This window comes from Bacillus sp. FSL K6-1218 (assembly GCF_038006445.1).
In the GTDB taxonomy this organism is placed as follows: Bacteria; Bacillota; Bacilli; order Bacillales; family Bacillaceae_G; genus Bacillus_A; species Bacillus_A thuringiensis_S.
In genome coordinates this window covers 3,266,305-3,323,975 of sequence record NZ_JBBOVE010000001.1, presented here as the reverse complement: position 1 = coordinate 3,323,975, position 57,671 = coordinate 3,266,305, and the positions used below count along the sequence as shown (strand labels likewise).

The following is a 57,671-nucleotide window of genomic DNA, read 5'->3' as shown; positions in this document are numbered from 1 at the left end:
TAAGTGGATGATTTCCTACTAGATTTCTCATGTCTTCAATGTAGCCCATATTTTTGCTCCTTGTATTTAATAATAGTTAGGGAGTTCTTTTAACATTCTTTCTGTTTTACGCGCTGTAAAAGCTAAGTTATGGTCATCTTTCGTTCTGAAAAATAATGTGCGTAAAAAGGTTTTAATGTTGGCGCATAAAATACAATACTCATTAAGCGAAAGGCGTTTTCTAATTTGAGGAAGCCTTTTTATTTTTTTATGAATAATAGAAATTAACTCGTTTTGAGGAAAATCATGATACAGCATTGCTAGTAATGGAGTAGCAATGCGTTCATCTTCATTATTATGAAAAAGGTCAGATGGAATAAAAATTTTATTTAATAAACAATGAATTAATTCTTCGTACCATTCAAAGGTCGTATACGTATTATGAACAATTTCGGTGAAAGTATCAGATACGTGAGCAAGACAATGAGCCCATCCTTTGTTTTCAATATAGCCTCGAAAATCCGTTTCTAAGTTTGTATATGTAATGAGTTTATTTTTTATTTCTTCGATATCCTCCTCTGTACAAAAGTAGTGCGAATTAGCGAATTGGAGTATTAACGCAATTAACGAAACAGTGTAAGAACGTGTGAAAACCCCATCTGTATGTGGGGAGTAAATGTCACAATATAAATACTCATCACTTAAACAAGTTTGTAACAGTAATTTCAGCTGATCGTCCATAAGGAATTCATGATGAATGAAATGCGCAAAACATTTATATATAAGTTGGTAACGAACGTAGCTATCAGTCGTTCCGATATACTGAAGCATGTTCAAAGTTAACTCATTTATATCTATATGTTGCAGTTGCGTATAGTCATTTTGTTGTATAAGCTCTAACTGTTGTTGCAATGCTGTAATATCCACTGGAGAACCTCCTCCGCACTTTAAAGATGCGATCTTTTCTAGTATTCTATATATTCAAGGACAATCCTGCTCATGCAAGGAGAACGATTAGAAATTCGAGTATGATATAGATGAGGGAAGAATATGACGACGATAGAACAGTTAGAAAAACATTTTAAAATAAGAAGAAGTGCTTCTTCTATTATGATAAAAGAAAATAATGCAGAGGTTTTTACAGAAGAGCAATTAGAAGAGATGGTGCAATATTGCGTTGCTGAAGCTGAAAAAGATGGATTAGAAAAACTACATTTTGAAATCTCTTCAAAAAGTCTAAATTATGATGTGTATAAAAAATGTTTCGACACGTATTCATTTGAATATGTTACTGAAAACATGATTGTATTTAAAGATATATATGAAGTAGAAGATGTAGAAAGTGAAATTGATTTTAAGCTTATTGAAGAAGTTGGAGAAGAGGCTTTTTATTCACTGTGGAATGAAGTGACGGGAGAACTAGTCGTTTATGATCAATTTGTACATATGATGCTAGAAGAAATTGGTGAGCAGTGGAAAGAACATTGTTTAACAGCGAGTGTCGATGAAGAGCCGATAGGAATTGTAATTCCGCATATTGAAAAGGGGACGTTAGAAGAGGGGAAACTTATGTACTTCGCAGTTACTCCAAATATGCGTAATAAGGGATATGAAGCTGTACTATTTGCAGGTGCGATGTTTGTCTTAAAGGAAATAGGTGCATCTTATTATATTGGTGAGACAAATGTACAAAATGAGTGGATGAAGGATGTTTTTGAAAAGAATGGATGTCAGTTGCTGAGTTGTACTGAGCGGTATGTGAGGAAGGTTTAAAGGATGAATGACGTACTCTCGCGAACTCATTTAGCGGGAGAGGCTATATATGTTAAAGCAAACATTTCATTCATTGGCTTTACTGTATCCAGATGTATTGTTAGAAGGCTGGAAAATTGAAAAAGTTTCAGAACGTTATGAAGGTGAAAAGTGGGAAAGTTTTTGGTTTCAAGTTGTTACTCTAACCGGAATGTTTCGGGTAAAAGAGTTTTTTCTCGATATAATGGAGCTAGTATTCCCTGATAGTTGTATTTCTCAGGCGAAAGGATGTTGTTTTCAATATAAAGGGCTTGTGTATTGGAAAGGTATAAATTACAAGGGGAAAGAAAGTTATGTTACATCTAAATGGAAAACACAAATTGAAATTTCTATTGATCGTGGATATGTAAACAAAGATGAAATGGAAAGATTTCTATTCGGGTTACAACCAGTAAATATGGAGTTCGCGAAAATGATATTACATACACCATTTCACCTATTGAGCTTTCAAGCAAAAAGAGATGGAATTGGTGAGATAGGAAGATGTCGAGGGTGGAGTGCTCCAGATGATGTATCATATTCGAACTTGCCAATTCATGAAAAGATAAGTTGGAAGCTCGAATCGGTCGGATTAGGGAATGATAAAACGCAGTATGTATACTGGGACGAAGGTAATAAACTATATGCACTTTGGGTTTGTAGACATAAAAATAAATTGTATTATCCTGTTTCTTCATGGATAACGAACTATGGCGTTAAACAGATTATAAATGGGTTAGAGTTTTATTCGCATAGAGAGCGGGGAACAGTTGTATATGAGGATTTAGGCATGGAACAAATTGCATATGTATTTCGAGGAAACCCGTGTACAAATTTTGAACAAGTAAAAGAACTTTTCGCCTGTTTGTAAGATAAAAAGAAAAATGAGAACGACAAAGTAGTTATTCCTATAATACAATAGAGTAAGATTCGATTATAAGAGAAAGCGTTGGTGAAAGAATGGAGCAGCAAAGAAATTGGCTACAAGCAACTGTAGAAAGAAATGAAGACAACACGTTATATATAAAATGGGAAAATAATATAGAAGAAGTTCGCATTTACTGGAGTACTTCACCAGAGCATATTGAGGAAAATGGAGAATTACTTGCAACGGTAAATGGAGAATCATCATATACAATTGAAAACCCGAGTGAAAATGAACGTCCATATTTTAGACTAGTAGGAAGTAATGGACAAGCAGTGACAGTAGCTGAGCGTAGATTGCCATTGCAAGGCGCGTTTAACTTCCGTGATATGGGAGGATATGAAACGACTGAAGGCCGTAAAGTAAAATGGGGCAAGTTGTACCGTTCTGAAGAATTGGCAGGACTAACAGAATGGGATATTGCGTATTTACAAAAGTCTGGTTTAAAGTTAATTTGTGATTACCGTACAGACTTTGAAGTGAAGCATAAGCCAAACCCAGAGATTACAGGTGCTCGTCAAGTGTGCTTACCAGTTATGCAAGATTTAGCGAAAGACTTAAATATAAATGAATTTTTCCAAGTTGGTGACCTTTCTATGTTAGGAAAACCAGGTGAGTATCTTGTGAAAATGAATCAAGATTTCGTAAGTGGTAACGAGGCATTTGTAAGCTTCTTAAACTTAGCGCAAAATCCGGAAAACTTACCGTTAGTAAACCACTGTACAGCTGGAAAAGACCGTACTGGATTCGGATCAGCACTATTATTACTTTTACTAGGTGTACCGGAAAAAACAGTAATGGAAGACTACTTACTAAGTAACGGTTTCCGTGAAAAGCTAAATGAAAAAATGATGGCCTTTTTAGGTGCGAAATTACAAAACGATGAGAGCAGAGCGATATTAGGTGCAATGTTTGAAGCACGTGCTGAATATTTACAAGCTGCGATTGATGTAATCCAAAAGCAATACGGATCAGTTGAAGCATACGCCGAAAAAGCTCTTGGCTTTACGAAAGAGTCGTTAGAGGAAATGAAAGAGTTATTGCTAGAAGATTAATAATGAGAAGGAGGCTGATTTGGATTAGCCTCCTTTTACTATTGTTGTTATAATTAAGCTATGAGAATATAGGAATTGAGGAGAACATCATGAAATACAAAGTTATATTATTCGACGTAGATGATACATTATTAGATTTCCCTGAAACGGAAAGACACGCATTACATAATGCGTTTGTACAGTTTGGTATGCCTACAGGGTATAATGATTATCTTGCAAGTTATAAAGAGATTAGTAATGGATTATGGAGAGATTTAGAAAATAAAATGATTACGCTAAGTGAATTAGCCGTAGAGCGATTTAGACAATTATTTGCACTTCATAATATAGACGTAGATGCGCAGCAATTTAGTGATGTATATCTTGAAAACTTAGGGAAAGAAGTACACCTTATAGAAGGTGCAGTACAATTATGTGAAAATCTACAAGATTGCAAGTTAGGTATCATTACGAACGGATATACAAAAGTGCAACAATCAAGAATCGGAAATTCGCCTTTATGTAATTTCTTTGATCATATTATTATTTCTGAGGAAGTCGGTCATCAAAAGCCAGCACGTGAGATTTTTGATTATGCATTTGAGAAATTTGGAATTACGGATAAATCAAGTGTACTAATAGTCGGAGATTCGCTAACTTCTGATATGAAAGGCGGAGAAGACTACGGCATTGATACGTGTTGGTATAATCCGAGTTCGAAAGAAAATAGGGCAGAAGTTAAGCCGACTTATGAAGTGGAGAGTCTGCTACAAATTTTAGAAATTGTGGAGTTGGCGGGAGAAAAAGTAGCCTCATTTTAAGTGTGCTGATATTTGTCGGCAAATCGATGATATATTGTAAGTTGTGATAGATATATTTGAAAAATCGATGATATATTGTAAGTTGCGATAGATATATTTGAAAAATCGCTCATATAAGTTCATATACTAAGATATAGAACAAAAAATAACGCTACTATACAAGGTCATTCACGTGTTATAATGCGTGAATTAAATATACGTATATAAATAGTTTCTCAGAGTGATGCGATGTCATGTATGATTAGTGTAACAACTAGAGGTGAATAAAGAATGTTAACTTTTTTATTTGAGTTAGACAAGAATCTTCCGCAGAAGGATGAGCCGCGGTATGATGCTTATTCAAAGGGCTTTATCGAAGGAGATGTAACGATTTGCGCGAGTGATAGCGTATTTTTTCAAAGATCATGTATGAAGGTTGCAGAGCTGGGCATTTATTTAGGTCAGTGGATGGAACAAGTTCAACATGGGCAGAACGTGCCTATGAAATATGAAACGGCTGACCGTGAAGAGGTAATTCTTGGCTTCTTCTATGAAGAGGATTATAATCAATGGAATGTTTCTTCCAGCTGGCAAGAATTTGAACTTCAAGAGCGTATAGCTACTACAACATTAATAGAGAGTGTTCAACGCTATTTGTATGAGCTAAATAAAGAACTGCGCATGATAGAATATCCTGTGACGTTTGATCAGTACTTAAGAGGAGAGCGAATGATGCAGCTTTCATATAAACGACCGTGTGATAGCAAAGCAGATACGACGCCGATAAAGGTTTATAATGGAAGCGAGCAAGTAGGCGTAGTACGGGGCTATTATAAAAATACGCTGATGAGAGTGCTGGATTTTATTCCGAAAATTGGTAGTAATATCATTTATGAAATAAAGGATAGTAAGGGCAATATTCGCATCATTGCAAAGGATGTAAGTAGGCAGCGCCAAAGAAAGATTTTAGTAACGTACATCGATAATAATGATACAGAGCATGAAATACTTGTATGTGATGGAAAGTTATTGGATGCAAATTTCTTATTTACCTTTACATATAGGGCAGAAGAATATGTTGTTCATAAAACTTCTTTTGGAATGGGAAAGTTATTACGAAAGGGTTATGTAATCGCAGATTGGAATATTCGTCTTGAGGAAGATATGTATTCTATCGAGATGGATGTATATGATGAAGATTATATAGAGGATCAATACTTACTGTTAGGCGTATTTCATGCTGTTTTGTATGGGTGATAAAAGAGAAGTACCGGTATTCTTCATGGGAAGGATGCCGGTATTTTTATGTGATTCTATGTCCTTAATTAATCCTCAAAAATAAAAATCTCATCAATTGTACTATGTAGTGCCTTCGCTATATCGTGAGCAAGTTGTAAGGAAGGATTGTATTTACCTTTTTCGAGATGACTAATTGTTTCACGTCGCACACCAACGCTATTTGCTAAAACTTCTTGTGTCATGTTCAATTTGGCACGGTATTCTTTTATCCTGGTTACGAACGCCATGGTGCATCTTCCATTTCATCAACAGGTTTATCATAAAAGAACATAGAAAAAACGAACGTAAGAATGAGTGTGCCAAAAATAAGAGCGATATCAATTTCTTGTAGTGTAGTGTTTGGAAATAACATTTCAATAAACATAATGATTGCGGCACGATTTATTGACAATTTGTTCAAACAGTTCATCGTGTTGAACTGTTCTATACGATGTGAAAAAGGAGAAGAAACAGAACATAGTAAACAATCCTTTTTCATAAAAAAATCCGAGGAAACCGAAGAAACCGAGAAATCCTAAATATTTTATCCAAGTTGTTTTCATGATAGATTCTCCTTTCGATATTAGAAATAAATCACGTTATGTTATAAATATATCACATGAGATAATGTATAGTAATAATAGTTTTCCAATTCTTTTCATAATAATAGTAAAAAGAGGAAATATGCTGCGAAATAAAGAGGATAATATTGTAAAATGGTTGTAAGGAGGGGGAGGAAGGAATGCTAACTTGGATTATGATCGTTGTATTACTTGTAGTGATTACTGTAGTGGCAACAGTGTTAATTGGGCGGAATGGTGATGCGAATTATAGTAAAGCGACAAAAGGGAATATTAAACGGCTTACGATGATCTATATTTTACTAGCTGTCGTTTTAGTTGTTGGATTAGGGGTGTATATTTATTTTAAAGGTTAAATAAACTGAAAAATGTAAAAATCTTAAAATAGAAGTATGCTATAATATCAATATAGTTATTTGGTAATTAAGGAAAGGATTGGATGGAATGATTGAAATTACGAATGTGTCAAAAAGTTATAATGGGTCTACCTATGCAGTAAAAGATTTAAGTTTATCTGTACCTAGCGGCGAAATCTTTGGATTTTTAGGACCGAATGGTGCGGGTAAATCCACGACAATTAAGATGATTACTGGCATTCACGGGGTGGACAAAGGGACTATTACGATTAACGGAAAAAATATTATGGAAGAGCCGATGGAAGCGAAGAAGACGTTTGGTTATGTGCCGGATAGCCCAGATATGTTTTTACGTTTAAAAGGAATTGAATATTTAAACTTTATGGCTGATATGTATGAAGTGCCGAAAGAAGTAAGACAAGAACGAATAGAGTCTTTAGCGAAGAAGTTTGATCTTTATAATGCATTATCTGATCAAATTCAAAGTTATTCGCACGGTATGAGACAAAAAATCGTTATTATTGGTGTGCTCGTGCATGAACCAGATGTATGGATTTTAGATGAACCGTTAACAGGGCTTGATCCGAAATCTGCATATATTTTAAAAGAAATGATGAGAGAACATGCGGATAAAGGAAAGATTGTATTTTTCTCTACACACGTATTAGAAGTAGCGGAAAAAATATGTGACCGGGTTGCTATTATTAATAAGGGGAATTTGCAGTTTAAAGGAAATTTAGATGAAATGAGAGATCATTTTAAATCCAATGAATCACTTGAAAAAATGTTCTTGGAGATGACGGGCAATGAGTAAAATTTGGACGTTAACGAAGGTACTATTAAAGTTAAATTACGCAGATTTTATAGCAGATAAGAAGAAGCGATGGGCGTATTTATTTTCATTTGCAGCTATTTTATTTGTTGGATTTTTAATATTTGGTTCGATGACGCACGGAATGTATGAAGGTCTGAAACAATTAGGGCAAGGGCCGGGAATGATTATTGCAATGGGACTTGCGATTGCGAGTATATGGGTATTTTTAATGAGTATAACGAACATTTTAACTGTATTTTACTACAGCAATGATATTGAAATGTTACTGCCGTTACCATTAAAACCAGCGCAAATTATTTCGGCAAAATTTTTAACGGTATTAATTACACAATACGTAATGAGTTCATTCATTTTATTACCAATCTTCATTACGTACGGTTTAAAAAGTGGCGCATTTATTACATATTACATATATATGATTTTTATTTACTTACTCTTCCCAATCGTGCCGTTAGTATTAGCTTCGTTACTGATGACAATTATTATGAGGTATACAAATATAGCGAAAAATAAAGATCGAGGAAATATATTTATTGGAATCGTAAGTATATTATTTATTGTAGGAATTAACGTATTTATGCAGTGGAGAAATAAAAGTGCGTTTTCTGGAGACGGGGCTGCGGAATACCTTGTAAATAATCAATCTTCTCTTATAGTACAAATGACAAATTATTTTCCAACTACATATTTTGGAGCAGTCGCATTAGTAGAAAATGCGAATTGGAAGGGTCCTTTATACGTAATCATCTTTGCGCTTATTTCATTTGTATTCTTTGTGTTGTTTTATTACATTGCAGAGCGTACATATTTAAAAGGGGTAATTGGACTTTCAACGAGTACAGCAAAGAAACAAGTTATTTCGGCGGAAGGTTTACAGAAATCAACAGTACAAAGTTCACATTTAAAAGCGTATGTGAAAAAAGAATTTAAAACGTTATTCCGTACACCGCAATTTTTCTTAAATTGCATTGTACAAACTTTCGTTATGCCAATTATGTTATTCTTTGTTTTATTCGTGAAGGAAGGGAATATAGAGTTGATTACAGGATATATTGATAATCCAGAATCAGCAGGTCTTGCAATTGGTGTAGGCCTTTGTGCATCGTTATTTTTAATGGGTAGTAACGTCATTGCAACAACGTCATTTTCGCGAGATGGAAGCTCTTGGTTTGTGAATCGTTACTTACCAGTAAAGGCTTCGGATATCTTTTTTGCGAAAGCAATCACTGCTTGGTTAATTAATGTGATCATTTTAGCCGTATTCGGTATTACGATGGCAGTTGTAGCTGGAATTTCTCCAGTCTTCATGATACTGTGGTTTTTACTAAGTGCGAATGGGTTACTATTAATTAATTTAATCGGAACACGCTGGGACGCACAAACTGCAGATATTCATTGGGACACAGAGCAGAAATTATTTAAAAGCAGATATACAACTTTGTGGAATTTTTTAGCTAATATTTTAATAGCTTTAGTTATTGTAGCGGGTGTAGGTGTATTATACTTCTTCCTTAAAGTAGGACTGTGGATTATGTTTATCGTTTTATTTGTAATGTTTACTATTGTAAACTATATCTTTATTAAAATGTTAAAATTAGGTGCTGAACGTATACTGTCAAATATTCAATAAGAAGATAGATCCTCTGTATTCATGCAGGGGATCTGTGTATAGATGGAGGAGAAAAAGGTGAAGAAAATAGCAATTGTAACAGGGGCAACTCGTCTGAATGGAATTGGTGCAGCTGTATGCAAGGTGCTTGCTCAAAAGGGGATAGACATTTTTTTCACGTACTGGCCAAAGTATGATAAAGCGATGCCATGGGGAATGAGTGATCAAGAACCCTTTTGGCTGAAAAAGGAAATTGAAAGTTACGATGTTCGATGTGAAATGGCAGAAATCAATTTATCGCAGTCTTATTCGCCAAATCGTTTGTTTTATATGGTATCAGAACGGTTAGGTGATCCATCTATTCTAATTAATAATGCAGTGTATTCTACTCATACGAGAATTGAGGAATTAAATGTAGAGCAGTTGGATAAACATTATACAGTTAATGTTCGGGCCACTATGTTATTAAGTTCATTGTTTATAAAACATTATTCACTTAAAACGAGCGGGAGTATTATTAATCTTACTTCAGGGCAGTCAGTAGATCCAATGCCAGATGAACTAGCATATGCAGCAACGAAGGGAGCAATTGAAGCATTTACAAAGTCAGTGGCACCAGTAGCGATGGAGAAGGGGATTACTGTTAATGCTGTTGATCCAGGACCAACAAATACAGGGTGGATTACAGAGGAATTAAAACATTATTTAGTATGGAAATTCCCGCAAGGTAGAGTTGGAGAAACGATGGATGCTGCGCGCTTAATTTCTTTTTTAGTAAGTGAAGAAGCGAAATGGGTTACTGGGCAAGTCATTCACTCGAATGGTGGTTATTCATAAAAATATTATGTTAACAAATGTTGAGAAACAAAAAACGAAAGAAAATTTTATTTTTTTGTATAAATAAAATGTCAAGAAAGATAAAAATTTGATAGAAGAGTATATCGTCATATAAAGATAGTAATTCTTAATGTGACAATATACTCTTTTTCTTTTACTTACGAGCAGAAAAATGAAGTAGAAGAAACTCGAATATTAAAATGAGTTTATCAGTTTTTGTCCGTATTATTATGAAGATTACTGTCGGAAAGATGGTAATTCGTATGAAAAGGGATTTTTTAAGGGGAAATCGAATCGTAAAGGGGAGGATAAATAAAGTAAACATAGGGGGATTTATATGAAAATGAAAAAGGTCGCTATCGCATCGATAACAATTGGTACAATGCTTACTATGGCAGCTTGTAGTCCATCAGCAGATAAAGAGGCAGAAAAGAAAGAGCAAGTAACAGCGCAAAATGAAGGAGAAGCAAAAACGACAAGTGCAGATGAAGCGTCCAAAACAACGAAAGATACTGAAAAAGAAACAAATACTTCTTCAAATGAAAAAACAGATAAAGATGCAAAAAATACGAAAGAATCATCAGGAACAGAAAGTAACGGCAAAACGTCAACTCAAAATGAGAATGTGAAAACAAAAGAAAAAGAAACGACAGGAAAAACGAATGACCAAACGACTAGCGGGAAAACAGCAGATCAAAGCACAAGTACAAGCTCAAACACAAACAATAACGAAAAGACAACGAAAGATCCGAAGAAAAGTGTTGCTGTGAAAACGAACGTTAAAGAAGTTGTGGCATTAATTGATAGCTTGGACAAGCAGTTAGCTGCTAATCCAAAATTGGAAACAGTGAATAAGCTTGGCAAACAAATTAATGAAAAGTGGGACGTGATTGAAAAAGAGCTAGAAGCATCACATCCGACGGATTCTAAAACAATCGGTCAAAGTATGTATCCGTTAATTGTAGGAGCGGAGAAAGAAAAAATCGATATTAATAAAATGAAATCATTAACGACGAAAACGAAAAAAGATTTAAATCAGTTATTGACGAAACTTTCATAGTTTCAAAAGCCTACTCGTGTGAGTAGGCCTTTTTTAGGTTGTTGTAATGTGCACAGTATAACTTATTTATTTTCATTTTCAATTACGATGCGAAAGGAACTGAATGCTTGTTGACTGATATAATCTTCTTCGCTAACTTTAAAAGGAAATGGAAAAGCGACGAGTTGAAAATTACTTTCCTGATCCACTGAAGGCAATGTGAAATTAAAGATTTGTCTTGTTTCAGGTGCAACCTTAGTATAAACGACTTTTCTATTGTTAAATATTTCAACTTGTTTCCAATCTTTAAAAGCCACGATTGCGTAAGTCATTTCATCATTCGTTTCATTACCGTTTGATAGGGTTAATTGCTTGCCTTCCTTTTCAAAGAAGACAGTTTGTAAGTTCTCTTCACGGTTCGTAACAAATAATGGTTCGTAAAGACCATCTTTTAAAATAGCATCTGGATCTATAAGGGAGAGTTTTATTTTTTCGTTTTCTTTCTGAAGAGGATGCATTGAATATCGCATACTTAGAATATCTTCTAAAATAGCTGCTTTATTTAAGTTATTATCTTTTAATTTGTATTCAGGTTTTTTAATTATTAAAAAGGTTAATTCATTTGCATTAGGAGAGGTGTGTAAAGAGATTTTCGTAGTAATTGAACTGTTTGGTTTCATATCAAAAAAATAGTGTGATATTTCATTAGTAGTATCTTCTATTTTAAAAGGTTTTTGTTCGTAATCTTCTAGAACAATTAATCCATATTTTCGGTTTTCATTAATAGTATGTACGAATGATAATGTTACATTAATTTTATTATCCTCACTAGTAATTGTACTACCATTGTTAATATGTTGGCCTTGATTATCCTTCAATCCGTAAGAAATAGTATTGGTTTGTTGCTCTCGTTTATTTTCTATGGAAGATGGATGAGGTTGTATGATTGAAGTATTGAACAAAATATAAATAGTTAGTAATGAAATAAATAAAACACCGCAAATAATATATATTTGTTTCATAAATAGCACCTCAATATATGTAAAATATTAGAGAAAAAAGATATGCAAGATGCATATCTTTTTTCTCTTTCTTACCAGAAAGCTTTTGTTTCGTGATTCACATCATTATAACCACTTAATTTATAGGTATGATTACCGATAGCGTAATCATCTCCATAATAAACGCTTGTGTTGGTCGCTGTAGCACTTACAAAGGATGATTTTTTTGCACTATTACTTTTCGTATTTACTAATGAGCCATCGCCATTGAAAGTTCTTGCTTTTGCATAAACATAGTCTTCGGTCGTAGTTGATTTCGATTTAGCAACTGCATATGGGTTACCAAAAAAGGGAGTATATACGCTAATGTTAGAGTCATTCTTAGGTGCAGCTGCAACAGTCAAACTAGGAACACTAGATGTTTTTGTTGATTGAATTGTATCAAAGTCAACTAAAACGGGCTGCTTGTCTACAGTATCGACCTCTGAAGCACTTGCGTTATTAGTAAAACCAAAACCTAAAACCGCTAACCCTAAAGTTGTCACCGATAAAGATTTTTTCATATTCACTAATTTTCCCACCTTTTTAAATTTTGAGTTCGAACTCAATTCATACAATATATGAAAATTTCGAAACTCTCAATGGTTTATCCCATACTTAACTTTTCTTTTACTTTCGATTCAACATGTCTTCATTTGCAAAAAAGGAAATATATCTTCTAATGCTTAGCCAGCAAGGGATACAGGTTAACTTTATGAATTTCGTGTAAATTTAAATCTATTCATGTCATAATCTCTGTTATTTTTAAGTTCATATGGGAAACGTATTAAAAAAAGGATGGTGACAAAAATGACAATCGATCGAATTTGTACAATTGGACCTGCAAGTAATAATAAAGAAACGTTAGCACAGTTAATAAAGAATGGTATGAAAATTGTTCGACTGAATTTATCGCATGGCACACATGAAAGTCATAAAGACATCATTCGTTTAGTGAAATCATTAGATGACTCTATTAAATTTTTGGGTGATGTACAAGGACCTAAAATAAGATTAGGTGAAGTGAAGGGAGAGCAAATTACACTTCAGGCAGGAGATTCTTTTATTTTACATACAAAACCAGTTACAGGGAGTAATACAGAAGCAAGCGTTGATTATGAAGGAATTGCGAATGATGTGAAAGTAGACAGTAGAATTTTGATTAATGATGGAGAAGTTGAATTAATTGTTGAAAAGATAAGTACGGACAAAATAGAAACGAAGGTAAAAACAGGTGGCAATATCTCATCCCATAAAGGAGTTAATTTACCAGGTGCGGCTGTTCGTTTACCAGCTATTACAGAGAAAGATAAAAAAGATATTCAGTTTCTTTTAGAAGAGAATGTTGATTTTATCGCGTGTTCTTTCGTACGAAAACCTAGTCATATAAAAGAAATAGGAGATTTTATACAACAGTATAAAGAAACGTCACCTAATGTAATTGCAAAAATAGAAACGATGGAAGCAATCGAGAATTTTCAAGATATATGTAAAGAAGTAGATGGAATTATGATTGCAAGGGGCGATTTAGGAGTAGAGTTACCATATCAATGTATTCCACTTTTACAAAAAATGATGATTCGTGAATGTAATCGAACGAATACATATGTCATTACAGCAACACAAATGCTTCAATCTATGGTAGATCATTCTATTCCAACAAGAGCAGAGGTGACTGATGTGTTTCAAGCTGTACTGGACGGGACGAATGCAGTTATGCTTTCAGCTGAAAGTGCATCAGGAGAACATCCAATCGAAAGTGTGAGAACATTACGTCTCGTTTCAGAATTTGCGGAGCATGTTAAAAAAGATGGGCCTTTTGCGATGAAAGATGTACTGCAATTACTGCGTGAGTCTCTGGATGAGTAATAAAAAACAAGAGGGCGGATATGCATCCGCCCTCTTGTTTTTCATTCATACTATTCTTGCTCTTGCTCATCCAAAATCTTTTCAAACGCAGCAGATACTTTATCAAACTCTTCATCATTTTCAATGTATGAAAACTCATTATCTTCTTCTACTTTTAAAAAGAAAATATCAATGTCTTCCTCAGTTTCTGTTTGGATATCTTCAACAAAGGCAACTGCAATATACTCTGCACCTTCGACATCCATCGCTCCAAGTACTTCTACTTCTTGCTCTTCGTTATTCTCATCACTAAGAGTAAACACTTCGCCAACTTCAATATCAGACATATTCATTCTCCTCCTGTTCGACTCTAAAAATAGAGCACTCAAACTGTATACATACTAACATATCTTTCCATGAAAAACCAAATTCATACGTAAGAAAACAACTGATTCTTCTTTAGTATGAGTATACAGCTATTAGGAGCATTATTTGTGTGTACTATATTACTAAATCCATTCAACAATTGTATCCATAGTCTGTCTTGTTTTATCACGCTTTGGCTCTTCTTTACGGTAACCAAAGGCAACCATAACTGATACTTCAAGATTATCGCCTTGTATAATGCCTTCTTGACGAAGTAAAGAATCTACTTCCTCTTTATCAAATCCTTCTATTGGACAAGAATCAATACCGATTTGAGCTGCGCTCGTCATCATATTACCTAAAGCAATATAAGTTTGTTTAGATGCCCAATCAAATACAGCACGATCGGATTGTAATAAGTTAAAATCTGTTTTCTGGAACTTTTTGAAGAATTCATATCTAATTTTTTGAGTGTCTTCAGGCAATCCAATAATATCGTTCATCATATATTTAATATACTCTGCATCATAATGCATATCTTTAATGTTTCTTGAAAGAACAATGACGAAATGGCTTGCTGTTGCAAGTTGCCCACCAGCGCCCCATGAATACGGTTGTAGTTTTTCTCTTAATTCTTTATTTTGTACGACAATAAATTTCCAAGGCTCATATCCAAAAGAAGAAGGAGATAATCTGCCTGTTTCTAAAATGAATTTAAAATCCTCTTCTGAAATTTTGTGCATAGGATCGAATTCTTTACATGCATGTCTGAAATGAAAAGCCTCCATAATTTTTTCTTTTGTATTTGTCATAAAAGTTCCTCTTTTCATGAATTTATTTTTGTAAGTAAATTATATTTTTAAAGTAACATAGATACAAGTACGCACATTTATGTGTTATAGTATCAAAAAAGATACTAATGTTAAGGGAAGGGATTTATTATGGATTGTCCAAACGAAAATAATATAAATTACCCATTTTTAAATAAATATTCTTGTCCAGTTGAAGCTATGGTTGAGGTGATTGGAGGGAAATGGAAAGGGGTAATTTTGTATCATTTATTAGATGGTACAAAGCGGTTTAATGAGTTAAAAAGATTAAAACCAAATATCACACAAAGAATGTTAACACTGCAGCTGAGAGAACTTGAAGCAGATGGCATCATACATCGCGAAGTATACCGTGAAGTGCCGCCAAAAGTAGAATATTCATTAACTGAGCTTGGTGAATCACTACGTCCAATGATTCTATTAATGATGGAATGGGCAACTCATAATATGGAGAAAGTTTTGGAGAGTAGGAATGCACAAAATAAAAGTTAATAGATGAAAGTGGTATAGTAGAGACGGATATGAATTCTTCTTAAATTGGTAGTGGAGTTAGAAAACCATATATTATTAAAATAGGTAATTGGATGTTAAAGTTTTGTAAGATTAAATTGATTATAATTATTTTATGTAAACTAATCGCCCGGTTATCTATAAAATGAAAAAATCTATGTATCGTTGATATAGTGTAAATTATGATAGATATATTCGAAAAATCGTTAATATAATTTCACTTATGAAGGTGTTGTTCATTAAGGGAAAAGGGCTGTCATGCGCGGACAGCCCTTTTTTGTTTACCTGATTTACATTTTGAGAATACTTCACAGTCATAACGTAGTAGGCGTAGTAAAATACTTATTCAATGTATTATTTTTCAAAGAAGAAAGCGGAACCTTCACCTCACTACCTTCCTTCATATTCCGCAGCATAACGGTTTCTGTACTAAGTTCTTCTTCACCAATAATAAGCACGTAAGGGATATTCTCTTTATTGGCATAATTAAGAGCACGTTTTAATTTGCGTCCTGCTAGTTCGAGTTCGACTTTTAAGGAAGTGGTAGAACGTAATTGCTGGGCAATTTGTAAGCATTGTAATTCTGTCCCGAGTGGGATGATAAATACATCCGCTGTAGATGATATCGTTTCTTTCTGTGAGAGTGCTGTATAAATAACGTCTAAACCGAATGAAATACCGACTGTTGGATAGCTAATATTATCGCAACGGAATGCCCCAATAATATTATCGTATCGACCGCCGCTACCGATGCTAGATGTAATCGATCCATCTTTTAAAAAGATTTCATATACGGTGCCTGTGTACATTGTAAGTCCTCGCGCTAAAAACGGATTGAATATAGCATTTTCATTTATTCCAAGAGCGATTAAATATTGCTGTAATTGTTGCAATTCGTTTACTCCATCGGCAACGAGTGGAGTATTGAAAGCGTCTTTAAAGTTATCAATTGAAAGCTTTAGACAAGATAATACAGTATTACATATTGTATCAGCCATTTCTTCAGAAATTCCGCGCTCTAATACATCTTTTCGTACACCATCAATCCCAATCTTTTCGATTTTGTCTAATGATAAAATGACGTCACTTGTTAATTCAGTAGGGATGTTAATGGCCTGAAGAATACCATTTAACAATTTTCGGTTATTATATTGGATCGTTATCTCTAAGTTTAATGTTCGGAACAGCTCAAACGCCATGCTCATAAGTTCCGCTTCTGCCATGACTGATTCTACACCGACTATATCAACGTCGCATTGTATAAATTCACGAAATCTTCCTTGTTTAATTGGTCCATCTCGAAATACTTTTCAAATTTCATAACGTTTAAAAGGAAGTCGGATGTTCGGATTCATTGCCACAACTTTTGCGAATGGAATAGTTAAATCGTATCGTAAGGTAAGCTCACGTTTTCCTTGATCCTTTAGCGTATATATTTCTTTTAATATTTCATCGCCACCGCCGTACTTGTAAGACATAAGCTCATACATATTTAACGTTGGTGTCTCTAACGGTTTGCATCCGTATCGTTCAAATGTATCTTCGCAAGTTCTTTTAATTTTATTTCGCAGCACTTGCTCCTCTGGTAAATAGTCTTTCGTTCCTTTTACATTTTTCATTTCCATTGTAATCACTCCTTTTTTAAATTAAAAAAAGCTATGCAGGTATAAAAATACCCACATAGCTTTATGAACGCTTCGTGGGTCAACAGGAAAAGCCCTGTACCCACGAAGAAAAATTTTTCTTCGGATACACGGCGTTACGTATGATGATGAAGTTGGAAAGAAGTATTAAAATTTCGCATTGCAAATCTCTCCTTAACGTAAGTTTTTCCAAATTATATCAGATGATTTTTGAATTATCAATATTTTTAGTTTTGAAATATACGTGAAGTTATGTAGGAGAAATGGAAAAGGGTGTATAATAAAACTTAATAATATGAAATAACCTTTTAAGGAGAACGTTATGAAAAAAGATAAAACAAATGCGATGCGAATATTAGATAAAGAAAAGATCGAATATTCGATGATGTCATATGATCCAGACGATGGGAAAATTGATGGCGTATCAGTAGCCGAGAAAATTGGACGAGAAGTGAGAGAAGTATATAAAACGTTAATCGCTCAAGGGAATAGTAAAAATTATCATGTGTTTATCATCCCGGTAGATGAGGAACTAAATTTAAAAGCTGCCGCAAAAGCGGTAAGTGAAAAGAAGATTGAAATGATTCCTGTAAAAGATATTACGAAAGTGTCAGGATATATTCGTGGTGGTTGCTCACCAGTCGGAATGAAGAAGTTATTTTCTACATGTATCGATGAAAGTGCTCAATCGCTTGAAACGATGATCGTAAGTGGCGGGAAAATTGGTATACAAGTTGAGCTTAAAGTTGATGACTTGGCGAAAGTGACGAGAGCGCAGTTTGGTGAAATAACGAAATAATGATACATAGGAAAAGAAGTTCTAGTTTTATAGGATAGTTAGTCCATGATGAGGGCGGATTATCCTTTTTATTTACGTAATAATACGTTATATTAACTGATTATGTATACAATATTCAACCGAAAACAAACAACATATCAACTCTATAAAATGGTAAAATAGGGAAAAATATATTTTAAATAATATCTTTAGAAACGATTATTTATTACATAGGGGTTTCCGAAAAAAGTAAAGTAAAAAGGGAGGGGCATAAGTGAAATATATTAATGGATTGTACATATCACTTATATTGATGATGTTCATCAATTTACTTAATATTACCATGTTTGATAATGAATATTCAGGGATAACAATGTATCTTTCTTCCGTTATATTCATAATTGGAAGTGCTTTTTTCGGAAGTGCAAAACGGCTTAAAATGAGTGAGAAAAAATAAACCATTTAGGAGATGACAATCATTAATGAAACAACAAGAAGAAGTTATCTTTCGTGAGGTTCAGAGATCCCCAATTTTGGTATGGATACTCATATTAGGAATCGCCATGCTGATGTGGTATGGATTCATTCAACAAATTATTCTTGATACCCCGTTTGGAGATAAACCAGCTCCTAATGGTGTATTAATTGTTTTGTGGTTGTTTTTCGGGATTGCCTTTCCTGTATTAATGCTTGGAGTATTGAAACTAATCATTGAGGTTCGTGAAAAAGGTCTTTATGTTCGTTTTGTTCCTTTTCATTTCCAATATAAGCAGTACCTTTTCAAAAATATACATCATTATGAATGCATTACTTACAGTCCACTAAAACGATTTGGGGGATGGGGAATTCGTTTTAACCTTAAGAATGAAAAAGCCTATAATATGAAGGGTAATAAAGGTATAGAGTTAAAGTTGAAATATAACACAGTGGTAATCGGCACTCAAAAACCAGACGAATTAAAAAAAGCGCTGGACTCATTACAAAAAGTATAATGAAAATTAAACTTGAACAAACGGGTACAATTCAGGAATTTGTACTAGGCATACTTTATATTTATTTTAAAAATAACTTAAAGTTACTTCCAATAACGAAAACTATGCAAATAAGTTGTTCACTGGATTCTTATAGAAAACTGTGTTGAAATGAAATTTTTGATTTTGCAGCACTTCAAAATCTTAGCTAGATGGCTATGTATCGGTACCCACAATAAAGAGGCAGGAACATATCAAATATGTTCCTGCCTTTGATTTTAGAGAGAGGTTTCCTAACAGTTGATTTTGTTAACGAAAGTCGACTTTAAATCCATATTTTGTATAGAATATAGTACATATAATAAAAGTATGAGGTGATACAGTGAGAGAAATTCAGATTCATAAAATCATTGCAGATAAGAGAAAAGAAAAGGGAATTACGCAGGAAGAGTTAGCGGCGTATATCGGTATTACGAAGGCGTCTGTTTCCAAATGGGAGACGGGGCAGAGTTATCCGGATATTACATTTTTACCACTGTTAGCATCATACTTTAACATTAGTATAGATGAACTAATTAGTTATACACCGCAAATGAAACAGGAAGATATTAAAAATTTATATCATAGACTCGCAGAAGCTTTTAGTGAAAAAACGTTTGCTGAAGTAATGATAGAGTGCAGAGGAATAATTAAAAAATATTATTCTTGTTTTCCGTTATTACTTCAAATGGGACTTCTTTTTATTAATCACCATATGTTAACAGAGGATACGGATAAAAGAATTGAAATTTTAGAAGAGGCAATGCATCTTTTTAGCAGAGTGCAGGAAGAAAGTGACGATGTTTCTCTTGTGAAAGAGGCGGTATCGTTTCAAGCAACTTGCTATCTTATACTTAATAAACCCAATGAAGTATTGCAATTGCTTGGCGGAACGATACGTCCTAACGTTCCAGAGGAAGATCTAATCGCACAAGCGTATCAAATGCTTGGAAATGCTGAAAAGGCAAATGAAATAATGCAAATTAGTATGTACCAACATTTAATACAACTCGTTGCGACAATACCGAATTATGTAGTAGTAAATGCCTCAAGCGCTGAAAAGGTAGAGGTAATTTTAAATAGAGCTTTCATGTTAATAGATATATATGAAATAGAAACATTACATCCTAATATGACTTTAAAAGTATACTATGCTGCTGCGCAAGTATATTGTATGCAAGGGAATTTTGAAAGAGCATTAGAAATGTTACGGAAATATGCAGCGGTTTGTGCGGCTAGCTTTACAGTAAATAGCCTGCATTTACATGGAGATTCCTATTTTGATGCGATTGATGACTGGTTTGCAGAATTTCCGCTAGGCGCTAAAACGGTTAGAAATGAAGAGATTATAAAGCGGAGCATGTTACAAAGTATTGCAGAGAATCCAGTTTTCGCTCCTATGAAAGATGTAAGAGAGTACAAAAATATAATAGCGAGTTTGAAATTCAAATTAGATATAACGGAATAGAAGGAGGATTAATATAATGATCTTTGATGAATATGAAGTAGCGGTAAAAAGTGAATTAACTTTGCAAGGTACGATTACAAAGCCAAAAGCTGGTGGGAAGTATGCTGCTGTTGTCATTATTGCTGGATCTGGAGAAGTTGATCGTGATGGAACGATAGTACCGCTAAAGCTTGAGTCGAACATATATAAAGATTTAGCACATGTAATGGCGCAACTTGGAGTAGTGACGCTCCGTTTTGATAAGCGCGGAGTAGGAAAGAGTAACGGAGAAATTCTGAAGACTGGAATGTGGGATTTAGTTAGTGATATAGAAGCCATGATAACGTATTTAAAAGAACAACCATTTGTTGATCCAGAAAATATCATTTTAGCTGGTCATAGTGAAGGGTGTATGTTAGCCACTGTAGTAAACGCAAGAACACCAGTTAATGGACTCATACTTATTACAGGAGCTGCAGAATCATTAGAAGAAGCTACAAAAAGACAAAGAGAAATTGCTTATAAAGAACTAAAAGAGCAGAAAGGAATAAAAGGAAAACTAATGCGTCTTCTTAATGTAGAGAAACGCGGAGAAAAACAGATGGAAAAAATAAAAGAGAAAATGATGAACACAGAAAAAGATACGATTAAAGTTGGTTTTAAACCGATGAATGCAAAGTGGTTTAGAGAGCATTTTCAGCATGACATCTATAAAGACTTACAACAAGTAACATGTCCAGTACTAGCTATTGCTGGTGATAAAGATATTCAAGCTGACCCTGAAAGAGCAAAGCAGATTGGTGATTATGTGAAGGGTGATTCTGCAGTACATGTAATAAAAGATATGGATCATAGTTTAAAAAGTTTTGAGGGGGAGTTCAAAGCTTTAGAGTTTAAAAAGAATTATGAAAAAGGAGCGGGAAAGCCCCTTCATCCAGAGCTGGAAGAAATAATTGTGAATTGGATGGATACGCATTTTATCTCGCAACATGCGGGTTGAAAGATTCCCGGTTCAATATTAGGCGAAAGTGAGGAAGTCGGAAGGGAGAGTAATTGTCTGTAAAAAAAACGGTTGTTGTAGGTTGATTTAGTTTAGTATATGAATTTATTTTTTTGCGAATTCATTCATTATAAAATGTTCGTTTTTATTAATTAACGCGATAAAAACGAACATTTTTTTATTTAAAATAAATTGGATAATTAAACTATAACATCAATATATACCGTTGAATATCATAATAATATAATGGAGGTGATGTTATATGGCTCTTACTACAGGACCAATTGAAAACGTAGGAAATCAACCTGCTAACGCAAATAAAGTTAGGGTGAAGATCCTTAACCGTACTGCGGGCCCACTTACTGGAGTAGCTAGAGTTTTTAGACTTGACGGTTCATTAGTATTAATTGAACAGGTAAACTTCAATGTGAATTCTAATGCTTCTACTTTTGCAACTCTAAGTTTAGTTCATCCTGCTCTTGGACAAGCATTTGAATATGAAGTTCAAATTGTTCCTAATCAACCTGGTGGACTATATAGTGTTTATGGACTAACAGCTGAAAATGTTATTATTACTGCACAACGTGTTGTGAACTCAGAATTGACACAGTTTCTTTAATTAAAATAGATTGGTGCCTACATGGTATCCAATCTATTTTTGTACGTATTATTCAGAGAAAGAATGGTTTTACACAAAAATAAAGATAGTTATGGAAAAGGGAAAAGTCGAGCTATCATCTTAATTTTTATTATTTCTGTCTTAGACCGTATCTGTTTTGTGGCACGGTTTTCTTTGAATGCATTTTATTCAAACTGTTTTTTAAAGTATTTATCAAATATGCATTATTGCATAAATAAATTTAAATTTATAAGTTAATATTAAACTACTTTTTAGTTGTAAAGAATATGTTAATAATCTTTATAAGAAAAGGATATTCCTTGTAAAAAGTGAAATTGTTTGGAATGTGAATAAATAAAAAGTTTAGAAGTGATACAGACTGGATAGAGTCTTGTATTAAATAAACAGAAAAGGGGTAGGGGTTTCTAAAAGGTTTTGGGGGTTAGAAAGCACTTTTTAGTTAATAGCTTTAAATTATATTTTAAAGGGGAATGGGTATATGAAGTTTCGAAATACAAAGATTGCTATGATTACACTGTCTTCATTTTTTATTTTAGGTTCTGCATCTCTATCATTCACAGATACTATACACGGTGAAGTAGCTCCTGCATCAGCACAAGAGATTATTGTAAAAAGTTATGACGATACATATTATAATAACGCAATAGGAAAAACGGGGTTAGAATTAAAGAAGGAATTGCATAATGTTATTGATAATCATACAAAATTATCATACAGTGCGGTTTGGGAAGCACTAGGAGATACTGATGAAGATCCAAATAATAAAAATAATGTGATACTCTTATATACTGGTCGTTCGCAAGGGAAGCTTACGAATGGATCAGGAGTAAATAACTGGAACCGAGAGCATGTTTGGGCAAAATCTCACGGTGACTTTGGAACGACTGCAGGACCTGGAACAGATCTACATCATTTAAGAGCGACGGATGTATCTGTAAATAGTTCACGTGGAAATCTAGATTTTGATAATGGTGGTGTGAATCATTCTGAGGCGACAGAATGTAAATATGATAGTGATTCTTGGGAACCTCGTGATAGTGTAAAGGGAGATATTGCTAGAATGCTGTTTTATATGGCTGTTCGTTACGAGGGAGACAACGGCGAAATAGATTTAGAACTAAATGAAAAAGTGAATAACAATAAAGATCCATACATGGGGAAACTATCTGTCTTATTAAAATGGAATGAACAAGACCCGGTCGATGATTTAGAGCGAAAGCGTAATGAAGTGATTTTTACAAAATATCAACATAACCGCAATCCTTTTATTGATCATCCTGAATGGGTAAATAAAATTTGGAACTAAGATTTTTAAAGGTATTATATTTTGATAAAAGGGATTGATCATTATGATCAATCCCTTCTTATATTTTTACTAGAATAAATGATTTTTATAGGACTAGTGAGGGAAATAGAATAGATATTTATATGGAACGATAGTACTTATTTATCTAGTTAAGTATTTAGTAAGGTCCCCACTCAATATTCACCCCAACAATAAGAAAAACAAGTCCAATGATAAACCAAATGAGTGCAAGTGGAGCCATGAAACGAATCCATTTTCCATAAGAAATGCCGCTCGCTGCGAGAACGCCCATTAAAACACCGGAAGTTGGATTAAGGCAGTTTACTACACCCTCGCCGAGCATAACAGCCTGTACTGTAACTTGGCGTGTAATGTGCATGAAATCAGCTAATGGAGCTAATATCGGAATAAAAATAACCGATTCTCCTGTTCCGGATGAAATAAGGAAATGTAATGCGGCACTACTTACGTACATACCGATAACACCAAATACAGGGCTTTGTCCTTCAAGAGACTGTGCGAGCTGGTTAACGATAGTATCAAGTAATTTGCCTTGTTCTAAAATGACTGAAATACAGCGAGCCATTCCGACAATTAAAGCACCATAGATAAGGTTTTGGCAGCCAGTTAGAAAAGTAGAAGCGATATCGTTTGCTTTCATGCCACCTATTATTCCGGCTGTAATTGCTATGAAAATAAAAGTAGCGGTCATTTCTGCGTCCGTCCAATGTAGACGAAAAGCGCCTATTAAAAATGCAATTAATGATAAAGCTGAAACGAGTAAAATTAATTTATGACGTATCGTCCAAGGAACTTCTTTTTTCTCTGCTTCCTTTTCGCTTGAAAGAGCGTTACTTGGAAACCAGTTATCGCCAAGAATGCTTCCTTTATTCGATTTTTTCAAGCGCTTTACATACCAATTAATATAAAGGATAGTGGCAAGTAAAAAAGATATATAGATAGCTGTGCGTAAACCAATTCCCGAAAACATCGGAAGTTCTGCGATCTTTTGTGAAATGCCTAAAGGTGAGGGGGATAAAATAGTAGCGTTAAAACCAGCATAAGTGCCTAAATAAATAATTGCTACACCGACGATAGCGTCCCATTTTAATGTGCGTGCAACGATGATACCGATGGGGATAAAACCGATAACTGAATTAACGATAATGCCAGTCGTTCCGAGAATAGAAAAAAGTGCGGCAACGATACAAATGAAAAGTAATTGCTGATTACGAAATTTGTTTATAACATGATAGATTAAACCGTCAAGAGCACCTGTTTTTTCAAGAATGGCAATGGCACCGCCTGTAAATAAAATTAAAAAGATGATCGGAGCAGCAAGTGTCATTCCTTTTTCAATAGCGGTAAAAAAAGAAACAAATCCTACAGGTGATTGCGGAACAGAATGATAGCTACCTGGTATTGTCGTTGTAACGGTCCCGTTTGTAACTCTTTTAAATTCTCCAGCGGGAACGAAATATGTAGCAATGGCGCAAAGTAAAGCAATAAAAAATAGTAGTACGTACGCATCAGGCATTTTAAACTTTTGTTTACTAGGTTGTTTTTTTGCCTCAGTTTGTATTTGCATAAAATCCCTCCTTCTTCACTTGGTTAATTTTTAATATTCTGAATTCAATCTGTGAAATAGATTATAATAAAGGTAGCTTCTTAAGGCAATAGTTTTTGTATCCTTTTCCCGCACATACAAATTATTGCAATATTAGACAGGGAAACGATAATAAGCCAAGAATATGTTATGTAAAAAGAAAAAGGAAAAGAGGGAACAAGATGTGGAAAACTACTGATCTATGTGATGAATTTGAAAAGGAATTACAAATATGTCGCCAGTCTTTTCGGTCTTTTGGGAAGAAAGAACAATTCCATGGGAAAATTGCAACTGTAAAAGTGAAAGATGATAATGTACTAGTGAAGGAAGGATTGCAAACATTACCAGAAGGAACAGTATTAGTTGTTGATGGAGGAGCGTCTGCTAATTGTGCGTTACTTGGTGATAATTTGGCAGCTATTGCAGAAGAAAGAAAGCTAGCAGGAATTATTGTGAATGGGTATGTTCGTGATTCTAGTGAACTAAAGAATATTAATATTGGTATTTTAGCGTTAGGAACGATGCCAAATAGAAGTGTGAAAGAAGGAAAAGGAGAACGAAATATTTCATTGCACTTTGGACAAGTAGAATGGAATCCAAATGAATATGTCTATGCGGATGAAGATGGCGTCATTATTAGCGAAAAGAGTTTACATAGTTAAGAGTTAATAAGTTATTATTCTTAGAAAATAAATCCGATAAAGCATGGACAAAATTCTTTGTCAATAGTAAAATAATACAGAAATTTAAAATTTACAGAATGTATAGGTTTATCGTTTTATGATAACTTAAATGGAAGTAAGTTGTGCCAAGAAAAGTGAATGTTATCACAATGATACGTTCATAAACAAAATTATTTTTCCTATACAAATATAGCCGCGAATAATGCGGGTAGGAGGTGTTGTACATTTTTGTTCGACACTTACAAAAAGAGAGTGTCAATCGCACGCCCTTGAAGGGCCTTTTTTTGTGTAAATGGTAGTAAGGGAGGAAATTTTGGGATGGCAATGTTGAAAAAGTGGCTGCTTACGTCGTTAATGGCAGTGACACTTGTATTTGTTTCTTTTGCGAATACAGTACATATTACGTTTGCTGAAGAAAATACAGCAAAACTTGCAATTATTGGGGAATCACAAAAAGGCATTATGTTATGTCCGAAAGAAGAGCAAATTAAAGATGGGGAAACAGCTTTAAGTTTGCTGCAAAAGGTCATGGGGGACAAGGTAGAATCTGAAACGATGTCGTTTGGAACATATGTAAAAGGAATCGATGGTTTAATGGCCGGGGATACAAGTGCTTGGCTGTATGATGTAAATGATAAGTCTGCAGAAGTCGGAGCAGATAGTTATAAATTAAAATCTGGAGATGTTGTTGTCTTTCGCTTTGCTTCAGACTGGAGCAATATAAGCCAGGAAACATTGAAAGAAACGTTAGATAAGTTTGGGACGTGTAAAACAGAAGAACCAAAGACGGATGATCCAAAACAAGAAAAACCAGAAGAGCCAAAGACGGATGATCCAAAACAAGAAAAACCAGAAGAACCAAAGACGGATGATCCAAGACCAGAACAACCAGAACAACCAGAACAACCAGAACAACCAGAACAACCAGAACAACCAGAACAACCAAAGCAAGAGAACATTCAAGATTCAAGTGCACAATTAAACGAAGCCATTTCTAAAACATCAGATAAGATGTTACAAGATGGAATTGAAAGTGATTGGGTAGCTGTAGCGCTTTCTCGTTCTGGAAAGAATGTGCCAATTGAGGCAAAATTAAATTATGTTAAGTCAGTAACTGAAAAAGTAGAAAAGCGCATTAATCGTTTTTCAGCGACAGATTTAGCTAGAACAATTATTATGATGAATGCAATGAGTGCAGACCCTAAAAATGTAGGTGGACATAATTTAGTTCAAAAATTGTATGAGTCAGATAAAGTGAATTCTGTTACAGGTTATGCATTTGCTTTACTTGCATTTGATACGAAGAAGTATGAGATTCCAGTTGAATCAAAATGGAACAGAGTTGCTCTAGTGGAAGCACTGTTAAATAATCAGCATACAGACGGTGGATGGACTTATAATAGTTCAGGTAGTAAAGATAGTGCTAGTAGCGTTGATGTAACAGGTATGGTTTTATCAGCATTAGCCCCTTATCAAGAGCGATCAGATGTGAAACCAGCTATACAAAAAGCTGTTGCGTATTTATATAACGAACAGCTGCAAAATGGTGGTTTTTCAGCTGATGGACAAGAAAATTCAAATAGTACTGCGCAAGCAATTATTGGATTATCGCTTGTTAAAGATGTAGATCAAAACCGTCTTCATAAGGCAATGCAAAACCTATTATCATATCAACTTTCAAATGGTGAATTTAAATGGTTACCAAGTGATCAAAATGGTAACGGAATGGCTACAGAACAGGCTCTTTTAGCATTACTTCAATTTAAGGAAATGGGGAAATCTATTTATGATTGGTCTAATGTAGACATTGGTGATGTAATTAAGCCAAAACCGATTGAAGAGCCAGAAAAGGTCGTTGAACCAGAAAATAATGTAGTAGAAAAAGAAGTTACTGAAGAACCGAAAGAACAAAAACAAGTACAAGAAGAAACAAAAGATGAAAATCTAAAAGTAGTTGTAGATAACGAACCGGTTAAGAATAAAAAAATCGGAAACGGTAACAGTCTACCAAAAACAGGAGCATCTTCTCATAGTCCAGCAACAGAAGTAGGTATGGGTGTATTATGTATTGCTTCTGCATATGTATTATGGAGACGTAAAGCAGCTTAACAAAAAATTAGGAGCAATTATTTGCTCCTAATTTTCGTATGAAAGGTGAGAGATAGGATGAGTAAGGTGAAATGGTTCATTTCTTTACTGCTTTCGCTCGGGCTACTTGCCGGATGTGAAGAGGCAGCTGTAAAGCCTGAAAAGAAGGTAGAACCGAAGCAAGAAGAGGTAGCGAAACAAGAAGAACAAAAAGATGAAGCGAAGCCAGAAGAAAAAGCAGAAGAAAAGCAGCAAGAAGAACAGAAAGAGAAACAAGAACAAAAAGTAGAAGAGAAGCCGAAAGAGGAAAAGCCGCAGGCACAACCAGAGGTAAAGAAAGAAGAGAAACAACAGGAACAACAGCCGGCTGTAAATAAGCAACCAGAGCAGCAACAAGCACCAGAAGAGAAACAACAACCGAAAGCACCAGAAGTAAAAGAAGAAGCAAAGGTTGTGAATCAGCCGAAAGAAACACCGAAGCAGGAGCAAAAGAAAAAGCCAGAAGAGAGCAATAGTGTACCAGCTCCACCACCACCGGTACCACCACCAAACCCAGTGCCACCACCAGTACCACCACCAGTACCTAAAGCAAAACAAGTAACAATCTCGGTAAAAGGAAATAACGGATATATAATGGGTGCGAAAAAGATGGATGTACAAGATGGCGATACTGTGTATAAAGTATTACAACGTACAGGATTAGATGTTGATGCAAGCGGATCTAGAGATAGTATTTATGTAAAAGGTATTAATGATTTATATGAAAAAGATATTGCGGATACTAGTGGATGGAAATATCGTGTGAACGGTGCTTTTCCAAACCATAGTGCTGGTGTAGCTACGGTAAAACCAGGAGATACAATTGAGTGGGTATACGTATTACAATAAGAAAGGCATTCGGTAAAGGGCTATGAAAATAAGTTTTTCTTCTTTACATCCTTTTGTGAATTTTTTCTATTATATCGGGGTGATGATACTATGTACGGTGTGTCTTCATCCTCTTTTTTTAATTGGAGCAATAGTATTAATTATTATGTTAAATGTGATGCAAGGAAATAGCGAAAAGATAAGAAAGATGCTACCGAGCACAATTGTTTTCTTTTTTATGGTAATTTTATTTAATTCGTTATTAACGCATAGAGGTCGAACTACGTTATTTTGGTTAGGTGATAGCCGTATTAAGCTTGAGGCGATTATGTTTGGAATAGTAATGGGGTTATTACTAGTTGCAGTTATGTTTACGTTTGCGTCGTACAATGATATTATGTCCAGTCATAAATTTTTATATTTGTTTTCAAGAATTTCACCGAAAGTTGCATTGTTAACGATGATTACAGTGAGATTTGTTCCTTTGTTTATAAGACGATTAAAGAAAATCACACTCGTCCAAAAAACGAAAGGTGTGCAGGTAGATTCAGGTTCGATAATTGAACGCGTCAAAAATGGTATGCAATTGCTGCAAGTATTATTAATTTGTTCATTAGAAGATGCACTGCAAACGGCAGATTCTATGCAAGCTCGTGGATTTGGTGTAACGAAGCGTACGACGTATATTCGCTATAGAATGGAAAGGCGTGATTGGTATACGCTCAGTTATTTAATCATTTTATTTATAGCTGCTATTGTATGTAGTAATTATGGCGGAGGGAAATTGATTATTTATCCGAAAGTCGAATCTATTTTATTCCAGCAATACGATGGAATGATGTTTGTATTATTTACACTGTTTATTAGTTTACCAATTATGATGGAAGGGAGAGAATGGATATGGTGGCGCATGCAGAAATAAACAATTTATCATTTGTATATGCTGATGAAAACGAATACGCGTTACAGCATATTTCTCTTTCTGTTCAAAAAGGTGAGTTTATTGCACTTGCTGGAGGATCGGGATCTGGGAAGACGACGTTATTAAAACATTTTAAAAAGGAGTTACTTCCAATTGGTACGCGTTCTGGAGAGATATTTTATGAGGGTGTTTTAATAGAGGAAGTAGCTGATTTGTTATCTGCCCAAGAAATTGGGATGGTATTTCAAAACCCAGAAAACCAGATTGTTATGGATACAGTGATTCAAGAATTAGCATTTTCTTTAGAAAATATCGGATTACCATCACATATTATTCAAAAAAGAATAGCAGAGCTTATTAGCTTTTTAGGATTTCAAGATTTATTGCATCAATCTGTTCATACGTTATCTGGTGGGCAGAAGCAGCTTGTCAATTTAGCTGCGGTATTAGTTATGCAGCCGAAATTGCTATTATTAGATGAACCGACAGCGCAGTTAGATCCAATCGCTGCAAAAGAATTTTTAGGATTATTAAAACGGATTAATGAAGAACTTGGAATTACGATTATTTTAAGTGAACATCGCTTAGATGAAGTTATCCCGCTTGCAACACGCGTTGTTTGTATGGATAATGGCCGTATTATGTATGATGGTAGTCCTAAAATTGTTATTACGGATATGTGGGCAGTAGAAACATTCCGTCCATTTATTCCGCAAATTCCAAGGCTATTTTTAGAGTGGAATGTGAGAGATATTCCGTTTACAGTGCGAGAGGCGCAAATGAAAATGAATGATTTTGCAGCGATATCATATGTAAATGAGCCAATAGCACAAAGTGAAAAGCAAGAGGTAATTTTAAGCGCAGAGCATATTTCGTTCCAATATGAAAAAAATAGTCCGCTTATTTTACGTGATTTATCAGTTTCGATTGAAAAAGGAAAATGGGTAGCACTCGTTGGGAAGAATGGTACAGGTAAGTCTACACTGTTAACGATTTTAGCAGGATTACAAAAAGCGAGAAGAGGGAAAGTAAAGTGGAACGGAAAAGTGATACATAAAATTGATTCGAAAGAACGATTTAAAAGTATTGGGTATGTATCGCAGCATCCGTATTATCATTTTACATTTGATACAGTATGGGACGAGGTTTATGAACGTGCACGTGAATTATATGGAGAACAAGGAAAAGAAATAGCAGAAGATACGCTAAAACAGTTTTGGTTGTATTCGCTTAAAGAACGCCATCCGCACGATTGTAGCGGAGGAGAGCAACAATTACTTGCGTTATGTACGACGTTATTATCAAAGCCGACTTTATTATTACTGGATGAACCGACAAAGGGGTTAGATCCATGGAAGAAAGAAAGAGTAGGAGAGCTATTTAGGAAGCTACAAAAAGAAGGAACAACAATTGTAATGGCGACGCATGACATTGAATTTGCAGCGAAATACGTTGATCAATGTATGATGTTATTTGATGGAACAGTCATTATGAATGATGCACCGAAAGAATTTTTTAGCGGCAACTTCTTTTATACAACATCTATTAACCGATTCATTCGAAAAGAATTGCCATATGCATTAACGTGGGAGGATGTGTACGAAGCTTGTCCAAAAGATATGTTGCATTCATAATATGTATCTTTGCAGTAATAATCGGCACATTACTCTTTACGACACTTGTCATGGACGGTTATTACATGTTAAGTAGTTTGTTTATATTAGCGGTTATTATGTTACCTTTCTATATCCGTTTTGAAAGAAAGGCGTTTGTTTCACGTGAAATTGTTCTCGTTGCTGTATTAGCGGCAATTGCAGCAGTAAGCCGGGTGCCATTTTCTATTTTACCAAGTGTACAACCAACTTCTTTTGTCATTATCGTTTCTGCAATTGTATTTGGAAGTGAAACTGGTTTTATGATTGGTGCTACAGCAGCAATTGTATCTAATATTTTTTTAGGACAAGGTCCATGGACACCGTGGCAAATGTTTTCGTGGGGTATGATTGGTTTTATAGCAGGTTTACTTCGTAATACATTTTTTATGAAAAAGCTATGGGGAAGACTTCTTTACGGAGTAATTGTTGGCTTTTTATTTGGCTGGATTATGAATTTCTGGGGCCTTCTCGGTTTTATACGAGAAGCAACGTGGGAAACTGTCATTTCGTATTATATCGCAAGTTTTTACTTTGATTTGAGCCATGCGATTTCGAATGTTATTTTCTTATTACTATTTAGTACTTCATGGATTACGATTCTTACAAGATTTAAAAAGAAATACGGTATATTAGATGAGCATAACGTGACATAGAAAAGCATACTCATATAAGGTAGGGTCGCGACTTACATATTCGTTTGCCTCTTTCATGCTTCTTACATATTGTAAGGAGCATTTTTTTGTCAAAAAATCGATTTAATATACATCCGTTATTATATAAAATTATTTGTATAATTGTAGGTGAGAACTTCTTTCAAAAGGGAGGTGTATAGTTAATGAAGTTAGTTATTCCGAAGCAACATGGTGCATGGGCTATGCTTGTTATTCCTTTTTTATTAAGTGTCATACTTGGAAAACCTACTATTTATCATATTCCATTGTTTTTAGCGTGGTTCTTTATCTATTTAGCCACGTATCCATTTCTTACGTACATAAAGCAAAGACGAAAAAAAGAGTTTTTACAAGCTGCCATTGTTTATTTCAGCATTGCGTTCCTATTTGGGACGATTTCTTTATTATATGAGTGGCGAATTCTTTTATTCTTAATAGTAATGATTCCATTATTTATAGTGAATATGTATTACGCCCGTCAAAAAAATGAAAGAGCACTATTAAATGATATTTGTGCAATCATTGTGTTTTGTATCGGTGGGTTAATTAGTTATTACTTTTCAATGAAGCAAATCGATCATACAGCTTTATTCATTGCACTTATTTCATTTTTATACTTTTTAGGTAGTACGCTCTATGTGAAAACGATGATTCGTGAAAAAAATAACCCGAAGTATCGTCTTATATCTTGGGGATATCATATCGTATTAACGATAATCATATTTGTGATTAATCCGTGGTGTTCTCTTATTTTTATACCAAGTGTCATTCGAGCAATTGTGTTGTATGGCAAAAAAATTTCTATTATAAAAGTAGGAATTTTAGAAATTGCTAATTCTGTATATTTTTTAATCATAACGGCAATAATTATGAAGTATGCCATTTGAAAAAACTTCCCATCAATTGATGGGAAGTTTTTAATCTTTTTCTAAAATGTGAACGGTGTACTCGCAACGTTGAATAGCTTGTTCAACAGCATAAAGTGATTGTTCAATACGAGCACGATTAAAATCTTTTTCAACTGTTTCGAGCGCTTCTTCTAAACAATTTTTAGCTTCTTGTAATGATTGAAAAGAATCTTGTACATATCCGCGAGCATTTTGATGCATTTCATAATCCTCCTTGCATGTTCGTATATGGGTAGTATGAACAGTAAGGAAGAAAATATAATTTGTTATATTTATTATATTTGTTTGACAATTAAAGTGGAATTACGTATAGTAAGAATTAAGTGAATATTTTCTTATCCAGAGAGGTGGAGGGACTGGCCCGATGAAACCCAGCAACCGCGATGCAGGTGCTAATTCCAGCAGAACATATTTGTTCTGGGAGATAAGACGAAGATATATACGTAACTTCTTCTTATCGGAGAGGTTTTTTTATTGCAAAAAAACCGATTACGAAAATTTATATTAAGAAGAAAGGGGTTGCGCATTACTGTGACACTCGAAAAATACGTAAAACTGCGTAGTACAGTTTATGAATATATGATAGAGCAAGATAAGCCAATATCATTGTTAGATATTCAAGAACATATCGTTTCGCATCATGAAGGAAAATTCACGAAAAAGATGTTGCATCAATTTTATTTATCAAGATTATTAGACGAACTAAAACTGGATGGGAAAATTACATTAGCTGATGAATATCTCTATGCTGAAAAAGGGGTATTGTATAAGGCGAGAAAAGGGAGCTAAGCTCTCTTTTTTTCTTAAAATAACGGAGTATGTAGAGTAAAAGACTGCTAAAGCAGCCTGATACAGGGAATGGTGTTGAGTGTGTAGTGTCAAAAATTGAATGTGCCTGAAAGAGGCAATTCATATCGGCTGCAAATGAAAAGAGACACCTTCGCCGAATAGGTGTCAGTCGTTTTGTCATATAGACTTGCTATTTGACAGTTATTAGAATAACATGCAGGGGTTGTGGAAGTCAAAAGGGAATTAAAGGAAGAGGTGTTGTTATGTATGCTTATTTAATAAAAGAACTATATAAGCATATTCCGAAATATATTATTGATAGAGGATATGAATATTATGAAGATGGGCATGTAGAAGATGTTGAAGTACATGATAATAAAGTATTTGCTTTTGTGACGGGTAATGCAGGGAATTATGAAGTAGTTATCGATCTCGAAGATTTTTCAGAAAGTAACTGTGAGTGTCCCTATGAAAATTATTGTAAACATATGGCGGCAGTTGTTTATGATATTCAAGGTGCTGGTGAGAGTGCAGTTAAAGAGAAACTGAAAGATTTAGAAAAAGAAGAGTTACTTATATTATTGAATCGATTGTTGCAAAGTTCGAAAAACGTACAAATTGTAGAGAAATTGTTAAAGAAGGGGTAACTTTAACTTATAGAGGGAGTTGTTTTGTAGTGAACGTACTAATTGTATACGCTCATCCTAATCCTTCAAGTTTTAACGCGGCGATTTTCAATCATGTACAAAAAGGACTACAGGAAACAAATCATTCAGTTACCGTACTTGATTTATACAAAGAACAATTTAATCCAGTCCTCGTATTTAATGAAGAGAAGAAAAGACGTGATTTAGTAAATGAAGAAGAAACAGCTCGGTACAGAACGTTAGTAGAAGAAGCAGATACACTTCTATTCATCTATCCAATATGGTGGTGGGGGATGCCAGCAATTTTAAAAGGATTTATCGATCGTATTTTCGTAGCTGGATTTGCTTATAAATATGAAGGGGCTCTGCCGAAAGGATTATTGCAAGGGAAAAAAGCGTGGGTTATTAATACGTTAGACTCGCCTCTATGGTACGTCGCATTGTTATATCGATCAGCAGATTGGATTATGATGAAGAGAGGTGTTTTACGTTTTTGTGGCATTCGCGATATAAAACGTTCAGTGTTTCAATCTGTGAAAACGAGTAAAGTATCAAAGCGTGAAAAATGGTTATTACAAATAGAAGAAAAGGCTCGTACATTATGAATGAAGTCGACCGTATTATAAACTGTATTCAGTATGACGGCGAACTTTTTCGGAAGTATGTTACGTGTTTACTTCAATTGAAAAAATGTAGTAAAACATTTCAGCAAATTCAAATAGAGTTAAGAAATGACTACTTGATAAGAGGAATTTGTGAAAGAGAAGTTGATGAGGTAGTACGGGGAAGTAAAGAATATGAAACATATTTTCTTCCTAAAGCGTTACAGTGGAATTTTTTGAGTGAACATCCACACTTGATCGGAAAAATTTGCGAAGATTTTTTTGCATTTGAGGCATTATATCTTAAGGACATAGAGTGGAATACAGTTATAAATTGCATGGGAAATAAATGATTTATTATGTAAAAAAGCTAGTATAAAACTAGCTTTTCGTTTAAATAAATAAGAAGCATAGACTAATGATAAAACCCGCATATAGTAAGTTCACAACACAAAATCCCATAATGTCACGAGCACCTAAACCAGCTATCGCTAATGCTGGTAATGCCCAGAAAGGTTGAATTAAATTCGTCCAAGCATCGCCCCATGCAATTGCCATTGCTGTTTTTGCAGCAGGTACACCAAGTTCAGCGCCAGCTGGAATCATAATTGGTGCTTGCACAGCCCATTGACCGCCGCCAGATGGAACGAAAATGTTAACAATGCCAGCACTTAAAAATGTAAAGAGCGGAAAAGTCGTTTCATTTGAAATGCTAATAAAGAAATTAGAAATAGCTCCTCCAAGTGAAAGTCCTTCACTATTTGCTCCAATCATCATGCCCATAATTCCTGCGTAAAACGGAAATTGAAGTAAAATGCCAGAAGCACTTTTCGTAGAGTCTGAAAAAGCGCGAATATACTGAATCGGAGTACTGTGGAAAATAAGACCTGCAATTAATAACATAAAAATCACGATATCGAGAGTAAGGTTAAAACCTTTCGTATAAAAGTAATTGAAAATATAAATGAGACCTAACAATCCAACGCAAAGTGTAATAATAATGCTATTTTCCATCTTTTCAGCGAATGTATTTTTTTCTACTTCTTGAGCAGCGGCTTCTTCATGGAACACGCTAGGGTCTACAGTGATCGTATGTTTTTCATCTGGATGCATCGCCTTATTAATGAGAGGCATCGTAATGAGAAAAATAATAACTGGAACGAGAGCGTATGGTGAGAATAACGTTTCTGTTATTGGAATCGCCTCTTTAATACTTCCAGCAGTCGTTTTAATTAACGTTTCACCGCCTGTTGCTAACGTAAGAGGGATAGAGGCAGAAAGACCCGCATGCCAAATGAGAAATCCAGAGTAAGAAGAGGCAATTGCTAGTCTATAATCTAATCCGTCCAGCTGCCTTGCCACTTCTTTTGCGTATAAAACAGATACAACAATTCCAAAGCCCCAGTTTATGTATGCACCAAGTAAACTTACAATTGAAATGGCAATAATGCCTTGTCCATTCGTTTTTGGTAGTCTGGCAGCTTTCGTTAATCCCTTTTTAATAAGAGGAGCATTTGCTAAAGCAGATCCAGTCACGAGTACAAGTGCCATTTGCATAGAAAAGGCGAGGAGTCCCCAAATTCCATTACCCCAGTGATTAATCATTTCTACAGGGGTTTGGTGAGTCGCAAACATACCAAAGAAGATAACAAAAACAGTTAGTAAACATGATAAAATAAACGGTTCTGGCAAGAAGCGTTGCACCAAGGCGACGCAACCATTTGTAAAGGAACGAAACAAAATAGATCACCCTCCTTATGTATATGTATTACAATTATTCGAGGTTGTTTAGGAGATAACCTCCAATATAAAGAAAATTCAGATATTTATAGGGTGGTAATTTATTGATAGGTTGATATAGAGCCTTGTATCAGATTCTGCTTTTAATATACTAGAAGAAAACGGTTGGAAATGGGGTAGCACTTATAGGGATAGTATAGAGAAAGGTTACTAGCTGGCTTTAAAGCAACTGTTGCAAAGGGAGAGGAGATTCAATACAATAGTGTTGCATTACATGAGAAATATGTTTTAGCACAAATCTAGCTAAAAATGTTTATACAAATACATTTAAAATTGATGGGGGAATTATGATCAAAAGTTTTTATCTTTTAAAGCCTAAAATGTTTACGGCAGATATGTATTATAAAGTTTTTATTACAGGTGACTGTATATATTTTATAAAGATTGGCGGACAGTTTCATAGTCGACATGCTTATAAAAAACAATTACCTGGTATTTCAGAGCTATTGTTTTTGCTCTGGTTCAAAAAAATTGAGAAAAAACAATTAAACTTAGAAACTGAAATAGATACAAAAATACATACTGGCGATGTACATGAACTCTTGCAATTAAAGAATAACTTTTCAATTGAAATAAATACAATTGAAGAGGTAGTATTAAATAAACGAGGAACGTTTCATACAGGTTTTAATGATAATGGAACAATTTCCTTTATGTTAAAAAATGGTCAAAAAATAAAGTTCATCATCCCGGAAGAAACTTTATTTTCATCTATAGAAGAAATTTTCGACCAATATGAACAGACAATCTTTGTAAGGGAAGTGTTTTAACGAATTCTCCAAAAGGTGTGGATGTATTAGTTAAACACTTAATTAAACATGTAAACTGCTTATATAAATTTTGATAGGCGTGTTTTAAGCAGTTATTCTTTCAGTATCTTCTAATATGTAGGAGTATAAATAAAATATCCCAACAAGAAAAAGCTTCCACTACTGTGGAAGCTTTTCTAAATAATGTGCAATATCAACATACATATTTGAGTAAACCGAATGTATTTCATTACTTGGCGTTGCGTTAGAAGAGAAATGAACGATTACCATATTTGCTTTCGGATCGATGTAAAGTGTTTGTCCGTAACTACCTAACACTTCAAAAGCACCTTGTTCATTGTGCGGAATCCACCATTGATTATGATAAGAAATGGAAGCTCCAGGGCCAATTGCAAGTTCACCTTCTTGGACATTTTTTATATCTTCAGTAATAGAAGAAGGGAGAATTTGTTTTCCATTATATTCCCCGTTGTTTAATAGTAATTGCCCGAATCTCGCCATATCTCTAGCAGTTGCATTTAATCCAGCACTAGCTTGTTCTACTTTTGTTTCATCTGTAACGTAATACGCGTTTTCTTCCATACCAATTTGAGACCAAATTCGTTCACTTACATTTTCAGCTAGTGATTTACCAGTAATAGTTCTAATAATCCAAGCGAGCGTTTCTGTTGATCCGTTATTGTAAGAAAAGGAAGAACCAGGCGGTGCAGTTTCTTCGGCTTCTCGTAACATATCATAAATTTTCATCGGACCGTCGTAGTTTTTGCCGCGGGGTAAAATATTGCTAGCTAAATATAATTGTGCATCTTGATTTTCTAGCCCAGGCTGCTCATACCCGTGGGTCGGGTATTCTGCTGACACTTGCATGTCCATTAATTGCTGAAGTGTGGCATTACCGAACGGTGTGTTTTTTAATTCTTTTATGTAAGTGTCAGCTGTTTTTTCTAAGTCAATACGTGTTTCTTCAGCGAGAGATTGTATAATCGCCCCGGTAAAGACTTTTGCTAATGATGCCATACCATGAGGTTCATTCTGTTTATACCCATTGAAATATCGTTCATAAACAAGTTGTCCATTATGTACAACGACAAAAGCATCTGTTTTGTTATCGTCTAAAAGTTTTTTTAGAGGAGTTGTATTTCCGAATCTACGCTCCACAGCAAAATCGTCTAAGTTTTGCAATGCGGAAGGGAAGTGAGCAATTTGGTCAGGATTGTTTTTTACGTTATTAACTAAAGTGAATTCTTTCATATGGGTATATGACCAACGTAAGTAAGGGTCATTTAACCAGTTTTCTTTTGTCACATTATGTTTTGATGGGGTCGTTTTATTTTGTTTGAAGTAAGTAAACCCAAGCCCTGTAATTACAAATATGAATGTTAGTATAAGTAAGAGTAGGGGAGATTTTTTTAGTTTCATATATGGCCCTCCTTTTTATTTCTACTATAAGTATACGCTCGTCTTGAAAGAAATACAAAATAAGGAAAGTAAACGGGGAAGTTTACTTTCCTTATTAACGTTAAGCGGAAATTTTTCCGTCTGTAGGTTGTTTCTTGAATTTTTGTTTTCGTCCGTGTAATCCATAATATAAAAGTAAAGTGAACGCAACGATAATAGCTGCGATAAAATACATATTATGATAACTGGATTTCGCTGCGACAATACCTAAAATGAAAGAACCAAAGCCAATACCACTATCAAAGAATGAGAAATACGTAGCTGTCGCAGAACCACGTCTATGGTTTGGAGCGGCAGAAATCGCAATCGTTTGGAAACTCGGAATTAATGTTCCGTAACCTAAACCGATTAGCATACCTGCGCCAAGGAACCAAAATGAAGTTTGTGCTTGGCTTAATATGAACATTCCGATTGTGAAAATAATGATAGCAGGGTAAACGAGTACATTTTCACCGAAGCGATCAAAAATCTTTCCTGTAAATGGACGAGAAATGACAACAACAAGTGCGTATAAAATAAAGAAGTAACTTGCAATTTCACTTAAACCGAGTTCTTTCGCATAAATAGGAATAAAGGATAAAATACCACTATAAGAAAAGGCTAAAACAAATCCTGTAAGTGCAATTGGAATAGAAGATGGTTCGATTAAGTCTTTCCATTTCATTTTTTCACGTTTTTGTTTGCTAACAGGTGCTTCGTGTGGAATATCTACAAGTAGTCCTAATAAAAATGCAAGTAATGAAAATACGGAACAAACGATAAATAACACAGTAAACGAAAAATGAGAAATAATTGTTAAACCTAAAAAAGGACCAATTACCATCGGCAGACTCATAAATACGCCGAAATATGCAAGTGCTTCGCCTCGTCGATGAGCTGGCGCAACATCAGTTACGATCGTACCAGTAGCTGTCGTTGCCATCCCGAACCCAATACCGTGTAAGAAGCGAAGGGCAAGTAATAAGAATAAACTTTGCGCACCGAAATACATAACAGTAGCGGCTAAAAATAATGAAAGTGAAATAAATAATATTTTCTTTCTTCCTAAATCATCGAGCCATTTTCCTGTGAATGGTCTACATAAAACAGAAGAAATAAGAAACACAGTTGCAACTAAACCAATTTCCTCAGGTTTTCCTTTTAGGCCGTCTATTACATAGACAGGCAGAGTAGTCATAAGCATGTAAAATGTTAAGAAGAGAAATAGACTACTAAAACAAGTTCCGAGGAAATCCTTCGTCCAAAGTTTCTCACTTTGCATCGTCATCCCTCCAATTTAATCTAAATTTTTAATAATTTGTTGTAACACTTGAAATGCTTGATGTAAATCATCCTCGTTAATACCTTCTAGCGTTTTTTCTTCGAAAGTATCAACTTCTTCTTGCCATATTGGAATCATCTTTATCGCTGTTTCGGATAAAGAAATGAGCTTCTCACGGCGATCTTTACCTTCTGTACGAATAATCCATCCCATCGTTTCCATACGTGTTAACGTACGAGTCATCGTTGGTGATTCAACATTTAAATACTGGCACAATTCTGTTTGCGTACAAGAACCAGTTTGATTAATGCGGAAAATAACAGCCCATTGCGCACTAAATAACCCTGTTGGAGATACACGTTCATTAAATTTCTTCGTAAACTTTCGAGAAGTCTGGCTGACGATGTGAAAAAAATGTTGTTTTTCGTCCATGTATTTTGATCCTTTCAAATTAGTTACCTAGCTAACTATATACTTTTTTATAATAATTGTCTAGTAATAGACATGTTGATTTATGTAAAAAATTCTTATAGGTTTTATGTTGCGAACGTACATTCTACGTGCTATTCTTTAATTAAGTAAAGAATTTTCTTTCTATTAAATAGAATGGGGGAACTTGTGATGATTAAGCCTGCAACAATGGAGTTTGTTTCACTATCGAACGGAGAAACGATTGCATATCAGGAAGTTGGAAGGCGAAATACAGATATTCTTGTACTCATTCACGGGAACATGACATCGTCACAACATTGGGATTTAGTCATTGAAAAATTGCAAAATCAATATCATATTTACGCTCTTGATTTAAGAGGATTTGGACAATCAACGTATAATCAATCGATAGATTCATTACAAGACTTTGCAGAAGATGTAAAATTATTTATCGACGAGTTAAAGCTAGAGAAATTCTCATTAATGGGCTGGTCAATGGGTGGTGGCGTTGCGATGCAATTTACAGCGAATCACCCAACTTTTGTAGAAAAGTTAATTTTAGTAGAATCAGTAGGAATGAAAGGTTACCCAATCTTTAAAAAAGATACGAATGGGCAGCCGATTGTATCAAGTTTAGTAAAGACGAAAGAAGAAATTGCACAAGATCCAGTACAAATCGCTCCAGTATTAGACGCGATAAAAAATATGAACAAACTATATTACCGTACAGTATGGAATCTATTAATATATACGCATAACCAACCTGAACCGGACCGTTATGAAAAGTATTTAGATGATATGTTAACGCAACGTAATTTCGTAGATGTGAATTATGCGCTCATTACATTTAATATTTCAGATGAACATAATGGGGTTGTAGAGGGAAGTAAGCAAATTCATCGTATTAAAGCGCCAACACTCGTCATACAAGGTGATAGAGATTATGTCGTACCCCAAGTAGTCGGTGAGGAATTAGCGAAACATTTGCCAAATGCAGAGTTGAAGGTATTAGAAGATTGCGGACACTCGCCGTTTATTGATTGTTTAGATGTATTTATAAAACATGTAGAGAATTGGTTAGAACAGAAATAATCCCCGAAATGAAAGGTATTGCATATACTATAACATTGTAGGTAAAAGGGGAGATTATCAATGCATCAACCATTTTTCATCGCTTATTCGCCATATAATCATTACGCATATACAAAAATGATGATAAACCCGCTGTATATGCAAGTTTCGCCAGCTGTAGTTCCTTTACAAATGCAATATCCGCAGCCACCAATCGCTAACACACAGCAATACTTATATGAAACTGCTTTTTATAAACATCCATACTTTAAGCAATTTCATAACAATGTGAAAGCACAAGTTTGGGAAGGATAAGGTAACAAGCTAAAAGATTCATTCTTTTAGCTTGTTTTTTATTGCGAATATTCGTACACGCATTTGCAGAAAAAGTTTATAATGAAAAGTGGAAGCGTGAGAAGGAGAGGGAAAGGGATGTCAATGCGTTTTACTTTTTGGATTATGGTTGGGATTGTAGCAATCTCGGGTTTATCACAAGGAATGCTCTTACCGGCCATTGCAATGATTTTTGAACAAGAAGGGGTTAGTTCAAGTATTAATGGTATTCATGCGACGGCATTGTACATTGGGATATTAGTCATTTCGCCGTTTCTTGAAAAACCGATGCAAAGGTTTGGAATGAAGCCGATTATTGTTATAGGTGGGTTTCTCGTTATTATTTCATTATTCTTTTTTACACAAACATTTTCGTTTTGGGTATGGTTTATCCTTAGATTTCTAGTTGGAGTCGGAGATCATATGCTTCATGTCGGAACACAAACGTGGATCACGACAACATCAGACCCAAGTAAAATAGGGAGACAAGTATCGATATACGGTGTATTCTTCGGAATTGGTTTTGCCGTTGGCCCGTATTTAGCAAGCACTGTGCAGTACGGTCTTGCAACGCCATTTATTATATCTACTTTACTTTGTTTAATAGGTTGGCTTTTACTACTTCCAACAAAAAATGCATTCCCAGCGCAAGATGAAAGAGAAGTGAAGAGTGAATCATCATTTTCTCGTTATAAACAAGTTGTTGGATTAGGATGGATTGCACTGCTAGGACCACTTGCATATGGCGTACTTGAAGCAATGTTAAACAGTAACTTACCAGTATACGCACTTCGTAAAGGGTGGTCTGTTTCAGATGTATCCTTCTTATTACCAGCATTTGCAGTTGGGGGTATTATTACACAAATTCCGCTCGGTATATTGAGTGATAAATACGGAAGGGACCGTATATTAACGTGGACGTTTAGCATAAGTACGGGCATTTTTCTACTTGCCGCCGTATTTGATCAATATTACTGGATCGTCTTTGCCTGCATGCTTTTAGCGGGTATGGTTATTGGATCGTGCTTCTCTTTAGGGCTTGGATTTATGACTGATTTATTACCGAGACATTTACTACCGGCAGGTAATATATTATCCGGAATCGCTTTTAGTTTAGGAAGTATTATGGGACCTGTATTAGGCGGCGTATTTATAGAAAAAATACAGTATACAAGCTTTTTTATTGCGGTTATGATTATAATGGGAATTCTCGCAATGTTATATATGGTCTACATGAAAAATCAATTTGCATCAAGAAAAATAGAAAGTAGGTTAGGGCATGACAAAACAACCTAATAAAAAGAAATTTGAAGTACTTGAAAATGAAACAATTACAGACTGCTTAGCACGTATGGAACAAGAAGGCTACGCTCCGTCTCGTCGTATGGAAGAGCCAATCTTTCATGAAGTAAAGAAAGACGGCAAAACAGTAGTTGAGCCGTGCGGTAGGAAGATTGTTTTTGAAGGGAAATTGAAGTAATCCAATAACAAATTCTCTTTATAGTATAGAGCCATCCAATAGTTGGGTGGCTTGTTTTTTTATTAATCAATGAAGGAATTGAATAGAATGAATCTCTCGTTCATTTCTCCTAATGGGCTTCTTTATATGGGACAAAAGATTGCTACTTTTTTCGTATATTGGTAAAATAAGTTCTTGGGTCTTACTTATTGTTATCGGTATAATGTTTGTCGCTTGAATGAAAGAAATTAGTTACAAAAATTTCGCACTATGCAAAGGGGTACAGCAACGATCCCTTTTTTGGAGGCACCTTAAACATAAAGCGAGAGAAGAGGCTATATGAACGATTCTCCTATCTTGTTTAAATATTAAACGAGTTATTGCAATTGGAATAGGTATATCAAACTAGTCGACATCCTGATGGATCATCTTTTTCTAGTAATCTATTACTTCTGATGGAATCGATAGATTGCTAGAAAGCGGAAAACAATTATTAGTATATTCCGAAGCAGGTGTAATAGAGTGTCCTTCCATAATTAAGGGTAAAACCAAAATACGTTTTTTTAAAGAATGATTTGTTAGAACAGGTTATAAGGAATAAAACAGAAAAGAGGATCACATGTTAGATACTTTACAGAGAAGTAAAAAGTTTTTTTTAGTATGTCTTATTTTTTTAGTGCTTTTAACCGCTTGTGGTAATACTGATGTTAAGACATCTAAAGCTTCGTTACCACCGGCTGAATCCAATATAGATACATCATTAAAAGCACCGAATTGGGTAGATAAAAGTCCTATCCAACAGTCTCCTAATTTTACGGAAGATAAAAAAGTACAATCGGTTGTGAATTTAATAGCTACGGGTGATAATTTATATCATGACGCAGTAATTAAAGATGGCAAACAAAAAGACGGTTCATATGATTATAATTATATTTATGAAAATATCAAAAAAGCTGTTAAATCAAGTGATCTTGCTATAGTGAACCAGGAGACTCCGATTGCCGGAAATAATTTAAAAGTACAGGGATATCCGACTTTCAATACACCTGAAGAAGTAGGCCAATCTTTAGTGGACACTGGATTCAATATAGTGACGCAAGCGACAAATCACGCTATGGATATGGGTATTAAAGGTGTTGCGAATACAAGAGAATACTGGAAGAAATATCCGGATGTTATCCCGGTAGGTATTAATGAGAGTAAAAACGAGCGTAATGAAATAAAAACGATTACAAAAAATGGTATTCGTTTTGCGTTACTAAATTATACATATGGTACGAATGGAATTAAAATTCCAGCTGATAAGTCTTGGGCTTTAAATTTAATTGATAAAAAAGCGATACAAAATGATGTGGAAAAGGCAAAGAGTAGCTCTGATATGGTGATTGTTATGGTGCATTGGGGAGTAGAATATACCTCAACACCTTCAAAGCAACAAAAAGAAGTTGCTCAATATTTAACAGATTTAGGTGTAGATGTAGTAATTGGAAATCATCCACATGTAATTCAACCAATTGAGTGGAAACAAAATAAAGATGGACATGAAACGCTAATCTATTATTCTCTTGGAAATCTTATTTCTGCGCAAGAAAAATTAGAAACATTAGTTGGAGGATTATCTTATGTACAATTTGTTAAGTATGAAGATAAGACTTTTGGTATACGACAAGCGGCAATCGTACCGACAGTAACCGACTATGCCGATGGTAAGAAACAATTTAAAATTCAATTTTTAAAAGATTATTCGGATGAAAATTCTAAAAAACATGGAATTAAAAAATTTGTCGGTCCCGTTTCTTTGAAGGATTTCAAGGAGATTCCTAGAGACGTGTTGGGAAATTGGTATAAAGACTAATAAACAAAAAGGGAATGAGATACAATTAAAAAATTTATAATTTTAGCATTGGTATTAGCAATGGGATGGAGTCTTGCTGCTTGTAGTGGAAAGCAAACATCTCAGGCAACTACTAATAATAACGATAAAAATAAAAATGAAATACATGCGAAGAAAAAAGATGTTTTACCTATCTCTGATGTTAATGATTGGAGAATTATCCTTGTAAATAGAGAGCATATGTTATCAAAGGAACTAGGAATTGAATTAACAAGTATCACCCAAAATGCGAAGCCAAATATGAAAATAGATAGTAGAATTGCAACTTCCTATCAGGATATGGTAGCAGCTGCAAAAAAAGAGGGAATCAATCTTTATTTAAGATCAGGTTATCGAGCTATAAAATTACAACAAACTTATTATGATGCTTCAGTTAAAAGCTATAAATCTCAAGGCTTGTCGGATAAAGAGGCTAGTGCTAAGGCATTGGAATATCTTCAGTATCCTGGTGCAAGTGAACATCATACTGGATTAGCGTTAGACATTATTTCAGTTGAATGGCAAAATACTGTAGAAGATTTAAATGCAAAATTTGAAACTACCGATGCATTCAAATGGTTAGATAAGAATGCTGCAGAATATGGGTTTACTCTCCGCTATCCAAAAGATAAAGAGAATATTACTGGCATTAAGTATGAGCCATGGCACTATCGTTATGTAGGAAAAGAAGTTGCCGTTTATCTAAAAGAAAAAGGGTTAACTTTAGAAGAATATAACGAAAAAATTAAGTCTGGTAAGTAAAAATATGCTTTAATTTTATTAAACATTATGCACTGCTACAAGAAAAGGTGAATCTGAGGATGTGTTAACATTCCACCTAGTATTGTAAAAACTGAGTATGATAATTTGAGCACGTACGAACCAGTTATCGTGTAAAAAGATGTATGTATTAAGAAATTAAAGTTAAGGATCTGATATTCATATCAGATCCTTTTTCTATCGTTCTTTTAAGAGCGACTGAGCCAAAATATTGGAATGAATATAGAAACAAAACAGCCCAAGGAATAGTAAAACGAGTCCGGGAGCCTACTCGTACGCTTCATTGGGATTATCCAGAAATAGTTGTTTATGAAATAAGAAAGAATTGGTCTTACTCTCAAGCAAGGATTTAATACGAATGAATTGGATAAAAGGTAATAAATACATAGTCATATTGATTAAAGTTTCACTTTATTGAAGAAAAATGCGAAAGCCATTCATAAAATATGGAAATGTTAAAATCCCTTTGATAAAATAGCAATATGTAAAAATAATTATTTGTTAATTCTTAATGTAATGAATATTCATGTTTAAATATACGAATTTAACTACATAGTTATTGTGCTAAAGGGGGAGAAAGATGTTAGATGAATTGTACAATGCTTTTTTAAATGCGTCTGGTTTTACAGAAAGTGCGAGGAAACGAGATCGGTATGATGATTTACATGATTATTTAAAAGATAAAGAAAGAGAGTTAAAGCAATTCATTCAAGATGCTGAATCAGCGAAGAGAGATTATGAGAGTAAAAGTAATGGTTTAGAAGCTAATAAAATTCCGGCAGTTGAATTTGAACAAAAACGTCATGAAAAGGATGAAGAATTACATACATTAGTATCCTATTTTAAAAGTGCATTAAGCGATGTTGGATCTGCAAAAAGTACAGCTTATGCAAAGTATTTGGAATATAAAGCGAAAGCAGAATCGGAGAAAGCGTCAGCATACGCTGCAGCGACCAAGGCTTTTGAAGAAAAGAAAAAGGAATTTGAAAAACTTATCCATTAAGCATACAAAGAATGGAGGGAACCAACATGAGTGGTAAAGAGGTTGAAATTATAGGAAGTAACACTGCAAGTGCCATTTCTTACGCACAAAACATTGAAAATGGTATGAAGGATTCTTTAAACCAAGCGAAAGACTTAAAAGCATATGTCACAGGTGCGAAATGGAATGGAAAAACGAGAGATGCATTTTTAAGTTATCTTGATTTGATCATTCAATATAATTCAGAAATGGTAGAGGCATTTGAAGGACATACGAAAGCTTTGAAAGAGTTAGATAAAAGCATTCAAACGTACGGAGATAAATCGGAAGTAAGGGAGATAAAACAACTGTGATGGAGAAACGAGGGATAAAAGAATGGGGAAAGAAATGAGTTTTGCACCTGCTGAATTATATGTTCTCGCAGGTGCAGCTGGGGTTACCGATATATTTGGATTGCCAAACCGTGACGCAATTATTTTACTTGATGCAGAATGTGTCACGAAAGCAACTACGAGTTTAAAAGAAAAAGGCCTACTTACAAGTGAAAATGGAATTACCCCTGCAGCTTTTCAAATAATTGAACTATTAAAGGAATATGAAAATTGTCATGAATACACGAGAATGAATAATGTATTAATTGGCTTTTTAAAAGAGGATAAAGACCGAGTGGCTGTATTGACAGAAATAGAACCAAATAAAAAATACGAGATCGACTACATACCAAAACCGGACGTATATTTTTCATTATTAACACGCATTCCTTTCTTATTGAGAGAACCGAGGGAAATAGAAGATACATTTTTCTCAAAGAGAATGACAGAGGCAGAACAACAAACATTTGAGGAAAAAGATTTATCAAATAAAGACGTTATAGCGATAGAAACGTATACGAGGCCTCGAAGTAATAGAGGAGGAAAATGGGAATGTTTCTTATATTTTACTGAAGGAGAAGATTTCGTTCAAATAGATGTAGATCGTAATCGATATGACTGGGTGAGCCTCTATGCGGTTAATAAGAAATTGTATGACGTGTTAAAAATGCCATATAAAAAGTTAATTGACCCGAGACAATTCTCGTTAGGAGGTATTCAATAATGCAAGTATCAATGGGAGATAGTGGTTCTGGTGGTGGAGAAGAAGTATTAGTTAATTTTCAAGAACTACTTGATATAGTAATGAAGTTAGAAAATATATATAAAATCCATGTAGACGTCATTGGAACGAATATTGAGAGTTTATTAAGCTGTGATTTTTATCAAAAAGGTGAAGCGATGAGAGTAATTGAAAAATATCCTGATATATTACACAAAACACTAGAATTGGCTGAACACTATTCTAGGTCAGCGACAGTTGTAGGAAATGTATGTGTAGAAATGCTTGAAAAGGACGAACAATTACGTGAAATATTAAGTAAGTTGTAGAAATCACCATACGGCTGGGGGGATGAAAACGAGATGGATGTGAAATATAGACCTGAACCATGGCAAAACATGGGGGATGGTATGAATCGAATTACAAAAGATGCACTCATAAAATTACGGGAAGCAAATGAATCATTAAAAAGAATTGATGGAAGAATACGAGATTTAGACTCGGATGGTAGTATACATTTTAATCCTAAAGATCAATCGCAAAAAATCGGGGAATTACTTGATAGCTATTCGACATTACAAAAATATTGCGGAGAAGCAGGGCGATTAGTCTCTGAACATATAGATAAACCTTTTTTAGTAGAAATGGATAAATTCGCTCAAAAAATGAGAGATACATCTATTCTCAGTTTTGAAACAAATAACCGAATTGGCTCTACAACAACGACAGTATTACCAGGTGCGCATGCAGGCTACGGAAGTGTACCACAAACAATACAGAAGAAGAAAGATAAAATAACAGTAGAAGATATTTTTAGAGATTCTCCTGCATTTGATAACGTACTTAGGGCAGAATACAAAGAACTAAAAAAACAAAATCCAGATGCAAAATTAAATTATGAAGAATACAAGAAAGTAGTCCCATCCACACGAGGATTTGAATACAAATCGATAGAAGATGAACAGAAAAAACTAGAAATGGTGCGAGACATAGGAATAGGCGTAGGAATCATCATCACAACAATCCTTTGTCCACCACTCGGAACCGCTGCGGCAGTTGTATACGGCGCTGTACAAATAAAAAGCGGTATCGACGGAGAAGACTGGGGAACACACCGGAAATTGAGCCAAGAAGAACGAACAGGAAACATCATTTTTGGCGGATTAGATGCAATCCCAGCTGTAGGGCTATTAGGAAAAGGAGTAAAAGCATTCAAAGGCACGAGTGAATTAGCTGATTTAGCCAAATTATTAAAATTCAAAGAAGGAATGCCTGGTTTTAATCCAAATTTGGGTAAAAATGTGGTACAATCGCTTAAGGAAAATAAGACTTTAAAGAATGCACTAGATGCTATGAAAAATACTCCTATTCCAGTAGCAGTTAGGACGGTGGATACTGGAATAGGAATGAAGCTTCCTTATATAGAATCTTCAACTGTTGGAGAAGTAGCCGGAAAGTTTTCAAAGGCAAGTACGGCAGCTAAGGATGATGCTTATCAACTTGCTAAGGGTAGTGGTGGTTCAGGAGTTAGTAAGGAAGGTAGTGTGGCTAAGGGTACGGGTAATAGTCGAATAGATTATTTACGTAATAAATATGGAAAATTTACTTCGAAAGAATTGAATTATAGGATTAACTTACGCGGCGAAACACTTAAGGAATTGCAAAATTTAAAGGATACGGGGATAAGTAAGAAAAAAATTGGTCCAGCCTTTGCTGGAGTGTATGATAAAACAACTGGTAAAATTTATTATGCGATAAATGACTACGATGGAATATTGCCCGATTTCCATCCTTTAATAAAGTCAAGATATGATTCTATGCCACAAGAAGTTATTGATTCATATACATTTACAAAAGGTGCAGGTTCACACGCTGAAGTAATTGCCTTGAATAAAGCATTAAAGGCTAATCCAAGTGCTGGTTTGGATAATTTTGTTATCAATGTAATTCGTACGGGTCAAAATAGAACAAAACCAGCTGGAATGATGTTTCTAAGGTGTCCTCATTGTGCTTATCTTACAGATGAATTTGAAATAATCACGGAGGTTTCAAAAAATGTTAAATGATATATTAACGAAGGAATATATAATACAGAACGGCCTAGAGTTTGAGGAGTACTTAGAATACGGAGGGCCTTATGATTTAGGAATAGTAGAGTATACTGATGATGGAAAAGAAAAATTATTTACTGGATTAGCTTACGATATTTATGAAAATGGGAATATAGAAAGTTATTTCTACGTAGAAAATGGTGTTAAACAAGGAAAATATGTGGAATTTTATCCGAGTGGTAATATAAAAAGGATAGGAAATATGAATAAAAACTCGGCAGAAGGCTACCAGGTTGAATTCTTTGAAAATAGGGCTAAAAAGTATGAGTCTGAATGTATTGCCGGACGTGAGATGACTTTTAAAAAGTATGATGAACAAGGGAATATTATAGAACAAAAAACAGAACCAAGTGAATCAGATTTATTATATGCTAAAAAATTCAGTAGGGAGCCAAAAGTATAATAAAGTAAATACTATACAAAATCAGTTGAAATGTTGAGTTGTAATTCATTAAATGAAGTATGGTTAGAAGACATACAGGAGGTATGCACTAAATTTGGTATGAAAGTGGAGAGGGAAATATGAAGAGAAATTTAAATGCGGCGATATGTTTATGTTGCGCTGAGTGGGATCAACAAGAATATATAAAAAAACAAAATCTTGAATCAACCAAAGAGAATTTACTATTTATTGAAAAAAATTTACGCTGTGATTGCAATGGATAATTCTAAATTAAAACCTTTAATAGAGGAATTTAAAAATGAGCAGCGTGCATTCTTACCAAAAGTACAACTTAGAAATACCTTTGAATTAGAAGAAATACGATTTGTTGCAGGAGTAGATTTAGCGTATTGGGAATTAAATGGTAAAACGTATGGTACATGCTGTATTGTAGTCATTGATTTTAGTACACATGAAGTTGTTGAAAAAGTGTACAGTTATGGAGAAATAACAATTCCGTATATTTCAGGTTTTCTTGCTTTTCGTGAGTTACCTTTAATTAAAGCTGCAGCAAAAAAACTAACTAAGCAACCAGATATCTATATGTTTGATGGGAATGGTTATTTGCATTATCGACACATGGGTATTGCAACACATGCTTCTTTCTATTTAAATAAACCAACAATTGGTGTAGCGAAAAGTTATTTAAAGATTAAAGGTGTAGATTTTACTATGCCTGAAAATCAAGAGGGATCGTATACGGATATTATCATTAATAATGAAATATATGGTCGAGCTTTAAGAACAACCAAAAGTGTAAAACCCATTTTTATTTCATGTGGTAACTGGATTGATTTAGAGACAAGTACTGAAATTGTCATGAGGCTTATTAATAAAGAAAGTCGGTTACCCATACCTGTTAGATTAGCAGATTTAGAGACACATATAATGAGAAAAAAACTATGGGAAAATTATAAGTTATAGAGCTAAAACCTTGATAAGTTGAATACTTATCAAGGTTTTTATGTAACTGCTTTAAATAGAGTATTACGTGCAAGGATAGAATAGAAAAAGAAGTACGAGCTTAGGCGAGATGACATTTTACTGTGGGATGAATATAAACGCATGGAATGTATATTAAATTAACGAACTCGTACAAACTCGTAAGTTTTTAGAGAGTATTTGTTATGAAGTATAAAAAGTTTCATATTGTTACTACAAAATTTATAAATTTATGCTGCTTAAAAACAAATGAACTTAAAGCGCTTGATTGTCTACGAAAGACAACAAGCGCTTTTTTATTTCTATTAAAAACTTTTTATTTGAATTCAAGGATCAGATGATAAAAAGGTATTTACAATTGATTACAGTTCGAGAATGTAGTTTTATTGAAAATAGAAATTTTCTTTTAGTAGTTCAACGAAAGAAAGTAGTTAAACTAACGAACTCGTACAAACTTGTAAGTTTTAACTTAGTACTTGTTACCACATATAAACGGTGTCATACTGTTACTACAAAACTTACAAATTTATGCTGCTTAAAAACAGATGAAACTTAAAGCACTTGATTGTCTATTTGAGGCAACAAGTGCTTTTTTGTGTTTTAGCGTAGAAATAATGTGGTACAATCGCCTAGGGAAAATAAGACTTTAAAGAATGCACTAGATGCTATGAAAAATACTCCTATTCCAGTAACGGTTAGGATGGTGGATACTGGAATAGGAGTGAAGCTTCCTTCAACTGTTGGAGAAGTAACTGGAAAGTTTTCAAAGGCAAGTACGGTAACTAAGGATGACGCTTATCAACTTGCTCATGGGCATAGTAAATTAGAAGGAAGTAATAAAACTAGCGGAGTGGGTAATAATAGCTCGCGTACTGACGAAATTGGAATCGAATTTAAACGTAATCGGAAACATAATGAAGATGAGTTTATACGACAATTAAAAAACCAAGAAGATGGACTGGGAAAATTGACAGTTTATGAGTTTATTTAGAATCGGAACCAATTTTTAAAATATGGGAGATCAAAACAAGCAAATTCAGCTCAAAGATTAACACGAAAACAAGCTGTGCAAGATAAAATTGATGAATTTATGGAAGAAGGTTTTTCATTTAGGGAAGCAGAAGAGCAAGCTTTAAAGTGGATAAAGGATAAAGCTGCATTACATGACCCAGATCAAATTGCGGGTGGAAATCCATTAAAAATAACTGGCATGGGTGATTCTAGAATTAATTCATCAATAGGTTCGCAGTGGAAAAGCAGGATTGGTAATGTGGATAAGGAAATTAGACGAGTTGCTGACACCTTATCAGAGGAAGAAAAAAATTGACATATCTTAATGTTAGATTGAAATCGGAGTAGGGGGATACTATGGAAAATATAAATGATTTTATATCTTTCGAAAAACCATCAACAGAGGTTATTGAAAAGTATACAGGGAAAGTTCCAGATCAAATAATAGATTTATGGAAATGCTATGGGTTTGGGAGTATGTTAAATGGATACTTAAGAGCAATAAACCCAGAAAAATATTTAGATATATTAAAGGAAAGTTATATCCGTTATGAAGAAGCTATCCCAATTTTTACAACAGGTATGGGAGATATTCTTGTGTGGGAAAATAACTATTTATTATTACTTAAGTATCGAAAAGGTACGGTAGATGTAGTAGCTGGAAAATTCAAGTTTTTCTTTAAAAATACGAAAGATGATTATTTTTTAGAGAAAGTATTGGATTGGAAGCATTATCAGCAGGCATTAAATAAATACGGAAAGCTTGAAATAGATGAATGTTTTGGTTACACACCTTTACTTGCACTAGGTGGACCAGAAAAAGTAGAAAATTTACAAAAAGTCAAACTTATCGAGCATGTTTATTTAATTACTCAATTTATGGGGCCGATAGAATAATGAACGAAGAAACTGGAAGGTGGATAAATCCTCTTTCAGTTTTTTTATTTAAAAGGCTATTAATGTAAATGAAGCTTTAAAAGATACGATTGAGATAATATAGAAATGTGGTAACGAGAAACTTGGGTTGAATTTATAAAAAGTAATTTTTTATGAATTAAGGCTAACATAAATTGCTAGTATTATATAATTGAAAATACATTAGCAAAAGGTGTGGACTCCGTAACCCCATTCGCTAAAGGTGTAGAAATAATGCCAGATGGAAGTGTCGTTAGATCTGGAACGAACTATAGCGGGAAATTCCAAGAAGCCCATGATGCCTAAAAAGCGAGTATTCAGAGTAGGATCTCGAATTTGGAGAGTGGTGGGGTTAAGGGTACGGGTAAAAATCCAGAAATAGTGAAATTTACAGAGGAACAATTATCTACTAAACCCTTATATTCTAGAGATCCTGAAAAATGGCAGAAAAAAGGTGGGAAAATCGAAATTAGTGAGGAAGGAATATGGACTTATATTGATTGGGAGATTCCTCCAAATCGAGTTTCTTATCCTGGTGGTTTTCCCGACTTTAAATCTGCTGGGTTGGTAAGACAAGAAGTTCCGATAGGTGAATTTAATAGATATGACATTGATTTTGCTAAAGCTGATGAATTAGCTCCAAATGGACCAAAATTAGATGAAAACACATGGCACCATCATCAAGATTTAACAACAATGCAAGAAGTTAGTAAAGAGATGCATAGAAGATTTCGACATATGGGTGGAATGTCATTAGCTAAGAAGTTAAAAGATTAAATAGGAGTGAAATAAATGAATTTAAATGCTTTTGGTAAAGCAACTGAAGAATCAATTGAAGAATTAGAAGAGTTTTTAGGATTTTTACTTCCGGAAGATTATAAAAAATTTTTAAGTGAATATAACGGAGGTACTTCGAAAGTTAGGTATAGTAAATTTTTTGTTAAAGAATTAAATCAGGAAATCCCTTTAGATGTTTTGTATGGTATAGGTGTAAAAAAAACTTTTGATTTAAGTGAATGCTATGAAGAGTTTGAAGAAGATATGTTACCGACCAGTTTAATCATAGGAGATGATCCGAGTTCAGGGTTAATTGTACTTATTACAGATACTGAAAACCATGGTGTATATTATTGGGATCACTCTTTTTATTTTCCACAGTCTAGTGAAGAAGAAAATACGTATAAAATAGCTGATAGCTTTAAGGATTTTATTAATGGATTGAAGAATCCTTAATTACCAACTTTTATATGTTGTAATTAATAATTTAAGATATTAAGCAAATATACGAAATGGATTACAGTAACTTTATAAATGCTAAAACTATACTTTATATATGAGAATGCTAAAAAATGTGGTGCTTGGTTAAAGGTAACAATCATATATGTAGATGAATAGAAAATAAAGTGTATTTGCAGTGGAAAAAAAGAATAGGCTATTAAAAAGTGCATACTTCAAAACACATGGAATGCATATTAAACTAACGAACTGATAGAAACTCGTAAGTTTTAACGTAGTAGTTGTCATGACATATAAAAGGTGTCGTACTGTTAATACCAAACTTACAGATCTTATAAATCTTACAAATTTATGCTACTTAAAAACATATGAACTTAAAGCACTTGATTGTCTACGAAAGGCAACGAGTGCTTTTTTAATAGATAAACATGCTGTAAATTTTTAGAAATTATTTTTTGTGAATTCAGGCTAACAAAAATTACAAGTATTATATAATTGAAATTAAACTAGCAAAAGGTGTGGACTCCGTATCCCCAATCTTTAAAGGTGTAGAAATAATGCTCGATGGAAGTGTCGCTAGATCTGGAACGAACTATAGCGGGAAATTCCAAGAAGCCCATGATGCCTCAAAGGCGAGTATTCAGAGTAAGATCTCGAATTTGGAGAGTGGTGGGGTTAAGGGTACGGGTAAGGTTACTAAGGATGTAGACAAAATTGATTATGGAGCTTATTTAAAAAAGAATATAGGAGATCCTCCAAAAGATATGTATGATCCGCATGCGCATCATATTGTATTTAAAAAGGGAAATGGAAAAGCCCAAAAAGAATTAGTTAAAGAGGGGCAAGAGATATTAAAGGAATATGATATTGATCCGATTTTAGGACTTGAAAATCTTGTTTGGGCTCCCAATAGGGTTAAAGGTCAGCATGGTATTGAAGCGCTTAGAAATGTTGTTGATAACCTAAAAAAAGTAAGAGATGCTGGTGGAGATAGAGATGATATATTAGAAATGCTTAATAAACTTGGAGATATTGCAAAAAGGAGGAAGTAATTAAGATGGATAGTAAGCAGGTTGCAAAAGAAATCAGGTCATCTATAAAAAATGGCAATGTTGAAGAGGTGGCTGAATTAATTGGTTCTAATAAAGAACTTTTAAATATGATGACACCTTTTGGGACATGGCTTCATGTTGCTGCTTCTAGAGGAAAGTTGGATATAGTAAAAAAACTAGTAGAACTTGGGTCAAATATAAATACGTTAGGTGGTGTATATGGTGGTGGAGCATTAAACGAAGCTGCTTCTGAAGGGCATATTGATATAGTAAGATATTTATTGTCATGTGGAGCTGATATGGACACAAGTGAGCCCGAAAGGAATCCATTGTTTGGTGCAATTAGTAATGAGCATGTTGATATTGCAAAACTGTTAATTGAGAGTGGGATAGATACAAAAGTTAAATATAGTGGTGAATCCATGAAAGATATAGATGCATTAACTTTTGCAAGGGAACAGGGTCAATTAGAAATTGTAAAGTTATTAGAGAACCAAAAAGAATTGAATACTACTATAACCGAAGTAAATGATAATAATCAAGATTATCATGATGAAATCTTAGAGTATGTAACTAAATACTTTGGAACTATCCAAAATACTATAATTGAGATTGTTCCTGGTAGTAAAGTTTCAGTCAATATCCATATAATTTCTCCGTCAATGAATAAAGATTTTGTAACTATGGTAACTACAGGTATGAGTGATGTACCTATGGGTTATTCAAATGAAGAAAGCGAGTTTAAATATGCAGAATTGTTATTGAAATTGCCTTCGAGTTGGGTAGTTGGGAAAGAGAATATGGAGGACAAAAACTATTATTGGCCTCTTGAATGGTTAAGGAAAGTAGCTCATATTCCACATATTTATGATGGATGGCTTGCTGAAGGAGTTATTCTTCCCAATGGAGAACCCCCACAACCATTTGCATCGAATACAAAATTATCATGTATAATGGTATGTCGTCCCAAAGAATTCGGACTAGATAGAGTTCAAGTTGAACAAGGAGATATAAATATTTATACACTTGTTCCTATTTATGAAGAAGAAAGAAATCTGGCGTTAGAAAAGGGTTATGAGTACCTACTTAAAAAAATGAATGAGAAAGGTATCTCAGATGTTTTAGATATAAACAGGGTAAATGTTGGTTTATAGTAAGAATTATAGATATTATTTAACGTAATAATGCTACGTTAGACAGGCCGATTATAGTCAGATAACACTATGATTGGTCTGTTTTTTTGTTTATTTAACTTAGTGCTTGCTTGTTTTACAAGAGAAGAAGAGTACTTTTTTGATTTTAGAACGAAAAGTGAAAAGAGAATTATAATTTTATAAGTGCACTAAGGGTACGGGAGAATCCAGATTAGAATATTTGAGAGGGAAATATGGCAAATTAACTTCTGAACAGCTCCATGCTAATATTAATGAAAGGGCCGGTATTGCATTTCCGCAAAAGTCCTCTAGGAGTCAACTTAAAAATGGAGGTTATATTGTTGAAGATGTTGACTTGTATAAAAAAATGAGTCCAAATAAGAATCGTGCTCTAGGTTTTCAGAATACAAAAAATGATGGATTGGTACAAGCGCATCACGCAATACAAGATGAATGGGCTAAGATATGGGCTAAAACAAGCGGTAATAATTATAGCAGTCGACAAGCACCATCAATATTACTCAAATCTACCTCTGGTGAACCACATGCTATAATATTCGTTCTTCAAAGAGCTAGA

62 protein-coding genes, 5 pseudogenes and 1 riboswitch (2 of these 68 only partly in view) are annotated in these 57,671 nt (G+C 34.3%); of the genes and pseudogenes, 52 read left to right on the top strand and 15 right to left on the bottom strand.

Translation table 11 applies throughout. From position 1 onward, the window contains the following. Positions 1-49 carry the 5' end (the start) of an NUDIX hydrolase gene (locus tag MHI26_RS16910; RefSeq protein WP_061666605.1) on the bottom strand. 401 nt of this gene lie to the left of the window's left edge, so only the first 49 of its 450 coding nucleotides appear in the window; its start codon is at positions 47-49; its stop codon lies beyond the left edge, outside the window. 17 nt (positions 50-66) lie between these two features. Further along, the gene (locus tag MHI26_RS16905) at positions 67-906 is read right to left on the bottom strand and encodes a DUF2785 domain-containing protein (protein ID WP_000355445.1); all 840 of its coding nucleotides are present in this window, start codon (positions 904-906) and stop codon (positions 67-69) included. Between the two features lie 123 nt (positions 907-1,029). Here MHI26_RS16905 and MHI26_RS16900 point away from each other — a divergent pair, with 123 nt between their 5' ends. The 5 genes from MHI26_RS16900 to MHI26_RS16880 all read left to right on the top strand — a co-directional run bounded on the left by MHI26_RS16900 (position 1,030) and on the right by MHI26_RS16880 (position 5,786). Next, positions 1,030-1,752, top strand: coding sequence for a GNAT family N-acetyltransferase (locus tag MHI26_RS16900; RefSeq protein ID WP_061666604.1), 723 nt, complete (start codon positions 1,030-1,032; stop codon positions 1,750-1,752). A 49-nt stretch (positions 1,753-1,801) separates the two neighbouring features. Further along, a complete protein-coding gene (locus MHI26_RS16895) occupies positions 1,802-2,641 on the top strand; it encodes a hypothetical protein (RefSeq protein WP_061666603.1) in 840 nt (279 codons plus the stop codon). 89 nt (positions 2,642-2,730) lie between these two features. After that, positions 2,731-3,750, top strand: coding sequence for a tyrosine-protein phosphatase (locus MHI26_RS16890; protein ID WP_061666602.1), 1,020 nt, complete (start codon positions 2,731-2,733; stop codon positions 3,748-3,750). An 89-nt stretch (positions 3,751-3,839) separates the two neighbouring features. Continuing rightward, positions 3,840-4,550, top strand: coding sequence for a YjjG family noncanonical pyrimidine nucleotidase (locus MHI26_RS16885; RefSeq protein ID WP_061666601.1), 711 nt, complete (start codon positions 3,840-3,842; stop codon positions 4,548-4,550). Positions 4,551-4,820: 270 nt separating this feature from the next. After that, entirely contained in the window at positions 4,821-5,786 is a 966-nt protein-coding gene (locus MHI26_RS16880; protein ID WP_061666600.1) for a tubby C-terminal domain-like protein, read from the top strand. Between the two features lie 68 nt (positions 5,787-5,854). Here the strand turns inward: MHI26_RS16880 and MHI26_RS16875 are convergent, their stop codons facing one another. Beyond that, positions 5,855-6,055, bottom strand: a complete 201-nt coding sequence (locus tag MHI26_RS16875; protein WP_061666599.1) for a helix-turn-helix transcriptional regulator — start codon at positions 6,053-6,055, stop codon at positions 5,855-5,857. Then, positions 6,043-6,370: pseudogene (locus MHI26_RS16870) on the bottom strand (DUF3796 domain-containing protein). The gene MHI26_RS16875 and the pseudogene MHI26_RS16870 overlap by 13 nt, the downstream one beginning before the upstream one ends. A gap of 179 nt (positions 6,371-6,549) precedes the next feature. Here MHI26_RS16870 and MHI26_RS16865 point away from each other — a divergent pair. The 5 genes from MHI26_RS16865 (at position 6,550) to MHI26_RS16845 (ending at position 11,085) form a co-directional block, all read left to right on the top strand. Continuing rightward, entirely contained in the window at positions 6,550-6,744 is a 195-nt protein-coding gene (locus MHI26_RS16865) for a hypothetical protein (RefSeq protein ID WP_061666598.1), read from the top strand. Positions 6,745-6,832: 88 nt separating this feature from the next. After that, positions 6,833-7,558, top strand: a complete 726-nt coding sequence (locus MHI26_RS16860) for an ABC transporter ATP-binding protein (RefSeq protein ID WP_000570204.1) — start codon at positions 6,833-6,835, stop codon at positions 7,556-7,558. After that, complete coding sequence (locus MHI26_RS16855) at positions 7,551-9,209, top strand: putative ABC transporter permease subunit (RefSeq protein WP_061666597.1); 1,659 nt, start codon at positions 7,551-7,553, stop codon at positions 9,207-9,209. The genes MHI26_RS16860 and MHI26_RS16855 overlap by 8 nt, the downstream gene beginning before the upstream one ends. Positions 9,210-9,266: 57 nt before the next feature. Next, the gene (locus MHI26_RS16850; protein WP_042973375.1) at positions 9,267-10,025 is read left to right on the top strand and encodes an SDR family oxidoreductase; all 759 of its coding nucleotides are present in this window, start codon (positions 9,267-9,269) and stop codon (positions 10,023-10,025) included. A 337-nt stretch (positions 10,026-10,362) separates the two neighbouring features. Continuing rightward, complete coding sequence (locus tag MHI26_RS16845) at positions 10,363-11,085, top strand: hypothetical protein (RefSeq protein WP_000782525.1); 723 nt, start codon at positions 10,363-10,365, stop codon at positions 11,083-11,085. A gap of 62 nt (positions 11,086-11,147) precedes the next feature. Here the strand turns inward: MHI26_RS16845 and MHI26_RS16840 are convergent, their stop codons facing one another. Continuing rightward, positions 11,148-12,086 carry a hypothetical protein gene (locus tag MHI26_RS16840; RefSeq protein ID WP_000810146.1) on the bottom strand — a complete coding sequence of 313 codons (939 nt, stop codon included), beginning with the start codon at positions 12,084-12,086 and terminating at the stop codon, positions 11,148-11,150. A 71-nt stretch (positions 12,087-12,157) separates the two neighbouring features. Continuing rightward, positions 12,158-12,634, bottom strand: a complete 477-nt coding sequence (locus tag MHI26_RS16835) for a hypothetical protein (protein WP_001056356.1) — start codon at positions 12,632-12,634, stop codon at positions 12,158-12,160. A 280-nt stretch (positions 12,635-12,914) separates the two neighbouring features. Here MHI26_RS16835 and MHI26_RS16830 point away from each other — a divergent pair, with 280 nt between their 5' ends. After that, positions 12,915-13,973 (top strand): pyruvate kinase, encoded by a 1,059-nt coding sequence (locus tag MHI26_RS16830; RefSeq protein WP_061666596.1) that lies wholly within the window; start codon positions 12,915-12,917, stop codon positions 13,971-13,973. A 50-nt stretch (positions 13,974-14,023) separates the two neighbouring features. Here MHI26_RS16830 and MHI26_RS16825 read toward each other — a convergent pair whose 3' ends face one another. Next, complete coding sequence (locus tag MHI26_RS16825) at positions 14,024-14,305, bottom strand: DUF1292 domain-containing protein (RefSeq protein ID WP_002005464.1); 282 nt, start codon at positions 14,303-14,305, stop codon at positions 14,024-14,026. Between the two features lie 156 nt (positions 14,306-14,461). Further along, the gene (locus MHI26_RS16820; protein WP_000185608.1) at positions 14,462-15,130 is read right to left on the bottom strand and encodes an NAD(P)H-dependent oxidoreductase; all 669 of its coding nucleotides are present in this window, start codon (positions 15,128-15,130) and stop codon (positions 14,462-14,464) included. Positions 15,131-15,259: 129 nt separating this feature from the next. Here MHI26_RS16820 and MHI26_RS16815 point away from each other — a divergent pair, with 129 nt between their 5' ends. After that, complete coding sequence (locus tag MHI26_RS16815) at positions 15,260-15,640, top strand: winged helix-turn-helix transcriptional regulator (RefSeq protein ID WP_000340577.1); 381 nt, start codon at positions 15,260-15,262, stop codon at positions 15,638-15,640. A gap of 332 nt (positions 15,641-15,972) precedes the next feature. On the opposite strand, the pseudogene MHI26_RS16810 reads toward MHI26_RS16815, so the two are convergent. Further along, a pseudogene (locus MHI26_RS16810) lies at positions 15,973-17,283 on the bottom strand (histidine--tRNA ligase). Positions 17,284-17,623: 340 nt separating this feature from the next. Here MHI26_RS16810 and ybaK point away from each other — a divergent pair. The 7 genes and pseudogenes from ybaK to MHI26_RS16775 all read left to right on the top strand — a co-directional run bounded on the left by ybaK (position 17,624) and on the right by MHI26_RS16775 (position 23,482). Further along, the gene (gene ybaK, locus MHI26_RS16805; protein WP_061666595.1) at positions 17,624-18,100 is read left to right on the top strand and encodes a Cys-tRNA(Pro) deacylase; all 477 of its coding nucleotides are present in this window, start codon (positions 17,624-17,626) and stop codon (positions 18,098-18,100) included. Between the two features lie 253 nt (positions 18,101-18,353). Further along, the gene (locus MHI26_RS16800; RefSeq protein WP_000875166.1) at positions 18,354-18,536 is read left to right on the top strand and encodes a hypothetical protein; all 183 of its coding nucleotides are present in this window, start codon (positions 18,354-18,356) and stop codon (positions 18,534-18,536) included. Between the two features lie 25 nt (positions 18,537-18,561). Then, complete coding sequence (locus MHI26_RS16795; protein ID WP_061666594.1) at positions 18,562-19,071, top strand: DUF6141 family protein; 510 nt, start codon at positions 18,562-18,564, stop codon at positions 19,069-19,071. Positions 19,072-19,432: 361 nt separating this feature from the next. Then, positions 19,433-20,557, top strand: coding sequence for a helix-turn-helix domain-containing protein (locus tag MHI26_RS16790; RefSeq protein WP_001206983.1), 1,125 nt, complete (start codon positions 19,433-19,435; stop codon positions 20,555-20,557). Positions 20,558-20,573: 16 nt separating this feature from the next. Beyond that, positions 20,574-21,599 (top strand): annotated as a pseudogene (locus MHI26_RS16785) (alpha/beta hydrolase family protein). A 199-nt stretch (positions 21,600-21,798) separates the two neighbouring features. Next, the gene (locus MHI26_RS16780; protein WP_001229415.1) at positions 21,799-22,155 is read left to right on the top strand and encodes a hypothetical protein; all 357 of its coding nucleotides are present in this window, start codon (positions 21,799-21,801) and stop codon (positions 22,153-22,155) included. Positions 22,156-22,654: 499 nt separating this feature from the next. Further along, positions 22,655-23,482: an endonuclease I family protein gene (locus MHI26_RS16775; RefSeq protein ID WP_061666592.1), complete on the top strand. Its 828-nt coding sequence runs from the start codon at positions 22,655-22,657 to the stop codon at positions 23,480-23,482. 157 nt (positions 23,483-23,639) lie between these two features. Here MHI26_RS16775 and MHI26_RS16770 read toward each other — a convergent pair whose 3' ends face one another. Then, positions 23,640-25,070, bottom strand: coding sequence for a YfcC family protein (locus MHI26_RS16770; RefSeq protein ID WP_001166974.1), 1,431 nt, complete (start codon positions 25,068-25,070; stop codon positions 23,640-23,642). Positions 25,071-25,270: 200 nt separating this feature from the next. Between MHI26_RS16770 and rraA the strand changes: the two genes are divergently transcribed. The 7 genes from rraA (at position 25,271) to MHI26_RS16735 (ending at position 32,861) form a co-directional block, all read left to right on the top strand. Then, positions 25,271-25,750, top strand: coding sequence for a ribonuclease E activity regulator RraA (gene rraA / locus MHI26_RS16765; RefSeq protein ID WP_061666591.1), 480 nt, complete (start codon positions 25,271-25,273; stop codon positions 25,748-25,750). Between the two features lie 339 nt (positions 25,751-26,089). Continuing rightward, a complete protein-coding gene (locus MHI26_RS16760; RefSeq protein ID WP_061666590.1) occupies positions 26,090-27,880 on the top strand; it encodes a DUF4430 domain-containing protein in 1,791 nt (596 codons plus the stop codon). 57 nt (positions 27,881-27,937) lie between these two features. Further along, positions 27,938-28,747, top strand: a complete 810-nt coding sequence (locus MHI26_RS16755; RefSeq protein ID WP_061666589.1) for a DUF4430 domain-containing protein — start codon at positions 27,938-27,940, stop codon at positions 28,745-28,747. Positions 28,748-28,769: 22 nt separating this feature from the next. Next, on the top strand, positions 28,770-29,648 hold the full coding sequence (locus tag MHI26_RS16750; protein ID WP_061666588.1) for an energy-coupling factor transporter transmembrane component T: 879 nt from the start codon (positions 28,770-28,772) through the stop codon (positions 29,646-29,648). Then, a complete protein-coding gene (locus MHI26_RS16745; protein WP_061666587.1) occupies positions 29,621-31,282 on the top strand; it encodes an ABC transporter ATP-binding protein in 1,662 nt (553 codons plus the stop codon). Before MHI26_RS16750 ends, MHI26_RS16745 begins: the two co-directional genes overlap by 28 nt. Further along, positions 31,255-31,956: an ECF transporter S component gene (locus MHI26_RS16740; protein WP_000044901.1), complete on the top strand. Its 702-nt coding sequence runs from the start codon at positions 31,255-31,257 to the stop codon at positions 31,954-31,956. Before MHI26_RS16745 ends, MHI26_RS16740 begins: the two co-directional genes overlap by 28 nt. Before the next feature lie 182 nt (positions 31,957-32,138). Continuing rightward, positions 32,139-32,861 carry a YwiC-like family protein gene (locus tag MHI26_RS16735; protein ID WP_061666586.1) on the top strand — a complete coding sequence of 241 codons (723 nt, stop codon included), beginning with the start codon at positions 32,139-32,141 and terminating at the stop codon, positions 32,859-32,861. Between the two features lie 30 nt (positions 32,862-32,891). Here the strand turns inward: MHI26_RS16735 and MHI26_RS16730 are convergent, their stop codons facing one another. Next, on the bottom strand, positions 32,892-33,083 hold the full coding sequence (locus MHI26_RS16730) for a hypothetical protein (RefSeq protein ID WP_000554032.1): 192 nt from the start codon (positions 33,081-33,083) through the stop codon (positions 32,892-32,894). Positions 33,084-33,214: 131 nt separating this feature from the next. After that, positions 33,215-33,313: riboswitch (SAM riboswitch) on the top strand. Positions 33,314-33,413: 100 nt separating this feature from the next. Between MHI26_RS16730 and MHI26_RS16725 the strand changes: the two genes are divergently transcribed. From MHI26_RS16725 to MHI26_RS16710, 4 genes are all read left to right on the top strand, one after another. Continuing rightward, positions 33,414-33,671, top strand: coding sequence for a hypothetical protein (locus MHI26_RS16725; protein ID WP_000171476.1), 258 nt, complete (start codon positions 33,414-33,416; stop codon positions 33,669-33,671). A 263-nt stretch (positions 33,672-33,934) separates the two neighbouring features. After that, positions 33,935-34,318: an SWIM zinc finger family protein gene (locus MHI26_RS16720; RefSeq protein WP_061666585.1), complete on the top strand. Its 384-nt coding sequence runs from the start codon at positions 33,935-33,937 to the stop codon at positions 34,316-34,318. Positions 34,319-34,347: 29 nt separating this feature from the next. Then, positions 34,348-34,923: an NAD(P)H-dependent oxidoreductase gene (locus MHI26_RS16715; RefSeq protein ID WP_061666584.1), complete on the top strand. Its 576-nt coding sequence runs from the start codon at positions 34,348-34,350 to the stop codon at positions 34,921-34,923. Continuing rightward, entirely contained in the window at positions 34,920-35,273 is a 354-nt protein-coding gene (locus MHI26_RS16710; RefSeq protein ID WP_061666583.1) for a group-specific protein, read from the top strand. The genes MHI26_RS16715 and MHI26_RS16710 overlap by 4 nt, the downstream gene beginning before the upstream one ends. 40 nt (positions 35,274-35,313) lie before the next feature. Here the strand turns inward: MHI26_RS16710 and MHI26_RS16705 are convergent, their stop codons facing one another. Next, complete coding sequence (locus tag MHI26_RS16705; protein ID WP_000490012.1) at positions 35,314-36,660, bottom strand: short-chain fatty acid transporter; 1,347 nt, start codon at positions 36,658-36,660, stop codon at positions 35,314-35,316. Positions 36,661-37,007: 347 nt separating this feature from the next. On the opposite strand from MHI26_RS16705, the gene MHI26_RS16700 reads away from it, so the two are divergent. Next, a complete protein-coding gene (locus MHI26_RS16700) occupies positions 37,008-37,490 on the top strand; it encodes a hypothetical protein (RefSeq protein WP_000597312.1) in 483 nt (160 codons plus the stop codon). Between the two features lie 159 nt (positions 37,491-37,649). On the opposite strand, the gene MHI26_RS16695 is transcribed toward MHI26_RS16700, so the two are convergent. From MHI26_RS16695 to MHI26_RS16685, 3 genes are all read right to left on the bottom strand, one after another. Continuing rightward, entirely contained in the window at positions 37,650-38,909 is a 1,260-nt protein-coding gene (locus MHI26_RS16695; protein WP_061666582.1) for a serine hydrolase domain-containing protein, read from the bottom strand. Positions 38,910-39,009: 100 nt separating this feature from the next. Next, the gene (locus MHI26_RS16690; RefSeq protein WP_001190318.1) at positions 39,010-40,209 is read right to left on the bottom strand and encodes an MFS transporter; all 1,200 of its coding nucleotides are present in this window, start codon (positions 40,207-40,209) and stop codon (positions 39,010-39,012) included. 15 nt (positions 40,210-40,224) lie between these two features. Continuing rightward, positions 40,225-40,641: a MarR family winged helix-turn-helix transcriptional regulator gene (locus MHI26_RS16685; RefSeq protein WP_000343675.1), complete on the bottom strand. Its 417-nt coding sequence runs from the start codon at positions 40,639-40,641 to the stop codon at positions 40,225-40,227. A gap of 189 nt (positions 40,642-40,830) precedes the next feature. Between MHI26_RS16685 and phaZ the strand changes: the two genes are divergently transcribed. The 21 genes and pseudogenes from phaZ to MHI26_RS16580 form a co-directional block, all read left to right on the top strand. Then, on the top strand, positions 40,831-41,733 hold the full coding sequence (gene phaZ, locus MHI26_RS16680) for an intracellular short-chain-length polyhydroxyalkanoate depolymerase (RefSeq protein WP_000594888.1): 903 nt from the start codon (positions 40,831-40,833) through the stop codon (positions 41,731-41,733). A gap of 60 nt (positions 41,734-41,793) precedes the next feature. Beyond that, complete coding sequence (locus MHI26_RS16675; protein ID WP_000554162.1) at positions 41,794-42,027, top strand: hypothetical protein; 234 nt, start codon at positions 41,794-41,796, stop codon at positions 42,025-42,027. 117 nt (positions 42,028-42,144) lie between these two features. Further along, complete coding sequence (locus tag MHI26_RS16670) at positions 42,145-43,341, top strand: MFS transporter (protein WP_000062802.1); 1,197 nt, start codon at positions 42,145-42,147, stop codon at positions 43,339-43,341. Continuing rightward, positions 43,325-43,525, top strand: a complete 201-nt coding sequence (locus tag MHI26_RS16665) for an NETI motif-containing protein (protein ID WP_000166303.1) — start codon at positions 43,325-43,327, stop codon at positions 43,523-43,525. The genes MHI26_RS16670 and MHI26_RS16665 overlap by 17 nt, the downstream gene beginning before the upstream one ends. A gap of 598 nt (positions 43,526-44,123) precedes the next feature. Beyond that, complete coding sequence (locus MHI26_RS16660; RefSeq protein ID WP_000887599.1) at positions 44,124-45,359, top strand: CapA family protein; 1,236 nt, start codon at positions 44,124-44,126, stop codon at positions 45,357-45,359. Between the two features lie 48 nt (positions 45,360-45,407). Continuing rightward, complete coding sequence (locus tag MHI26_RS16655) at positions 45,408-46,139, top strand: M15 family metallopeptidase (protein WP_000241986.1); 732 nt, start codon at positions 45,408-45,410, stop codon at positions 46,137-46,139. 598 nt (positions 46,140-46,737) lie between these two features. Beyond that, the gene (locus MHI26_RS16650) at positions 46,738-47,160 is read left to right on the top strand and encodes a hypothetical protein (protein WP_000883455.1); all 423 of its coding nucleotides are present in this window, start codon (positions 46,738-46,740) and stop codon (positions 47,158-47,160) included. Between the two features lie 26 nt (positions 47,161-47,186). Then, complete coding sequence (locus tag MHI26_RS16645; RefSeq protein ID WP_000014537.1) at positions 47,187-47,492, top strand: WXG100 family type VII secretion target; 306 nt, start codon at positions 47,187-47,189, stop codon at positions 47,490-47,492. Positions 47,493-47,514: 22 nt separating this feature from the next. Further along, positions 47,515-48,234 (top strand): DUF5081 family protein, encoded by a 720-nt coding sequence (locus MHI26_RS16640; protein WP_000514121.1) that lies wholly within the window; start codon positions 47,515-47,517, stop codon positions 48,232-48,234. Beyond that, a complete protein-coding gene (locus MHI26_RS16635; protein WP_001198201.1) occupies positions 48,234-48,560 on the top strand; it encodes a hypothetical protein in 327 nt (108 codons plus the stop codon). Before MHI26_RS16640 ends, MHI26_RS16635 begins: the two co-directional genes overlap by 1 nt. Positions 48,561-48,593: 33 nt before the next feature. Further along, the gene (locus tag MHI26_RS16630; protein ID WP_061666581.1) at positions 48,594-50,297 is read left to right on the top strand and encodes a YwqJ-related putative deaminase; all 1,704 of its coding nucleotides are present in this window, start codon (positions 48,594-48,596) and stop codon (positions 50,295-50,297) included. Next, positions 50,287-50,745, top strand: coding sequence for a toxin-antitoxin system YwqK family antitoxin (locus MHI26_RS16625; protein ID WP_000930862.1), 459 nt, complete (start codon positions 50,287-50,289; stop codon positions 50,743-50,745). The genes MHI26_RS16630 and MHI26_RS16625 overlap by 11 nt, the downstream gene beginning before the upstream one ends. 119 nt (positions 50,746-50,864) lie before the next feature. Further along, positions 50,865-51,008: a hypothetical protein gene (locus tag MHI26_RS16620; RefSeq protein ID WP_000828062.1), complete on the top strand. Its 144-nt coding sequence runs from the start codon at positions 50,865-50,867 to the stop codon at positions 51,006-51,008. Continuing rightward, positions 51,001-51,708 (top strand): endonuclease V, encoded by a 708-nt coding sequence (locus MHI26_RS16615; protein ID WP_015382421.1) that lies wholly within the window; start codon positions 51,001-51,003, stop codon positions 51,706-51,708. The genes MHI26_RS16620 and MHI26_RS16615 overlap by 8 nt, the downstream gene beginning before the upstream one ends. A gap of 631 nt (positions 51,709-52,339) precedes the next feature. Continuing rightward, a pseudogene (locus MHI26_RS16610) lies at positions 52,340-53,085 on the top strand (polymorphic toxin type 15 domain-containing protein); the annotation flags it as partial. A 9-nt stretch (positions 53,086-53,094) separates the two neighbouring features. Continuing rightward, positions 53,095-53,634 carry a T6SS immunity protein Tdi1 domain-containing protein gene (locus tag MHI26_RS16605; RefSeq protein WP_000427866.1) on the top strand — a complete coding sequence of 180 codons (540 nt, stop codon included), beginning with the start codon at positions 53,095-53,097 and terminating at the stop codon, positions 53,632-53,634. A 213-nt stretch (positions 53,635-53,847) separates the two neighbouring features. Further along, a pseudogene (locus MHI26_RS16600) lies at positions 53,848-54,429 on the top strand (HNH endonuclease). A 15-nt stretch (positions 54,430-54,444) separates the two neighbouring features. Beyond that, positions 54,445-54,885 carry an SMI1/KNR4 family protein gene (locus MHI26_RS16595; RefSeq protein WP_001052204.1) on the top strand — a complete coding sequence of 147 codons (441 nt, stop codon included), beginning with the start codon at positions 54,445-54,447 and terminating at the stop codon, positions 54,883-54,885. A 560-nt stretch (positions 54,886-55,445) separates the two neighbouring features. Continuing rightward, complete coding sequence (locus tag MHI26_RS16590) at positions 55,446-55,940, top strand: AHH domain-containing protein (RefSeq protein WP_153588130.1); 495 nt, start codon at positions 55,446-55,448, stop codon at positions 55,938-55,940. 5 nt (positions 55,941-55,945) lie between these two features. Continuing rightward, positions 55,946-57,094, top strand: coding sequence for a suppressor of fused domain protein (locus MHI26_RS16585; RefSeq protein WP_061666580.1), 1,149 nt, complete (start codon positions 55,946-55,948; stop codon positions 57,092-57,094). Positions 57,095-57,314: 220 nt separating this feature from the next. Beyond that, positions 57,315-57,671 carry the 5' portion of a hypothetical protein gene (locus MHI26_RS16580; RefSeq protein ID WP_061666579.1) on the top strand. Its footprint extends 108 nt past the window's final position, so only the first 357 of its 465 coding nucleotides appear in the window; the start codon lies at positions 57,315-57,317; the stop codon falls past the right edge of the window.

Excerpts from the sequence above, each read along its gene's own strand:
- MHI26_RS16900 (WP_061666604.1), top strand. The coding sequence starts at position 1,030 with ATGACGACGATAGAACAGTTAGAAAAACATTTTAAAATAAGAAGAAGT.
- MHI26_RS16895 (WP_061666603.1), top strand. The coding sequence starts at position 1,802 with ATGTTAAAGCAAACATTTCATTCATTGGCTTTACTGTATCCAGATGTA.
- MHI26_RS16890 (WP_061666602.1), top strand. The coding sequence starts at position 2,731 with ATGGAGCAGCAAAGAAATTGGCTACAAGCAACTGTAGAAAGAAATGAA.
- MHI26_RS16885 (WP_061666601.1), top strand. The coding sequence starts at position 3,840 with ATGAAATACAAAGTTATATTATTCGACGTAGATGATACATTATTAGAT.
- MHI26_RS16880 (WP_061666600.1), top strand. The coding sequence starts at position 4,821 with ATGTTAACTTTTTTATTTGAGTTAGACAAGAATCTTCCGCAGAAGGAT.
- MHI26_RS16875 (WP_061666599.1), bottom strand. The coding sequence starts at position 6,055 with ATGGCGTTCGTAACCAGGATAAAAGAATACCGTGCCAAATTGAACATG.
- MHI26_RS16865 (WP_061666598.1), top strand. The coding sequence starts at position 6,550 with ATGCTAACTTGGATTATGATCGTTGTATTACTTGTAGTGATTACTGTA.
- MHI26_RS16860 (WP_000570204.1), top strand. The coding sequence starts at position 6,833 with ATGATTGAAATTACGAATGTGTCAAAAAGTTATAATGGGTCTACCTAT.
- MHI26_RS16855 (WP_061666597.1), top strand. The coding sequence starts at position 7,551 with ATGAGTAAAATTTGGACGTTAACGAAGGTACTATTAAAGTTAAATTAC.
- MHI26_RS16845 (WP_000782525.1), top strand. The coding sequence starts at position 10,363 with ATGAAAATGAAAAAGGTCGCTATCGCATCGATAACAATTGGTACAATG.
- MHI26_RS16840 (WP_000810146.1), bottom strand. The coding sequence starts at position 12,086 with ATGAAACAAATATATATTATTTGCGGTGTTTTATTTATTTCATTACTA.
- MHI26_RS16830 (WP_061666596.1), top strand. The coding sequence starts at position 12,915 with ATGACAATCGATCGAATTTGTACAATTGGACCTGCAAGTAATAATAAA.
- MHI26_RS16825 (WP_002005464.1), bottom strand. The coding sequence starts at position 14,305 with ATGAATATGTCTGATATTGAAGTTGGCGAAGTGTTTACTCTTAGTGAT.
- MHI26_RS16820 (WP_000185608.1), bottom strand. The coding sequence starts at position 15,130 with ATGACAAATACAAAAGAAAAAATTATGGAGGCTTTTCATTTCAGACAT.
- MHI26_RS16815 (WP_000340577.1), top strand. The coding sequence starts at position 15,260 with ATGGATTGTCCAAACGAAAATAATATAAATTACCCATTTTTAAATAAA.
- ybaK (WP_061666595.1), top strand. The coding sequence starts at position 17,624 with ATGAAAAAAGATAAAACAAATGCGATGCGAATATTAGATAAAGAAAAG.
- MHI26_RS16795 (WP_061666594.1), top strand. The coding sequence starts at position 18,562 with ATGAAACAACAAGAAGAAGTTATCTTTCGTGAGGTTCAGAGATCCCCA.
- MHI26_RS16780 (WP_001229415.1), top strand. The coding sequence starts at position 21,799 with ATGGCTCTTACTACAGGACCAATTGAAAACGTAGGAAATCAACCTGCT.
- MHI26_RS16775 (WP_061666592.1), top strand. The coding sequence starts at position 22,655 with ATGAAGTTTCGAAATACAAAGATTGCTATGATTACACTGTCTTCATTT.
- MHI26_RS16770 (WP_001166974.1), bottom strand. The coding sequence starts at position 25,070 with ATGCAAATACAAACTGAGGCAAAAAAACAACCTAGTAAACAAAAGTTT.
- rraA (WP_061666591.1), top strand. The coding sequence starts at position 25,271 with ATGTGGAAAACTACTGATCTATGTGATGAATTTGAAAAGGAATTACAA.
- MHI26_RS16760 (WP_061666590.1), top strand. The coding sequence starts at position 26,090 with ATGGCAATGTTGAAAAAGTGGCTGCTTACGTCGTTAATGGCAGTGACA.
- MHI26_RS16755 (WP_061666589.1), top strand. The coding sequence starts at position 27,938 with ATGAGTAAGGTGAAATGGTTCATTTCTTTACTGCTTTCGCTCGGGCTA.
- MHI26_RS16750 (WP_061666588.1), top strand. The coding sequence starts at position 28,770 with ATGAAAATAAGTTTTTCTTCTTTACATCCTTTTGTGAATTTTTTCTAT.
- MHI26_RS16745 (WP_061666587.1), top strand. The coding sequence starts at position 29,621 with ATGGATATGGTGGCGCATGCAGAAATAAACAATTTATCATTTGTATAT.
- MHI26_RS16735 (WP_061666586.1), top strand. The coding sequence starts at position 32,139 with ATGAAGTTAGTTATTCCGAAGCAACATGGTGCATGGGCTATGCTTGTT.
- MHI26_RS16730 (WP_000554032.1), bottom strand. The coding sequence starts at position 33,083 with ATGCATCAAAATGCTCGCGGATATGTACAAGATTCTTTTCAATCATTA.
- MHI26_RS16720 (WP_061666585.1), top strand. The coding sequence starts at position 33,935 with ATGTATGCTTATTTAATAAAAGAACTATATAAGCATATTCCGAAATAT.
- MHI26_RS16710 (WP_061666583.1), top strand. The coding sequence starts at position 34,920 with ATGAATGAAGTCGACCGTATTATAAACTGTATTCAGTATGACGGCGAA.
- MHI26_RS16700 (WP_000597312.1), top strand. The coding sequence starts at position 37,008 with ATGATCAAAAGTTTTTATCTTTTAAAGCCTAAAATGTTTACGGCAGAT.
- MHI26_RS16695 (WP_061666582.1), bottom strand. The coding sequence starts at position 38,909 with ATGAAACTAAAAAAATCTCCCCTACTCTTACTTATACTAACATTCATA.
- MHI26_RS16690 (WP_001190318.1), bottom strand. The coding sequence starts at position 40,209 with ATGCAAAGTGAGAAACTTTGGACGAAGGATTTCCTCGGAACTTGTTTT.
- MHI26_RS16685 (WP_000343675.1), bottom strand. The coding sequence starts at position 40,641 with ATGGACGAAAAACAACATTTTTTTCACATCGTCAGCCAGACTTCTCGA.
- phaZ (WP_000594888.1), top strand. The coding sequence starts at position 40,831 with ATGATTAAGCCTGCAACAATGGAGTTTGTTTCACTATCGAACGGAGAA.
- MHI26_RS16675 (WP_000554162.1), top strand. The coding sequence starts at position 41,794 with ATGCATCAACCATTTTTCATCGCTTATTCGCCATATAATCATTACGCA.
- MHI26_RS16670 (WP_000062802.1), top strand. The coding sequence starts at position 42,145 with ATGTCAATGCGTTTTACTTTTTGGATTATGGTTGGGATTGTAGCAATC.
- MHI26_RS16665 (WP_000166303.1), top strand. The coding sequence starts at position 43,325 with ATGACAAAACAACCTAATAAAAAGAAATTTGAAGTACTTGAAAATGAA.
- MHI26_RS16660 (WP_000887599.1), top strand. The coding sequence starts at position 44,124 with ATGTTAGATACTTTACAGAGAAGTAAAAAGTTTTTTTTAGTATGTCTT.
- MHI26_RS16650 (WP_000883455.1), top strand. The coding sequence starts at position 46,738 with ATGTTAGATGAATTGTACAATGCTTTTTTAAATGCGTCTGGTTTTACA.
- MHI26_RS16645 (WP_000014537.1), top strand. The coding sequence starts at position 47,187 with ATGAGTGGTAAAGAGGTTGAAATTATAGGAAGTAACACTGCAAGTGCC.
- MHI26_RS16640 (WP_000514121.1), top strand. The coding sequence starts at position 47,515 with ATGGGGAAAGAAATGAGTTTTGCACCTGCTGAATTATATGTTCTCGCA.
- MHI26_RS16635 (WP_001198201.1), top strand. The coding sequence starts at position 48,234 with ATGCAAGTATCAATGGGAGATAGTGGTTCTGGTGGTGGAGAAGAAGTA.
- MHI26_RS16630 (WP_061666581.1), top strand. The coding sequence starts at position 48,594 with ATGGATGTGAAATATAGACCTGAACCATGGCAAAACATGGGGGATGGT.
- MHI26_RS16625 (WP_000930862.1), top strand. The coding sequence starts at position 50,287 with ATGTTAAATGATATATTAACGAAGGAATATATAATACAGAACGGCCTA.
- MHI26_RS16620 (WP_000828062.1), top strand. The coding sequence starts at position 50,865 with ATGAAGAGAAATTTAAATGCGGCGATATGTTTATGTTGCGCTGAGTGG.
- MHI26_RS16615 (WP_015382421.1), top strand. The coding sequence starts at position 51,001 with ATGGATAATTCTAAATTAAAACCTTTAATAGAGGAATTTAAAAATGAG.
- MHI26_RS16605 (WP_000427866.1), top strand. The coding sequence starts at position 53,095 with ATGGAAAATATAAATGATTTTATATCTTTCGAAAAACCATCAACAGAG.
- MHI26_RS16595 (WP_001052204.1), top strand. The coding sequence starts at position 54,445 with ATGAATTTAAATGCTTTTGGTAAAGCAACTGAAGAATCAATTGAAGAA.
- MHI26_RS16590 (WP_153588130.1), top strand. The coding sequence starts at position 55,446 with ATGCTCGATGGAAGTGTCGCTAGATCTGGAACGAACTATAGCGGGAAA.
- MHI26_RS16585 (WP_061666580.1), top strand. The coding sequence starts at position 55,946 with ATGGATAGTAAGCAGGTTGCAAAAGAAATCAGGTCATCTATAAAAAAT.